Here is a 55,501-nt window from a genome sequence, read left to right on the forward strand (position 1 = left end):
CGCCTGTCATCGTCCCTCCAACAACGCAGGAGGAAACGACGCATGGCTAGGCTTGCGGGCAAGACCGCCCTCGTCACCGGTGCCGGCACCGGCATAGGCCGCTGCACGGCCGAACTCTTCGCCCGGGAGGGCGCGCGCGTCGCCATCGCCGAGATCGACGCGCCGAGCGGCGAGGAGACGGCCCACCGCATCACCCGTGCGGGCGGCGAGGCCATCTTCCTCCAAACCGATGTCAGCGATCCCGAGAGCATCGCCGCCGCCATCCGCACGACCGTCCGGCATTTCGGCGGCCTGCACGTGCTGCACAACAATGCCGGCGGCTCCACCAGCGTCGACGACACCGTCGTCGAGGCCCCGCTCGAGGAATTCTGGCGCGCCATCAAGCTCGATCTCTACGGCACCTTCCTCGGCTGCCGCTTCGGCATTCCGGAGATCATCCGCGCCGGCGGCGGATCCGTCATCAACATGGCCTCCGTCGTCGCGCTCATGGGCTTCCCCGGGCGCGATTGCTACACGGCGGCCAAGGGCGGCGTCGCCGCCCTGACGCGCTCGCTCGCCGTCGAGTTCGGCCCGCAGAAGGTGCGCGTCAACGCCATCGCACCCACCGTCACGCTCACCGAACGCGTGCGTGCCCTGCTCGCCGGCAATGCCGCCATGCAGGGCCTCGCCGACCAGCACCTGCTCGGCCTCGGTGAGCCGATGGACATGGCCCAGGCCGCGCTCTACCTCGCCTCGGACGAGAGCCGCATCGTCACCGGCACCATCCTGCCGGTCGACAGCGGCCTGGTGACGGTCTGACCGCCATGAGCACCGTCACCCATATCGGCTTCCTCGGCCTTGGCCAGATGGGCGCGCCCATGGCGGAGCGCCTCCTCGCCCCGGATGTGCGGCTGCATGTCCATGATCCGCGCGACGCCGCGATGGCGCCCTTCGTCGCGCGCGGCGCGGAGGCGCATGCCTCGCCCAGGTCGGTGGCCGATGCCGCCGGCATCGTCCTCGCCTGCCTGCCCAGCGGCAAGGTCAGCGAGGCCGCGGCGCTCGGCCCCGAGGGCGCTGTGCATGGCAGCGCCATCCGCCTCTATGCCGAGATGTCCACCATCGGCCGCCCTACGGTGCAGCGCATCGCGGAGGGCTTGGCGCCGCGCGGCATCGCCATGGTGGATGCGCCCATCAGCGGCGGCCCCGCCGGCGCGCGCGCCGGGACGCTCGCCATGCTGGCCGCGGGCGCGCCGGCGGCGGTCGAGCGCCTGCGGCCCTGGCTCGAGCGCATCGGCAGCCGCGTCTTCGTCCTCGGCGAGCAGCCTGGCCAGGCGCAGGTCATGAAGCTGGTGAACAACCTGATCTTCGCCGCCAATGTCGTCGCGGCCTATGAGGGCTTCGCCCTCGGCGCCAAGGCCGGCCTCGATCCCGACACCATGGTGCGCATGGTCAATGCCGGCACCGGCCGCAGCTTCGCCAGCGAGGCCCTCATGCCGAAGGTGCTCAGCGGCGCCTTCGGCTTCGGCGCGACCATCGCGGTCGTCGACAAGGACGTCTCGCTCGGCCTCGAGGAGGCGAAGGCGCAGGACGTCCCGATGTGGGGGATCGAGCAGGCCGCACGGCTCTGGCGCTTCGCCGCCAGCCAGGGGAAGGGCGGCGACGACATCGCGGAACTCGTCCGCATCATGGAGGGCTGGGCAGGCGCCGAGATCCGCAGCCGGTAGCGGCGCCCGCCCGATGGACCCGCGATTCGATCCGCACCGAAGGGCCTTCCGGCCCCTCGGCTATCGGATCGCCGTCACGCCTTCAACTGCCCACCGATCGGCAGTTCGCGGATCCGCTTGCCGATCGCGGCGAAGATGGCGTTGCACAGCGCCGGCGCGAAGGGCGGCAGGCCCGGCTCGCCGACGCCGCCCGGAGGCACCTCAATGCCGGCCGGCACGATATGCACCCGCACATCCCGTGGCGCGTCGTCGATGCGGGAGATCTCGTAGTCCGTGAAGTTGGACTGCACGACCTTGCCGCCCTTGAAGGTGATGGCGCTCTTCGTCGCCAGCGACATCCCCATCACGCAGGCGCCCTCGATCTGCGAGCGGATGCGCTCCGGGTTGACGAAGAAGCCGCAGTCCACGGCGACGTCGACGCGCGGCACGCTCAGCACGCCCTGCTCGTCCACCGCCGCTTCCACCACCGTCGCCACATAGGTGACGAAGCTGCGATGCGCCGCGATGCCGAGGCCATGGCGCTGAGGCATGCGCCGTCCCCATTCCGCCTTCTCCGCCGCCAGTTCGATCACCCGCCGCAGGCGGCCGGTGTCCACCGGATATTTCCGCGGATCCTCGTTGTAGTTCCAGTATTGCGTAGGCTCGGTGCCCTGCGGCAGGTCCAGGTCGCGCGCCGGCCCGATCAGCTCCAGCAGGTAGTCCTTCTGGTCGCGCCCCGCGGCATGCGCCATCTCCGCCGCGAAGGACTGCACGGCGAAGACATGCGGCACGTTGAGCACGGAGCGGAACCAGCCGATGCGCGCATGCGCCTCCGCCTCGCCGTTCTCGATGCGCATGTTCGGCACCGCGAAGGGCGTGTCGATGAGGCCCATGCCGACCTCGAAGGTCGCGCCATGCTTCGGGTCCGGGCCGAAGATGCTGGCGATGGAAGGGAAGACGCTGCGGTGCAGGAAGGCCGTGGGCTTGCCGCCCTGGTCCAGCCCGGCCTCGAGGTGGTCCACCTGAACGGTGTGAAAATAGTCGTGCTGGACATCGTCCTCCCGCGTCCAGACCACCTTCACCGGTTGGCCGTCCACGGCCTGGGACAGCAGCGCGGCCTCCACCGCATAGTCGCATTTCGACTTGCGCCCGAAGCCGCCGCCGAGAAGCTCGATGTTCACGTTGACCTTCTCGATCGGCATCTTCAGGCGGGTCGCCACCTCGCCGCGAACGGAGTAGGGGCTCTGGGCACTGGTCCAGACCTCGCAGACGCCGTCGCGGATGCGGGCCGTCGCGGCCGGCGGCTCCATCGGCGCATGCGCGAGATGCGGTGCGTAGTACTCCGCCGTCACCCGCTTCGCCGCCTTGCCCAGCGCCTCACCGGCATCGCCCACGTCCCGCAGGCGCAGCGCCGGCTTGCGCGCGGTCTCGGTCAGCGCCGAGCGATAGCTGTCGCTGTCGTAGCTCGCATGTCGCCCCTCGTTCCAGGTGACCTTCAGCGCCTCCCGCCCCTGCATCGCCGCCCAGGTATTGCGCGCGATGACGGCGACGCCGCCGAGCGGCTGGAACTTGGCGGGCGGCGGCGTGCCCTCGATCCGCACCACCTTGACGACGCCCGGCACCTTGCGCGCCGCGCTGTCGTCCACCGAGGCGAGCGTCGCCCCGAAGACCGGCGGCCGCTCCACCACGGCGAAGAGCATGCCGGGCAGCACCGTGTCCTGGCCATAGACCGCGCGGCCGGTCGAGATGTCGAAGCCATCGACCAGCTCGAGCTCGCCCTTGCCGATGTAGCGGAAGGCCGAGGGGTCCTTGAGCTTCACCTGGTCCTTGCCCGGGACCGGCAGCTTCGCCGCCTCCGCCGCCAGCTCGCCATAGCCGAGGGCGCGGCCGCTCGCCTGGTGCAGCACCTGGTGGTTGCGCGCCGCCACCTCCTCCGGCTTTACGCCCCAGCGCTGCGCCGCCGCGGCTTCCAGCATCATCCGTGCCGCCGCGCCGCATTCCCGCATGGGCTGCAGGAAGTGCCGCGTGCTGCGGGAGCCGTCGGTGTCCTGGTTGCCGAAGCGCGGCTCGTCCGCCGGCGCCTGCTTCACCCGCACCTTCGCCCAGTCGGCGTCCAGCTCGTCGGCCACGATCATCGGCATGCCGGTGCGCACGCCCTGGCCCATCTCGGCCCGGTGGCAGAGGATCGTCACGATCCCGTCCGGCGCGATCGAGACGAAGACATGCGGGTCGTTCACCACGCCATGCGGCATGGCATCCGCGCCGTATTTCGCCTTCGGCGCGGCCTCCACCGCCTGCGCCGTCGGCAGCCGCAGCGCCAGCAGCAGCCCGCCCGCGGCGACGCCCTGCAGGAGAAGACGGCGGGAGGGCTGTTCGATCCGGATATCGGTCATGTCACACGGCCCCGCTGGCGGCGGCCTTGATGGCCGCGCGGATGCGCTGGTAGGTGCCGCAGCGGCAGAGGTTCTGCTGCATGCCGGCGTCGATGTCGTCGTCCGTGGGGTTCGGCGACTGCTTCAGCAGCGCGACGGCCTGCATGATCTGGCCGGCCTGGCAATAGCCGCATTGCGGCACGTTGTGCGCACGCCAGGCCTTCTGCACGGGGTGGCTGCCGTCGGGGGTCAGGCCTTCGATGGTCACCACCGCCGCGCCCTCCACATCGCCCATGGCGGTGGCGCAGGCGCGGACGGCATCGCCGTTCAGGTGGACGGTGCAGGCGCCGCAGGCGGCGACACCGCAGCCGAATTTCGTGCCGGTCAGCGACAGCTCGTCGCGCAGGTACCAGAGCAGGGGCATGGCAGGGTCGCCGTCGAACGACCGCTCCTCGCCATTCACGCGCAGCTTCACCATCGGGGGTCCCTCCTCGCCGGGCTCGGTGCCGAACGCGCGACGCACCGTCCCCGTTCGCCGGCACAGGGCGGAACGGTTCCGCGCCCTGCCTCCCTCGTCCGGCGCCGCTGCGGCTGCTAGTCTGCCGCCATGGCATCGAAGAAGACCCCCGCCGTGCGCGCGGCCGAGGCGGCCGGGATCCGCTTCCGCCTGCTGGAATACGATTACGACCCGGAGGCCGAAGCGGTCGGCCTGCAGGCGGCCGAGGCCATGGGCATCGCGCCCGCCCGGGTCTTCAAGACGCTGGTCTGCGTGCTGGACGGGGGCGAGATGGTCTGCGCCGCCATCCCCTCCGATGCGCGGCTGTCGCTGAAGGCGCTCGCCGCCGCGGCGGGCGCGAAGCGGGCGGAGATGAGCGACCCGGCCAAGGCCGAGCGCGCCACCGGCTTCGTCGTCGGCGGCATCAGCCCCTTCGGGCAGAGAAAGCGGCTGCGCTGCTTCCTCGACTCCAGCGCGCAGAAGCATGACGAGATCGTGGTGAATGGCGGCCGGCGCGGGCTGCAGATCGCGGCGGCGCCGGCCGAACTGACGCGCGCGCTGGACGCCGTGGTCTGCCCGCTGCAGGCCGAATGAACGTCAAGGGGAGAGAGACCGCATGAAGGCCCTGGTGGTGGACAAGCCGGAGGCCGGGCAGACCGCCCGCGCCGTGTTCCGCGATTTCGCTGAAGCCGAACTGCCCGAAGGTGATGTCCTGGTCCGGGTCACCCATTCCACGGTGAACTACAAGGATGGGCTGGCGGTCACCGGCAAGGCGCCGGTGGTGCGCCGCTTCCCGATGGTGCCGGGCATCGACCTGATCGGGGTGGTCGAGCAGTCCAGCAGCCCCGCGGTGCAGGCCGGCGACCAGGTGGTGCTGAACGGCTGGGGCCTGGGCGAGACGCATTGCGGCGCCTATGCGCCGAGGGCGCGGGTGAAGGCGGACTGGCTGGTGCCGCTGCCGGCCGGCCTCTCGCCGGCCGAGGCGGCCGCCATCGGCACTGCCGGCTACACGGCGATGCTCTGCGTCATGGCGCTGGAGCGGCACGGCCTGACGCCGGACCGCGGCCCGGTGCTGGTCACCGGGGCTGCGGGTGGCGTTGGCTCGGTCGCCACCGCGCTGCTCTCGCAACTCGGCTGGTATGTCGCGGCCAGCACCGGGCGGCCGGAGGAGCAGCCCTATCTCGAATCCCTCGGCGCGAAGGAGATCGTGCCGCGCGACCGCTACGGCAATGGCCCGGCCCGGCCGCTGGGCAAGGAGGTCTGGGCGGCGGCGGTGGATTCGGTCGGGTCGAAGACACTCGCCGGCCTGCTCACGGAGGTGAAGTATGGCGGCGCCGTCGCCGCCTGCGGCTTGGCGCAGGGCATGGACCTGCCGGCCTCCGTCGCGCCCTTCATCCTGCGCGGCGTCGCGCTGCTCGGCGTCGATTCAGTGATGGCGCCCCGGGCGCTGCGGCTGGAGGCCTGGTCGCGTCTCGCCAGGGATCTCGACCGCGCGAAGCTGAAGGCCATGACCACGACCGCGAAGCTCGAGAATGTCCCGCGGCTCGCCGAGGAGATCCTGGCCGGCAGGCTTCGCGGCCGCGTGGTGGTGGAAATCGGCGCATGACCATGCCGACGCGACGCGCGCTGCTGGCCGCCGGCGCGGCGCTGGCGGCAGCCCCGGCCCGGGCGCAGCCCTGGCGCCCCGCGCGACCGGTCACCCTGCTGGTGCCCTTCGCCGCCGGCTCCGGCACCGATGCGATTAGCCGCATCCTGGCGCAGGGGCTGGAGCCGCTCTGGGGCCAGCCTGTCGTGGTGGAGAACCGGGCCGGCGCCAATGGCGCGATCGCCGCCGTGGCCGCCGCGCGGGCCGCGCCGGATGGTCTGACGCTGTTCATGACGACCAATACGCCGGGCGCGGCGAATCCGGCGCTGATGAAGAAGCTGGACTACGATCCGGCCAACGACTTCAGCGCCATCTGCCGCACCGGGAATTACAATTTCTGGCTGGTGGTGCCGGAGAACTCGCCCTTCCGCAGCCTCGCCGACATCATCGCGGCGGCCAGGGCAAAGCCGGGTTCGGTCACCTACGCCTCCGGCAATTCCACCGGCATCGTCGCCGGCGGCGCCATCGCGGCGCAGGCGGGCGTCGAGATGACGCATGTGCCCTATCGCAGCACGCCGCCGGCGATCACCGATGTCGTCGCCGGCCGCGTCGCCTGCATGGTGGTGGATGCCTCCTCCTCCATGGGCGCTGTCAAGGGCGGGCAGTTGCGGGTGCTGGGCGTGACGACGAAGGAGCGCAGCAAGCTCCTGCCGGACGTCCCGGCATTGTCCGAGATCGGGCTGCCCGGCTTCGACGTCGCGGCCTGGGCCGGCCTGGTCGGGCCGGCGCGGATGCCGCCCGGCATGGTCGCCTCGATCAATGCGGATGTCCGCAGCGTCTGGGACAGGCCGGAGACGGTGAAGCGCCTCGGCGATATCGGCTTCGACGGCTTCAGCTCGACGCCCGAGGAATTCGCCACCTTCATCCGCGACGAGATCGGCAAATGGGCGCGCATGGCGCGCGCGGCGGGGATCGAGCCGGAATAGCGGCTCAGGCCGGCTCTTCGGCGAAGAGCGACGGCTGCGGGGAGGGCAGGGCCGGCGGCGGCGCGGCCTCCTCCAACGGGCGGGCGCCGCAGGCCAGCAGATGGGCGGCGATCGCGTCCATCTCGGCGGCCGGGCGGGTGCGGTCGTGGAAGGGGTCCTCGACCGGGGAGCCGCGCGGCACCCAGATCACCGTCTCGTAGCGGGCGCGGGTCAGCAGCACGCGATAGGTGTTGCGGATGAAGCGCTGCTCCTCCGCGCCACGCACCACCTGCCAAGCATTGCCGGAGAAGCGGCGCGCCTGCCAACCCTCCGCGACACGAATGAAATCGCCGCCCCAGGCGAGGCCCACCACGTCCAGCTCCAGCCCCTGGCAATCGTATTCGGTGGCGAAGGTCTCCAGCGCCTCGGAGGCGCGGATATCGGGCCAGCGCCGAAGGAACCAGTCGGCGATGTCGGGGACCTGCACGCCGAGCCCCTCTGCCCGGAGCCGCTTCGCCCCCGCCGAGGCGACCAGCCCGGTGCGCCGTAGCCCGCGGCAGAAGGCGCGCAATCCCATGCGCAACGCATCCGGGTCGCGCGTGATGTAGAAGGGTACGCCGCCGGCTTCCGCCGCGACCGTGCGGGCCGCCTCGGTATCGCCGGAGAGCACCGCATCCACCCAGGGGGCGCCGGCGGCGTCGCGCACGCTGCGCATCGGCACCGTCAGGTCCAGGTCGGGGTCGAGCCGCAGCCAAGCCGGATGCCCCTCGGCCAGCCGTTGCGCCGCTTCCGGCGCGGAGAGGACGCGCGGCGCGGCGACTGCCTTCCAACGCGGGTCCGCTGCGATGACGCTGCCCCATTCTGCCAGCCCGGCCTCGCCCGTGTTGATCTCCTGCCCATTGCCGATCAGGGCGACGATGACGGACCAGCCGGCATGCCGGCCCATGATCTCCAGCGTGTGGGCGGGCTCGCTGGTCGAGAGCCGGCTGACGCGGCGCTGCGTGTCGCGCGTCGCCTGGGCCGCGTCCCAGGCGCGCTGCGCCTCGTCGAAGACGATCACGCGCGCCTCCGGCACTTCCCCGGGCCGCAGCACGTAGTGTTCGAGGAATCGGTGCACGTTCTGCAGCGCGTCGCGTGCCCGCCTGCGCGCCTGGGTGCGGGTCGCGCCGCCCTCCGGCGCCGCGTCGCGCGCCAGCGCCTCGCGCAGCACCTCCACCAATGGGACGTTGCCGGTGAGGAAGGCCGCGCCGTGCTCCCGCAGCGCACCGAAGACGACGTTGAGGCCGCAGAGCGTCTTGCCCGCGCCGGGAATGCCGGTGACGAACACGACGACGTGCTTGTCCTCGGCCCGTGCTGTAGCGATGGCGCGAGCGATCGCCTCCGCGGTGCGGGTCAGGTTCGGGGCATCGGCCCGCGCTGCCGCGATCTCTGCCACGGAGTTGCGCCGCCAGAGCAGTGTCGCGGCCTCAAGCACCGTCGGCACGGGCCGATAGGCCGCGGCTTCCCAGGCGGACGGATCGAGGGGCCGCGCGGGCGGACCTATGCCCGCCTGCACAGCCGCAATGAGCGCGCCGAGCGTGCGTGCATTGGCGCGCAGCACCGGATCCGTGACGCCATGCCAGAGGAATGGCAGGTCGAGCGGCGGGTCCGGTGCCTCTGTCGCCACCAGCACCGGCACGACCGGGTGCAGCCGGCTGCCCGCGTGGAAATCATGCAGGTCGAGCGCATAATCCTCCGCCTGCCGCAGATCGGCGGCCTCGAAGCGCTGCGCGCCATGCTTGAACTCCAGGGACAGGATGGCGCGGTCGGTCACCAGCACGGCGTCGATGCGCTTTTCCAGCCGCAGCAGGTCGCATTCGAGAAGGAGGTGCCATCCGGCCGGCGCCTCCTCCAGCGCCGCGAGCAGGATTCGCGCCTCGGCCTCCCAGGCATTGCGCTGCGTCAATTCCACCGATGCGTGGCGGCCGACCTGCGCATAGGCCAGACGCGCCGCCACATCGCGTGGCGCCATCGCCCGGAAAGCGCCGACGGGGAGCGAGAGCCACGCTCTCATCCGCCGCGCGCCTTCGGCCAGGTCGCCAGCAGCAGGCTACCCGCCATCAGCGCGAATCCCACCGCATGCGTCACCGTGAAGCGCTCCCCCAGCACCGCTACCGCCGTCACGGCCGCCGCCGCGGGCAGGAAGCCGGTGAAGACGCCGGCCACCCCCGCCGGCACCTTCCGCAGCCCCGCATACCACAGCAGCAGGCAGAGCACGCTCGCCGTCAGCCCGTGGAAGGCCAGCAGCCCGGCCAGCGCCGGCTCCGCCAGCGCCACCACCGCGCCCAATCCCGGCAGCGCCAGCGGCAGCAGCATGGCCGCGCTGAAGGCCTGCATCCAGGCGCTCGCCGTCACGACCGGCGCGCGGCCGGCGATGCGCTTGGCCAGCAGCACATAGACCGCCTCGCCGCAGACCCCGAGGAAGACCAGCGCATTGCCGGCCAATGAGCCATGCGCCTCGCCGCCCAGCCGCGCCAGGGTGATCGCCGCCATGCCGCCCGCGGCCAGCACCGCCGCCGCCCACAGCCGGGGCGAGAGCCTCTCCCGCAGCCAGAGCGCGCTGCCGAGCGCGACCACCGCCGGCAGGGTCGCCAGCACCAGCCCGGCCTCCAGCGCCGTGGTCAGGCGCAGCCCGGCCAGCAGCGCGGCATTGTAGAGCGCGGTGCCGAACAGCGCCTGCAACGCCAGGTTCCAGCGCATCCCTCGCCCGAGGCGCACGCGCCCTTCCAGCGCCCGCGCCAGCGGCCACAGCACCAGGCAGGCCAGCAGGCAGCGCAGCAGGAGGATCAGCGGGACGGGCAGCGCCTCGGCCAGCAGCTTGCCGACGCCGACATTGGCGCCGACCAGCGCCATGGACAGCGCCAGTTGGAGATAGGCGATCAGCAGCCTGCGACGTCCCCGAATCCGTGACGGCACGGCATAGCATGCCCCTTGCCGATTGGCGCCGCCGCTGCTTCCCTCCCCGCCGGGAAGACGCCGGCCGGCCCATGCCAAGCCCGGGACCACAACGATGCTTCGTCGATCCTTCCTCACGGGCGCCGCCGCCGCCCTGGCAGCCCCTGCCTTCGCGCAGCCGGCCGCCGCGCGCGTGCTGCGCTACGTGCCGCAGACCGATCTCACCGTCCTCGATCCGGTCTTCACCACGGCCTATATCACGCGCCACCACGCGCTGATGATCTACGACCAGCTCTACGGCTTGGATGCGCAGCTCCGGCCGCAGCCGCAGATGGTCGAGGGGCACGAGACCGAGGGTGACGGCCTCACCTGGCGTTTCCGCCTGCGCGAGGGGCTGAAATTCCACGACGGCGAGCCGGTGCGCGGCCGCGACTGCATCGCCTCCATCCGGCGCTGGGCGCAGCGCGACGGGCTCGGCCAGGTGCTGCTGGCGCGCGTCGCCGAGATGACGGCGCCCGACGACCGCAGCTTCACCATCCGCCTGAACCAGCGCTTCGGGCCGATGCTGGAGACGCTGGCGAAGATCGGGCCGAGCGCGCTTTTCGTCATGCCGGAGCGCATCGCCGCGACGGACGCGAACACGCAGATCAAGGAGGTCATCGGCAGCGGCCCCTTTCGCTTCGTGGCGGCCGAGCGCGTGGTCGGCGCCCGCGTGGTCTATGAGCGCAATGCCGACTACGTCCCGCGGGAGGGCACGCCGAGCTGGGCCGCCGGCCCCAAGCGCGTCTTCTTCGACCGCGTGGAATGGACCGTCATGCCCGATCCCGGCACCGCCGCCGCGGCGCTGCAGAACGGCGAGGTGGACTGGTGGGAGAACCCGCCGAACGACCTCGCGCCGATGCTGAAGCGATCGCGCGACGTGGTCCTGAAGCGCGGCAGCCCGCTGGGCACCATCGGCACCGGCATCTTCAACACGTTGCACCCGCCCTTCGACAAGCCGGCGGTGCGGCGCGCCATCCTGCGGGCAATGAGTCAGCAGGATTTCATGACGGCGGCGGCCGGCGCCGATCCTTCGCTCTGGAATGCCCGTGCCGGCGTCTTCACCCCCGGCACGCCGCTGGCGACCGAAGCCGGCATCGAGGCCATCGCCGGGCCGCGGGACCTCGAGCGCTCGAAGCGCGAACTGCGGGAGGCGGGGTACCAGGGCGAGGCGGTGGTGCTGCTCGCGCCCTCCGACCAGCAGGCGCTGATGGCGATCGCCGAGGTGCAGAACGACCTGTTCCGGAGGCTCGGGATGAATGTCGACTACCGCGTCTCCGACTGGGGCACGCTGGTGCAGCGCCGGGCGAGCAAGGAGTCGCCGGAGAAGGGTGGCTGGAGCATGTTCCACACCACCTGGAACGGCCTCGACGGCATCAATCCCGGCGTCATGACCTATCTGCGCGCGAACGGCGAGCGCGCCTGGTTCGGCTGGCCGAGCGTGCCGCGGCTGGACGAGTTGCGGACCGCCTGGTTCGACGCGGCGGACTTCGCGGCGCAGCAGGCGATCGCGGCGCAGATCCAGCAGGTGGTGTTCGAGGAGGCGCCCTACCTGCCGACCGGGCAGTATTTCGCCAATACGGCCTACCGGCGGACGATCACCGAGCCGGTGTCGGAGGTCTTTGCCTTCTGGGGCGTGCGGAGGGTGTGAGCGGGCGAGAGGGAGGGAACTCCCTTTCCGCCGTCAGCCCGCTGCTGCAACCCGCAGACTCACAGAAGAAGGTGGGGTGGGCGTGGGAGGGGAGTTCTCTCCCCTCCCACCTCTCTCACTCCGCCTCGCCCTCCTTCCTGAAGGGCGACATCTCCATCAGCGCCGCAATCTCCCGCTCCATCGCCGGTCGCTCCCGCCGCAGGAAGTCGTCGATCGCCCGCCGCAGGCCGGGGTGCCGGATCCAGTGCGCGGAATAGGTGGGGCAGGGGAGGTAGCCGCGCTGGATCTTGTGCTCGCCCTGGGCGCCGGCCTCGACCCGGGGCAGCCTGTGCTCGATGGCGAAGTCGATGGCGCGGTAGTAGCAGAGCTCGAAATGCAGGAAGGGCGCGTCCACCACGGCGCCCCAGTTGCGGCCGTAGAGCGCTTCCTTGCCCAGCAGGTTCAGCGCGCCGGCGACCGGCTCCCCGTCCCGCTCGGCGACCATCAGCACGACCTTGTCGCCCAGCCGCTCGCCCAGCATCGGCCAGAAGCGCGGGGTCAGGTAGGCGCTGCGGCCCCATTTCTTGTCTGTCGTGCTGCGGTAGAAGCGGTGGAAGGCCTTCCAGTGCCGCTCCGTGATCTCATGCCCGCGCAGGGTCTTCAGCACATAGCCCGAGGCCGCGGCGTCGCGCCGCTCGCGCCGGATCGCCTTCCGCTTGCGGGATGAGAGGGCGCCGAGGAAATCGTCGAAGCCGGCATAGCCCTGGTTGTGCCAATGGAACTGCGTGCCCAGCCGCCGCAGCCAGCCGGTCTCGCCCAGCGCGCTCCATTCCGCCTCCTGGCAGAAGGTGATGTGGACCGAGGAGAGGTCGAGCTGCTCGCAGGCCTGCACCAGCCCCTGGCCGAGCGCCGCGACGCCGATCCCGCTGCCCGGCCGCACCAGCAGCCGCGGGCCGGGGACCGGGCTGAAGGGCGCGCAGACCTGCAGCTTCGGGTAGTAGCTGCCGCCCGCCCGCTCGAAGGCATCGGCCCAGCCATAGTCGAAGACGTATTCGCCCTGGCTGTGGCTCTTCGCATACATCGGGCAGCAGGCGACGAGCTGCCCCGATCCGTCGCGCAGCGCCGCATGCTGCGGCAGCCAGCCGGTGCGGCCGGTGGCGCTGCCGCTTTCCTCGAGCGCCAGGAGGAAGGCATGGCTGACGAAGGGATTGTCCTCGCCGGCGCAGGCATCCCATTCCGCGGCCGGGATCTCCGCCATGCTCGGGTGGAGGGAGAGGGTGAGGCCGGGGGCGGCGGTGGGGGCGCTGTCGGGCATTCCCGACAGCATGTGCGGTGCAGCAGGCCCGGGGCAAGACTGTGCCGCGGTTGAACGCAGCGGCATGGACCTGTCGCGCGCGACGGGCGAGGCTGCGGCCGCCGCCTCGGGCCACCACCAGGCCCAGGCACGCCACCAGACCAAGGGACGCCACCATGCCATCATCTCGCGGGCGGCTTGCCGGCCTGCTCCTCGCGGCCGCCATCGCGCTGCCGGGCCCGGCGCGCGCGCAGCAGCCGGCGCCCGGCCGGGTCGAGGTCGTGCCCATCGCCTCCCGCACCCTCTCGGGCGAGGAATTCCTTGCCGGCCAGCGCGAAGGCGGAAAGCCCACCCTGCTCGCCGGCGAGCTGCGGCTGCCCTTCCCGCTGCCGCCGGGGCGGAAGGTGCCGGCTGTCGTGCTGGTGCATGGCTCGGGCGGAAGCGGCGCCTCGACCGATCTCTGGGCGCGGGAGCTGAACGCGGCCGGCCTCGGCGCCTTCATCCTCGACAGCTTCGCCGGGCGCGGCATCACCAGCACGGTGCAGGACCAGAGCCAGTTGCACAGCCTGGCCATGATGGTTGATGCCTATCGCGCGCTGGACTGGCTGGCGGAGCATCCGCGGATCCGCGCGGACCGGATCGCTGTCATGGGCTTCTCCAAGGGCGCGGTCGCCGCGGTCTATTCGGCGATGACGCGCTTCCAGTCGGCCTTCGGCAATCCCGCGCATCGCTTCGCCGCGCATATCGGCCTCTACACGCCTTGCAACATCGCCTATGCGAAGGATGCCGAGGTCGGGCCGGCGCCGATCAGGTTGTTCCACGGCGTGGTCGATGACTATGTCGCGATCGCCCCCTGCCGCGACTATGCGGCGCGGCTGAAGCAGGCGGGCGCGGATGTGTCGCTGACCGAATATGCCAATGGCCAGCACAGCTTCGACAACCCGTTCCAGCCGCTGCTGGTGACCGTCGCCGATGCCCAGACCACGCGCGGCTGCCGGCTGGAGGAAGGGCCGGGCGGCGCCATGCTGAATGCCGAGACGAAGCGGCCCTATACGCTGGCCGATGCCTGCGTCGCCCGCGGCGCGCATGTCGGCTACGACCCCGTCGGCGCCGCGGCGGTCCGCGCCGCGGTCCGCGCCTTCGCCGAGGAGCGGCTGCTGAAATAGCCCCCGCATCGGCCGCAGGGCCGGCGAGACGCAGGCGCCCGGCAGGCCCGGGCGCCTGCCGGACGTCAGAGCTGCGGCATCATCTCCCGCCAGGGTGCCGCGCGCTCATAGGCCGCGGCGGCCCGGAAGATCAGCGCCTCGCTGAAAGAGGGGCCGACGAGCTGCATGCCGATCGGCAGGCCAGCCGCGCTGCTCTGCCCGCACATGACCGAGATGGCGGGATGGCCGGTGACGTTGAAGGGCGTGCGCGCCTGCCGCGGATAGGTCCGCTCCACCTCCGGCTCGTCGTCGATGGCGCTGGCCGGGTCCATGGAACTGGCGCAGAGCAGCAGGTCCACCTGCGTGAAGGCCGCCTGCACGGCCTCGGTCAATTGCCGCCGCCGGCGCTGCGCCTGCACGTAGTCGACGCCGCCGATGAACATCCCGGGCAGCAGCCGCCGGCGCGTGACGGCGGCATAGTCGCCCGGCCGCTCCCGCAGCCAGGTCTCGTGCACCGAGGCCGCCTCCGGCAGCATGATGGCGCGGTTCACCGCGGCGAACTCGCCGAGCGGCGGCAGGGCCAGGTCCACCACATCGGCGCCCTCCACCCGCAGCAGCGCCGCCGCGGCGTCGAGGGCGGTCGCGACCTCGGGCGTTGCCGGGATGTCGCGCTCGTGGAAATGCCTGATATAGCCGATGCGCAGGCCCCGCACGCCGCGGTTCAGGTCGCGCGTATAGTCCTCCCGCGCGTGGTCGGCGCTGCCGGGGTCGAGCGGGTCGTGGCCGGCGATCGCGTTCAGCAGCAGCGCATTGTCCCGCACCGTCCGCGTCATCGGCCCGACATGGTCGAGGGTGAAGGAGAGCGGGAAGACGCCGCGGCGGGAGACGAGGCCATAGGTCGGCTTCAGCCCGACCAGGCCGCAATGCGTCGCGGGATGCCGCACGGAGCCGCCGGTATCGGTCCCGAGCGCCGCCGGCAGCATCCGTGCCGCGACCGCGGCGCCGGAGCCGGAGGAGGAGCCGCCCGGATGGTGCGCGGTGTTCCAGGGGTTGCGCGCCGGCGGGAAGGGCAGGTCGAAGGCCGGGCCGCCGATGGCGAATTCATGCGTGGCGAGCTTGGCCGGGAAGACCGCCCCGGCCTCCCGCAGCCGTGCCACCACGGCGGCGTCGGCGGCCGCGACGCGGTCGAGGCAGAGCTTCGAATGGCAGGTGGTCGGGTGGCCGGCGAGGTCGATGATGTCCTTCAGCCCGACGGGCAGGCCGTGCAGCGGGGAGCGCGGGCCGTGGGTCGCGATCTCCGCCTCGGCCGCCTGCGCCGCCGCCATGGCCTCTTCCGCCAGCAGGCGGATGACGGCGTTCAGCCGCGGCTCGAGCGCGGCGATGCGGCCGAGGCAGTCCTGCAGCAGTTCGACCGGGGAGAGGCGGCGGGCGGCGATGAGCGCCGCGGCCTCGGACAGGGGGAGGAGGTGCGGGGCGGTCACCGCCCGGCCTCCGGCGCCCGGTGGGCGGGCAGGGGCTCGGCCGCCGGATCGGCAGGACGGGCGAAGCCGCTGCGCAGGCGGGCGGCGGCGGCGATCGCCGCCTCCACATCGGCGCGGTGCTCGGCCCAGGCACGACGGAGGCCGGCGGCCTCCGCCAGGGCGGCGTTGGTGGTGCTCGGCTCGGGCATGGGCCGCGGTCTCCCCTGCTGTGACGGTATGCGGAGGATGCTGACGCAGGACGGTCCGGTGGGAAACCCTGCGCGGGCCCGGTCGTTGCCCAGCCGGCGGGATCCGGCGCGGGCGCGACGCCCGGGGCCGGACCGGGGAGCAGGTCCGCCCCTCCCGCCCCGCGGCACCTCGCCGCGGCCGGGGCGCCCGCGCCCCGCCACCAGGACAGGGAGAATGCACAGATGCGGATTTCCGGTTTTGTCGCGGCGGCTGCCGCGCTCGGCCTGACCCTCGCCACGCTGCCGGCCGATGCCGCTTCCGAGCGGCACCATCGCGGCGCCTCGGCCCGCGGCGCGGCGGCGACCTCCTCCACCGACAACATGGCCGACGACCTGAACGCCCAGAGCCTGCAGCGGGCGCAGTCCGGCCAGGACGCCGCGAGCGGCGCCTCCTCCGGCAGCATGATGGGCACCGGCACGGGCATGTCCGGCAGCGGCGGCATGGGCACCTCCGGCTACGGCACGGGCACCGGCAGCGGCATGTCCGGCTCCTCCATGGGCGGCGGCGGCATGGGTGGCAGCAGCCTTGGCGGCACGGGCCTGAGCGGTGGCGGCGGCACCGGCAGCAGCGGCCCGGTCGGCACCAGCCGCGGCATGCGCTGACCGCCCGGCGCGCGCCGGCCGGGGTGGAGCCCGGCCGTTGCAGGGCAGGATGCGGTGCCTTCCAGCCGCACCGCGTCCTGCCCGGCCCGGTTGCGTGCCGCCGTGCAGTCTGCCGGAGGTGCCATCGCTGATGCGAGGATTGCCTTGCGCTGGCATTCCTGCCGATTGAACCGGGCAAGGCCGTCCGGGTATTGGCACCAAATCCCCGTGAAGCGCACGTTGCAGCCGCGGATCGCAAGGCATGATCGGTCCGGCGCAGATGGGGCGCCGGATCGGGGAGGAACGCAGCATGCGTGCAATTGGCATCGCCTTGGCCTTCGGCGCGGCGCTCGCCGTGACGGCCGGCGCCGCGGAGGCGGCCGGCAAGCGCAGCGGCAAAGCGGCGGCTGCCAGCACACAGGCCAGCACACAGGACAATATGGCGGACCAGCTCAACGCCCAGAGCCTGCAGCGTGCCCAGGCGGGTCAGAACTCGCCGACGCCCGGCCCGGACTCCACCACCAACCTGAACCGGATGAGCGAGAAGGACGCGGCGACGGGCCGCGCGATGAACAGCGCGCCCATGCCCTTCCGCTGAACCGCGCGGTTGCGGGCGGGTCGCCCGCAGCCTGTTCCGGCGCGCGTGGTTCTGTTCTATGCCTGCCGGCCATGTCCGAGAAAGCCACCGCGCCGGAACCCGCCCGCCTGCCGCTCGCCGGCCTTCGGGTCGTTGAGCTCGGCCACTACATCGCCGCGCCCTTCGCCACCCGCCTGCTGGCCGATCTGGGCGCCGAGGTGATCAAGGTGGAGCCGCCGGAGGGCGACCCGGTCCGCGGCTGGGGCTCGGCGGTCGATGGCCATGCCGTCTGGTTCAGCGTGCATGGCCGCAACAAGCTCTCGGTCACGCTCAACCTGAAGAGCGAGGCGGACAAGGCGAAGCTGCGGCGGCTGCTGGCGCGCTCCGACGCGCTGGTCGAGAATTTCCGTCCCGGCCAGCTCGAGCGCTACGGCCTCGGCCCGGCCGACCTGCACGCCGTCAATCCGCGCCTCGTCATCGCCCGCATCAGCGGCTACGGCCAGGACGGCCCCTATCGCGACAAGCCGGCCTTCGGCGCGATCGGCGAGGCGATGGGCGGCCTCCGACACCTCACCGCCAATCCGGGCCAGGCCGAGCTGCCGCCGCCGCGCTGCGGCGTCTCCATCAGCGACGACCTGGCCGGCATGTATGCCGCCATGGCGCTGGTCGCCGCCTGCTGGCAGGTGAAGGGCGACCCGGCCGCCAAGGGCCGCGTCGTCGATGTGGACCTGGTCAGCAGCGTCTTCTCCCTGATGGAGGGCATGCTGCCGGAATACGGCCTCTTCGGCTGGGTGCGGCAGCCGCAGGGCGCGGCGATCAAGACCGCGGCGCCGACCAACACCTACCCTTGCGCCGATGGCAAGTGGCTCTGCATCGCCGGCAATTCCGACCTGATCTTCCGCCGGCTGATGGCGGCGATCGGCAAGCCTGACATGGCCGCCGAGCCGCGCTTCGCCACCAATGCACTGCGCTGCGAGAACGTCGCCGAACTCGACACCATGATCGCCGCCTGGACCCGCACCCTGCCGGCAGCGGAGGCAGAGGCGATCCTGGAGAAGGCCGAGGTGCCCTGCTCGCGCCTCTATGACATCCGCGACTGCGCGGAGGACCCGCATTTCCGCGCCCGTGGACTGGTGATGCAGGTGCAGGACCCACTGATCGGGCCCGTCCTGCACCCGGCGGCGCCCTTCCGCTTCGACGGCGTCAGCCCGCGCGACATGGTGCGCTGGACCGGACCCGCGGCGGGCGCGCACAACGAGCAGGTTTTCGGAATGCTGGCGAAGGAGGAGCCGAAGGGATGAGCGAACGCGTCGAGCTTTCGGAGGTCGCGCCGCGCGACGGGCTGCAGTCCATCGGCCCCTTCGTGCCGACCGAGACCAAGATCGCCCTGGTCCGCGCGACCTACGAGGCCGGGCTGCGGCGCATGGAGGTGGGCAGCTTCGTCTCCCCGCGCGCCGTGCCGCAGATGGCCGATACCGGCGAGGTGCTGAAGGTGGCAAAGCAGCTCGCCGGCCTCGAATGCACGGTCCTCGTCCCGAATCGCAAGGGGTTCGAGGCGGCGATGAATGCCGGCGCCGATCGGCTCGGCCTCTTCATGTCGGTGACGGAGAGCCACAACAAGGCGAACCTGAACCGCACGCGTGAAGAGAGCTTCGCCGACCTTGCCGCCATCGTCCGCGAGGCGCCGAAGGGCACGAAGATCCGCTTCAATCTCTCCTGCACCTTCCACTGCCCCTTCGAGGGCGTGGTACCGGAGCAGGACGCGCTGGACGTCATCGAGCGGGTGGTGGCGCTGGACCCGGAGATGGAGATCGCGCTGGCGGATACCACCGGTAATGCCAGCCCCGACCAGGTGCGGCGGGTCTTCGAGCATGCGCACGCGGCCTGGGGCAAGCGCTTCGCCTACCACGGCCACGACACCTACGGCATGGGCATCGCCAATGTCACCGCGGCCTGGGAGGCGGGGTGCCGCATCTTCGACGCGGCCTCGGGCGGCATCGGCGGCTGCCCCTTCGCGCCGGGTGCGACCGGCAACGTGGCGATGGAGGACGTGGTCTGGCTGTTCCGCCGCATGGGCGTCGAGACCGGCGTCGACTGGGCGAAGCTGCTGGCCGCCGCCGACCTCGCCGCTTCGGTCCCTGGCGCGACGCCGGGCGGTGCCATGCGGCGGGTGCCGGCGGCGCGGCTGGCGGCCTGAGCAAACCCCTTCGGGTTTGCGCTGTCATAAAACCCTAAGCAGGCTTTCGCTTCAAAGGGTTGGGCCGCAAGACGTGTGGCCCAACCCGCGAAAGTCTGCCTAGCCGCGGGAGAAGGTCGGGCGCGCCTCATGCGCCCGACCTCGCGGTTCCCGCCCCGGTCAGTCCGACGGGATCGCCACCTGCTCGAAGCCCACCGGCACCAGCCCGCCGGACAGGCCCAGCGCGCTGCGGAGCTGCGCGAGCATCGCCTGCGCGGCCTCGCCCAGCTCATCCTCCGGCCCCGCCACGTCCTCGACGGTCCGCATGGCCTTCCGCCGGTCGGCGAGCTTCGGCAGCAGCTTCGGAAGCGCGCTCAGCGCCTCCGCCGGCGCCATGCTGGCGATCACCGTCTGCTCGCGGATCAGCGCCTGCCGCGCGCTCGCGGTCATGTCGCTGAAGGGCGGCTCGTTCTGCATCATGGCGTTGGAGCGCGCGAGGCGCGAGCGCCGCACGCCGCCGCGCGCCTGCGCCAGCAGGATCATCATGCGCACCACGGCCTCGGCATAGCCGCCGGCCGCGATGCGGGAGAGCGCCTGCCGCACCTCCGGCGCATCCGCGAGCGCCGCCGCGGAGGGCGGCTCCTCCGGCGTCTCGCCGCCCGCGACGCCCGCCGCGGCCAGCATGCCGTAGACCCCATGGAAGGCCAGCTCGGTCCAGGCATCGCGCCAGTCGCGCCAGGCATCGAAGCTGCGCTCGATGCCATCGGCCCAGAGCCGCTCCCAGGCGAGGAAGGGGTTGTCGCTGCGCGCCGGCGCCCGGTTCCGGCGCGCCATCTCGGCCATGCCCTTGACCGGCGCCATCAGGGGGTTCTGGTCGCTGATCAGCGTGCGGCGCAGCCGCAGCGGATGCATCTGGCGGCGCGCCTCCGCCGTCTCCTCGGTCGCGACCTGGCGGATGACCGGCGCGGCGAAGAGGTCGTAGAGCGACTGGTTCAGCGCCGAGATCTTGGCGACCGCCGGGAAGGCCTCGTTCTTCGCCTCCCCGCTGCGGGCGCGGATATCGGCCATGGTCCGCTCCTTGAGCTCAACCTGCCAGGAATTGCTGCCGGGCTCGCGCGTCAGCATCATCTCGTAGAGGCCGGGCGCCACGCTGTCGATCAGCGTCAGCGTCTCGGCGATCGAGCTGTGCTCCTTCAGCGCCACGGCGCCGGAGACGAAGATGCCGAGATGCCCGATGTCGTCATGCATCAGGTAGACGATGGTCTGCCCGAGCGCCTTGATCTCCTGCTCGTCGCGGTACACGTCCGCGATCCAGCGTAGCGCCTGGCCGGGCGGGGTGATGTTGTCGCCGGCCGAGGCGAAGACGATGACCGGGCTGCGCACGGCGCGCATGTTGAAGGTGGCGCCGCCGCCCGCGCTGATCTCGCCGCGGGCGAAGCGGTCGCCGATGAACAGGTTCTCGACGATCCAGCGGATCTCGTCGCGGTTCATCAGGAAGTAGCCGCCCCACCAGCGCTCGAACTCCAGGAAGCGCTCGGCTTCGGTGTCGGCCTTCTGGAAGAGGTTGTAGTATTTCTTGAACCAGGTGTTGCCCGGCGACAGGCTCTCGAAATTCAGCACCAGGTTGGCGCCGTCGAACTTGCCGTTGCCGAGATCGGCCAGCATCGCCGCCGGCCAGGACCCGCCGGCGAGGCCGCCGAGATAGCGCATCGGGTTCCGCCCGCGCTCGCCCGCCCAGTAGGAGAGCGGAGCGCCGTTCAGCACCAGCGCGCCGGTCAGCTCGGGCTGCGAGGCGCCGAGCATCATCACCGCCCAGCCGCCCTGGCAATTGCCGATGACGACGGGCTTCGGTGCCTCCGGATGCGCCTCGGCCACCTTGCGGAGGAAGACGCCCTCGGCCTGGGTGATGTCGAGGATGGTCTGCCCCGGCTCCGGGTCGCGGAAGAAGATGACGAAATAGACGGGGTGGCCGCGGCGCAGCGCGACGCCCACCTGGCTGTCCGATTTGAAGCCGCCGATGCCGGCGCCGTGCCCGGCGCGCGGGTCGATGATGACGAAGGGACGCAGCTTCGGGTCGGTGGGCGGGCAGTCCTCCGGCACCGCGATGCGCACCAGCGCGTAGTTGCAGGGACGCGACAGCGTGCGGCCGTCCACCACCATCTCGTAGTCGAAGACCAGCACCGGCGGGCAGCCGGCCCCCTCGTGCTCGACGAAGGTGTTCCCGGCCTGGCGCATGGTGTCCCAGAAGAGCGCGGCGCGCTGGGCGGCATCCACGGCGTATTCGGCGGCATCGCTGGCGAGGGCGAGCGGGTTGGCCGGCGGCGGCGGGGCCTGCAGCGGTGCGAGGCTCGGCCGCAGCGCCTCGGCCTGCCGGCGGGCGACATCGGCCAGCGCGCGCGCCTGGTCCATCACGCGGGACATGGTTTCGGCCCCGCGCAGCAGCAGCTCGCGGGCCGGGGGCGGAGTGACCACGGTCATGGGTTAGGCGTTCCTTCCTCGCAGTTCTATGTTGCACCGCAGCATGGCGCGGGTCCAGCGAAATGCGTCCGCTGCGTCACGACGATGCAACGATCCCGGCCGCCCGAGGCAGCAACCCTGCCGAGAACGTCCGGACGCCATGCTGGCTCCCGAGGCGTGCTGCGGCGCGGCAGGGCCGAGGCCACTGCGGCGCAACCCGCCTGGGCCCGCCACCGGGACGGGATCTCCGCCAGAGGTCTAGCGACGGATCAGGTGCCAGTACATGGTCAGGTCGACCTCCACGCCGCTCGGGTCGGCACCAGGCGGGAAGGGCGGCAGGACCGCGTTGCGGAAGGGCAGCTCCAGCCCGGCGTCCAGCCAGACCGAGCCGGAGCGGCGCAGCAACCGCGCGCCGCGCACCCGGCCATCGGGCCCGACCTCCAGCCGGATCCGGTTCACGCCCTGATCCCCGACCAGGATGGCATTGGGGGGGTAGCGGATATTGTCGCTCAGCCAGCGGCGGAAATCGTCCAGCCAGCCATCGCTGACCGGCGCGCCGCGCACGCTGACCTGCGGGTCCGGCGCGAAGCGCTTCGCCAAGTCCAGCGTCCCGAGCGACAGTTCGAGGCCCCGGCGTGGCTGGGCCGGCCGCGCGAAGGTCCCGAGGCGCGCGGCTTCCGGCAGCCACAGGCCGGGCAGGCGCTGCGACGGCGCATCCGGCGCGGGGCGCGCCGGGTGGGGCGGGGCGGTGACCGCCGCCTCCTGCTGCGGCCGGGGTTGCGGCGGTGCCGGGAGCGCCGGCGGGGTCGGCAGCGCCTCCACCGGGGCGGGCGGCAGGGGCGGCGGCGGCACCACCGCCTCCGCCAGGCGGGGCGGAGCCGGCGGCAGCGCGAGGGGACGCGGCGTGGGCGGGACCGGCGGGGCCGGGGGCTGCGGCACCGGCTCGGGCCGGGATGGCGCCGGGGGTGGGACGGGCTCGGCCGGCGCCAGTGGTGCGACCGTGTCGCTGCCCTCGTAGACCACGTCGAATCCGCCGGGGGCGGCCGGTTCCTCGATCCGCGGCCGGGTCAGCGTGGCCAGCAGGACCAGCAGGGCGAAGCCGCCATGCAGCAGCAGCGAGGCGCCGATTCCCCGCCGAAGACCGTCCGCGCCCCTGCGGCGGCGTCGGGCCCTGCCGGCCGGCCGCGCGCTGGCGAGCGGCGGCGGGCGATGCGCCGCCGGCGACACCCCGAGAGAGGTCCCCGGCGGTGCACCGGTCCGGCCGGTCCTGCGCTCCTCGACGATCTCCACCCCGCGCCGTCAGCCCTGGCCCGGCCTGCCGGACCCCGCACCGCCGCCGGGCGTGAACATGCGGAACATCGCCGTCATGGCGTCACGCATCTGTTCCGGGGTCTGCGGGGCGAGCGGCATCCAGGTCTTCAGCAGGGTCTCGGGCGAGAGCACGGTCACCGCATCCACCATCTGCTGCTGCAGCTTCGCCATGACAGCGTCCTGCATCGGCCGCAGGTCGGGAAGGCCCAGGAAGCGGCGGGCCTCCTCCGGCGTGCAGTCGATTTCGACATTCACCTTCATGCCATGCGCGCTCCCGCCGCTCAGCCCTTCCATATGGCGCCACACCCGCGGGACCGCCAGCGCCCAACCCCCTCAGCCGGGCTCCGGCTCCGCGCCCGGTTCGGAGAAGAGCGAGGCCGCGAGCAGGCGGGCGGGCCGGCCATGCTCGCCGAGTGGCAGCAGCAACCGCTCGAAGAGCAGCGGGCCGTCCTCCCCGAAACGGAAATGGGCGAATTCGTAGCTCGGCGCCGCGGTCTCGAAGCAGCGGCGATAGGCCCAGGCGGCGCCGCCGATCGGGTCCCCCGGCGGGTCCTCGCCGCCGCAGATGAGCTCGTTCAGCAGCGGCCGCCCGGCACGGGCGACGAGGTGGCTGCCCACCCGGACCAGCCGGAAGCAGAGCGGCGCCCTGCCGGGCTCGGGCATGGCGACCGCGAGGTCGTCCCGCGCCTCCAGCGCGTCGAGGTCGAGATCCTCGAGGCGCGGCAGTCCACCCTCCGGCCGTGCCGCCGACCAGGCGGCATGCAGGGCGCGCAACCGGGGCGAACGGAGGCTCCGGGCAACCCGGTCGCGTCTGGCCATGGTCCGCCGCGCCCCGGTCCCGCTAGGCCGTCGTCCGGCGGGATCCGTCGCGCGCCTTCCCGCCGGATGTCCGCCGCGCAAGGCGGCCGGACTGTCTGGGGCGGGGGCGGCGGAGCTCATCATGCGGGCGGGCAGACATTGCGCGGCGTCAGGGTCCGGCATCGGATGGTGACGCCAACCCTAGATCAAAAAATTGAGAGAGACACCCCAAAAGTCAGCCAGTCGACATTCGGCCCGCAACTGCAGGACGATGTGGGGCCGGAGCCGGGATGCCCGGCCCCGGCCGCCTGCTCACATGGGCTTCTGCTTCTCCGCGCCCTGCTGGCCGCCATGGCTGTGCTGGCCACCCTTCCGCCCCGCCTCGACGGCCTTCTGGCGGTCGTTGGCGAAGTTGCCCGGATTGTTCGCCTTGCCCTGATGGGTCCCGCCGAGCCGCCCGGCCTCGCGCGCCTTCTCCCGGTCATTGGCGAAATTGCCGGGATTGCTCCTGCCGCCACCGCCACCCGCGCTGTCCTGATTGGCCATGGTCGTTTCCGTTCATTCTGGTTCTGCCGGGGCTTCCGGGACGGCAGCCCCACACCAGGAACGCGCAGCACCGGTGCCGTTTCCGCCGCAGAGCGTAAATATCCGACGTCATCCGAACGGTTTCAGCGGTAACCGGGCGGGGCGGCGCACCATTGCGCGGTCCGCTAGGGTCTGGGCTGGCCCTTGTCGTTCGCCCCGGCGCAGGGTCGAACCAGGGAAGGGAAAGCCGGCTCAGGTTTGCACGGGTAAACCATGACGGGTTTGCTTAGGCTCCCTTCGAGGAGGAGAGAGCCATGTCCGATCCGTCGCCGCGGGAGATCCTGGAGGCGCTGTGGCAGCGCGCGGGCCTGGCCGGCGCGGCGCCGGCGCTGCTGGCGGGGGAGGAGCCGGCGCTGCCCTCCTCCTTCCGCATCGGCGCGGCGGCGCAGGCCAGCATCGCCGCGGCCACGGCGGCGGTGGCCGAAATCCATCGGCGCCGCGGCGGCCCGGCCCAGGCGGCGGCGGTCGACATGCGCCACGCCGCGCTGGAATTCGCCTCCGAGCGCTACCTGAGGCTCGACGGGACGGCGGCGCCGGCGCACTGGGACGACATCGCCGGCACCTATCGCTGCGGCGACGGCCGCTGGGTGCGGCTGCACACCAACTTCCCGCACCACCGCGCCGGCGTGCTCCGCCTGCTGGGCTGCGAGGGCACGCGGGCGGCAGTGGGCAAGGCGCTGCAGGACTGGGAGGGCTTCGCCTTCGAGCAATCCGCCGCCGAGGCCGGGATGTGCGTCGCCGCCATGCGCAGCTTCGCCGAATGGGACGCGCATCCGCAGGGCCGGGCGGTGGCCGCGCTGCCACCGCTGCGGATCGAGCGAATCGCCGAGGCGCCGCCCGTGCCGCTGCCGAACGCCGGCGCCCGCCCGCTGGAGGGCATCCGGGTGCTGGAGGCGACGCGCGTCATCGCCGGGCCGGTCTGCGGCCGGACGCTGGCCGCCCATGGGGCCGATGTGCTGCATATCAGCGCCGCCCATCTGCCCAGCTTCGACGACCTGTTGCCGGATACCGGCCGCGGCAAGCGGACCGCCGCGCTCGACCTGCGGACGGAGGCGGGGCGGGCGACGTTGCGCGGCCTCGCCGCCGGGGCCGACATCTTCCTCCAGGGCTACCGGCCCGGCGCGGTCGCCGGCCATGGCTTCGCGCCGGAGGCGCTGGCGGCCGCGCGGCCGGGCATCGTCTGCGTCTCCCTCTCGGCCTATGGCGAGGTCGGGCCCTGGGGCGGGCGGCGGGGCTTCGATTCGCTGGTGCAGACCGCGAGCGGCTTCAACCATGCCGAGGCCGTCGCCGCCGACGCCGAGCCGGCCGACCCCGCGCCCCGTGTGCTGCCCTGCCAGGCGCTCGACCATGCCTCCGGCTTCCTGCTCGCCTTCGGCGCCCTGGCGGCGCTGCTGCGGCGGGCGGAGGAGGGCGGGTCCTGGCTAGTCCGCGTCTCGCTGGCCGGCACGGCGCAATGGCTGCGGGGCCTCGGGCGGATCGAGGGCGCCTTCGGGATGCCGGTGCCGAAGATGGAGGAACTGGGCGACTTGCTGGAACAGATGCCGAGCGGCTTCGGCCGGCTGACGTCGCTCCGCCATTCCGGACGGCTGCCGGAGACGCCGCCTTATTGGGCGCTGCCGCCGGTGCCGCTCGGGACGCATGCCGCCGCCTGGGTGTGAGCGGCGCGACGACCGGAGCGGTTCGCGGCAATGCCGCGAGGGGCGTGGAGGTCTGACCCGGCCCTCCCGACAAGGCCTGCGCGTTGCGCCCGGGGGCGGGCCGGGCGCAAGCTGCTCCGCAACCCGCGCCGGGCGGGTCCGCCCGGATGCGGGAGGCGGAGGGACTCCATGACCACACGACGCAGCATCCTGCAGGCGACGGCGCTCGGCGCCGTGGCAGCCTCGTCCCGGGCGCGCGCCGCGGTGCGCACCGTCCCGGATCTCGAGGTGCCGCGCGGCGCCTGCGACTGCCACGTCCATGTTTTCCCCGACCCGGCGCGCTTCCCCCTCTTCGCGGGCCGCACCTATACCCCGCCCGTCGCCACGCCGGCGGATCTGCTGCAGCTCCAGCGCGACCTGCATCTCGACCGCGTGGTGATCGTGCAGCCCAGCGTCTACGGCACGGACAACCGCGCGACGCTCGACGGCATCCGCGAACTCGGCCCGCAGCGCGCCCGCGGCCTCGCCGTCATCGACGCGAAGACCACGCCGGCGCAGATGGAGGAACTGCATCAGGGCGGCATCCGCGGCGTGCGGGTGAACCTCGAGACTGCCGGGGTGGTGGACCCCGCGGCCTCGGCGCAGAAGCTGAAGGCGGCGGTGGAGCAGGTGCAGGCCCGCGGCTGGCACGTGCAGGCCTATACGCGCCTCTCGATCATCGAGGCGCTGAAGGACGAGCTGGCGCGGATGCCGGTGCCGCTGGTGGTGGACCATTTCGGCGGGGCGCGGGCCGGGCGCGGCGTCTCGCAGCCCGGCTTCGCGGCGCTGCTGGACCTGGTCAGGTCGGGCAAGGCCTATGTGAAGATCTCCGGCGCCTATCGCAGCAGCGACGCCGCGCCCGACTTCGCCGATGCCGCGCCGCTGGCCCGGGCGCTGATCGCCGCCAATCCGGACCGCATCCTCTGGGGCACCGACTGGCCGCACACCAACAGCGCGTCGGGGAAGCCGGCGACCGAGATCTCCGAGCCCCTGCCGATCGACGACGGGCGGTTGTTCAACCAGCTCGCAAAATGGGCGCCGGATGCGGCGACGCGCCGCAGGATCCTGGTGGACAATCCGGCGCGGCTCTACGGCTTCGCCTGACGCGGACCGACCCCGGTCTGGCGGATGGCGCCTGACGGAAGAGTCCCGCCGGGAGAAGCGGCTTCCCGCCGGAAGCAGGTTCCGCTTTCCGGCTTGCCGTGCCGTGTTTACGTGCCGACGTGCGAGGAGCAGCGGCCATGACGAATCACGACGGTGACCGAACTCGACCCGAGACCTCCTCGGTTGTCGGCACGTGGGAGCTGGTCTCCATGGCCTGGACCTACCCGGACGACCGCACCATCGAGCCCTGGGGTACCCCGGCGGGGCGTCTCGCCTACGATGCCACGGGCAATGTGGTGGCCCTGCTGATGCACGAGGCCCGCAACGAGGCCGGAGGCCGGGCGAGTGCGTCCGCCGTGCAGCCGCAGTACTCCGCCTATTTCGGGACCTACCGCGTGGACGCCGGGCACGGCATCATCACCCACCGGGTCGCCGGCTCGCTCAACGGGACCAACGCGTCGGGCGAACTGCGGCGCAGCTTCGCCTTCGAGGGCGACGACCTGATCCTCGGCTTCACGACGGAACGGGACGGAGTGCCGGTCGCTCGACGACTGGTTTGGCGTCGAATCTCATCGGCGCCAGCGCCTTGAAATCGGGATTCGCTGCCTCTCAGTGGCGCCCGGGACAGAGTGGTTGGGCGCGGAACTTACCTGTCCAGACCGGCACCATCCGTCTGGCGCGCACTACTAGCAAAGTCGTCCCGGGCCGCATCGAATGCGCAGGCTCCGGCATGATACGCACCGGCAGACATCCCGACCTCTGCGGGTCGTCATCGCGTCCGCAGTGCCGAGGGCCCCGCGGTTGCGCGCCAAGCGACGCGCCATCCCGGTCGGCCTCCATGCCGGCCGCTCTGAGGCACCGCCGCCCGCGGGGACCGCGCCAGGCCGTGTCATAAACGGGCTCCCGGCGATCCAGACGAGGTGCCGGATGGCGGGCCGTGCGGTGTGGGAGCAGCAGGTGAACCAGGATCAGGACCCCACCGTCGCCCCGACGATCGAGGCAGCGGCCGAACCCGGCCCGCAGCCATCCGAGCGGCGCCGGCCCGGGCGCGGCGACGCGGTGAACCCGCACCTGATCCCGCTGCTGCGTGGCGAGGCCGGCCGGTCCGCCTGCGGCGCCTGCCGGGAGGGCGCGACGGTCTTTCCCTTCTCCGTCGCCTTCCAGCCGGTGGTGGACCTGCAGGAGAACCGCATCGATGCCTATGAGGCGCTGGTGCGCGGTCCGGATGGCGAGGGGGCCCAACACGTGCTGACGCAGGTGACGCCCGCCAACCGCTATGCCTTCGACCAGGCCTGCCGGGTGAAGGCGATCGAACTCGCGGCCCGGCTTGGCATCGACCGGCAGCTCAACATCAACTTCCTGCCCAATGCGGTCTACGAGCCACGGGCCTGCATCCAGACCACGCTCCGCACCGCCGCCCGCACCGGCCTCCCGCTGCACCGCCTGACCTTCGAGATCGTCGAGTCCGAGGAGATCGTCAACACGCCGCACCTGCTGGGGATCATCGCCGAGTACCGCCGGCACGGCTTCCGCGTGGCGCTCGACGATTTCGGCACCGCCCATTCCGGCCTGGCCCGGCTGGTCCAGTTGCGGCCCGACATCGTCAAGCTGGACCGCATCCTCGTGCAGGACTGCGACACCGACCGGACGCGGCTCGCCGTGGTCGCGGGGCTGCTGCGCATCGGCGCCGAGATCGGCGTGAAGATGGTGCTCGAGGGCGTGGAGACGGCGGGCGAGGTGGCGGCGCTGGCCGCGGCGGGGGCGCGCTACATGCAGGGCTTCTACTTCGCCCGTCCGGCCTTCGAGCATGCGGCGGCCGAGGCGGAGATCCGCTGGCCGGTCCCCGTGCCCGCCTGACCGGGCGGGCCGTCCTTGGAGCGTCCTCGCGCCGCGTGTGCGGCGTTGCGCGTCGCGGCGCCCCTGGCGCGAATTCCCCCCGGCTCGGTTCCGTCCTAGTCTCCCGGCAACCCGCCGCAGCAAGGCGGGCGTCCATGCCGCCCGCAGGCGGGCGGGGCCGGGAGTGAACAGATGACGCGGAGACTTGCCCAGGCCCTCGCGGCCCTGCTGCTGCTGGCCGTGCCGGCCGCCGCCCAGACCTGGCCGGACCGGCCGGTGCGCCTGGTGGTGCCCTATACCGCCGGCGGCGCCACCGATGTCGGCGCGCGGGTGCTGGCGGAGGCGCTGGGCCAGGTCCTGCCGCAGCCGGTGGTCGTCGAGAACCGCGTCGGCGCCGCCGGCATGATCGCCGCCGAGTTCGTCGCCCGCGCGCCGGCCGACGGCCATACCCTCCTCTTCAACAACACCAGCCATGCGGTGCTGCGCGTGGTGGTGCCGAATGCCGCGATCGACCCGATCCGGCAGCTCTCGCCCGTCGCCATCCTGTCGGAGATGCCAATGGTGATGCTGGTGGCGAACGGCTTCCCGGCACAGGACGGGCGGGAGTTCCTGGCGAAGATCAAGGCGGAGCCTGGGAAGTACGACTACGGGAGCACCGGCGGCGGCGGCACGCTCGGCATGGCGGCGCTGCTGTTCCTGAAGGCGACGGGACTCGCGATGAACGAGATCCCCTATCGCGGCGGCGCGCCGGCGACGCTCGACCTCGCCGCCGGGCGCATCGCGCTGGTCTACGACATCGCGCTGACCGGGCTGCAGACGGCCAAGGGCGGCCAGGCGCGCGCCTTCGCCGTCACCTCGCCGCAGCGCAGCGCCGCGGCGCCCGAGGTGCCGACCTGGCGCGAGATCGGCGTGGATGCCGAGATGGTGGTCTGGCAGGCGGTCTTCGTGCCGAGCGCGACGCCGGCGCCGATCCAGCAGGCGCTGCATGCGGCGATCGCCAGGGTGCAGGGGACGGAGGCCATCCGGCGCAAATGGACCGAACTCGGCGTGGACCGCGTGCTGGCGACGCCGCCCGAGGAATCGGCGCGCTACGTCGTGCGCGACGTGGAGCGCTGGGAAGGGCTGATGCCGCCGGCGCGCTGAGGCCGATGGGGCATGGCCCCGACGTCTGCCGGTCAGCGCACCGCGCGGCTTCCGAGAGGCCGCGCCGTCAGTCCGCGGTGATCCCGGCCTCGCGCACCAGCACCTCCATCGCCGCGCGTTCGCGGCTGAGATAGGCGGCGAAGTCGGCCGGGGCGGTCCCGAGGCCGATCGCGCCGATCGCCGCCAGCCGCTGCTGCACGCCCGGATCGGCGAGCGCGGCCCGGCAGGCCTCGTGGACCCGCACCACCGCCGCCTCCGGCAGGCCGGCCGGGCCGTAGACGCCGTTCCACTCCGCCTGGTCGTAGCCCGGGAAGCCCTGCTCGGCGACGGTCGGCACGTCGGACAGCGCGGCGACGCGCTGCGCGGTGGAGGCGGCGAGCGCCCGCAGCCTGCCGTCCAGCACCAGGGCGGCGGCGGAGGCGACGGTGGCGAAGCCGAAATCGACGTCGCCCGCCAGCACCGCCTGCAGCGCCGGCCCGCCGCCGCGATAGGGCGCATGGGTGAACTCCACCTTGGCGCGGCTGGCCAGCACCGCTGTCGCGATGTGGTTGGAGACGGCATTGCCGGAGGAAGAGTAGCTGACCCGTCCCGGCGCGCCCTTCGCCCGGTTCAGCAGGTCGGCCAGGTTGCGGAAGGGGCTGTCGGGCCTGACGACCAGCACCAGCGGATAGACCGTGACGCGGCTGATGGGGGTGAAGGCCGTGGCGTAGTCGAAGCCGAGATTGCGGAAGATGAAGGGCGCGACCGCCTGGTTGGCGGCATCCACCATCAGCGTCGTGCCGTCCGGCGCACTGCGCGCGACCTCCTGCGCGCCGATGGTGCCGCCGGCGCCGCCGCGATTCTCCACGACGCAGGGCTGGCCGAGCACGGTCGAGAAGGCGGGTGCGAAGAGCCGCGCCGTGGTGTCGGCGCCGCCGCCCGGGGTGAAGGGCACCACCAGCCGCACCTGGCGCGGCGGCACCCATTGCGCCCGCGCCGGCCATGCCGCCAGCCCCGCGCCGGCAGCGAGGAGCAGGCGGCGTCCCGTGGTGAATCGCGTCCCGGTCATGGCGGTCTCCGCTTCCCGGGGGTAATGCCATGCCGCGCGCGGCGGCTACAAGCCGATGCGCCGCCGCAGCATGTCGAGCAGCATGGCGTTGAAGGCCTCGGCGGCCTCATAGGCCACCCAGTGGCCGGCGCCGGGGATGATGCCGGTCCAGGCCTCCGGCTGCACCTCCCGCAGCGCCTGGAAGCGCAGCTCGACCTCCGGCCAGGCGATGGCGTCGCGCTCGCCATAGAGCAGCGCGACGGGGCAGCGCGCGCGGGCGACGGCGTCCTTCAGCGAGGTGCTGCTGGCGAAGCCGCGGCTCTTGAAGCGGGCGGCCTGGGTATTGGCCTCCTGGATGGCGAGCGCGAGCGGGTCGATGTTGCGCGCGTCCGCGAACATCAGCGAGGCCAGATTGTGCCGGTGCGCGGCGATGCGCACCTCGCCCTCCACGCTGCGGACCTTCACCAGCTCCGTCACCTGCCGCTTCAGGCCGAGCGCGCCGGCGCCGACCAGGGTGACGCTGCGCAGCTCCTCCCCGGCCTGGGCGGCGACATGGCCAGCGAGCAGCGCGCCGAAGGAGAAGCCGCAGAGGTCGTAGCGCGTGCCGGGGCCGAGGATGCCTGCCAGCCCCTCGCGCACCAGAGTGGCGACCGGGGCAGGGGTCTCGGCCGGCGGCGGCATCGCGCTCTCGCCGAGGCCGGGCAGGTCCGGGCAGACAACGAGGCGGTGCCGTGCGAGGCGCGGGATATTGCGCGCCCAGTGCCGCCAGGAGCCGCTGCCGCCGTGGAACAACACCAGGGGCTCGCCCTCTCCCCAGAGGCGCCAGGCCATGCTGCCCGCACCGCAGGGCGTCTCCACCCGTCGCGCGGCGGCCTCCAGCGCGGCGAGCACAGCCTCGGGCGCCTCCGGGTGGTGCATGGGCATGTCCGGCATCGTGTCCTGGTCCCGCTGTCCCGTTCCTCGGCCCGATTTGTCGGCCGGGGTGGGCACGGTGGCAACCCGGCCTCAGCGCGCCCGATTGGTGAACCGCGCGTTCCCGAGGCCCGTGCCGATCGTCAGCACGCCCCAATGCGTCACGTCCCGCATCCAGGGCACCTGGCTCAGCCCCTGCACGACGGCGTCGTTGTGCATGGCGATCACCGTCTCATGCCCGTCGATCTCGGGCACCGCGGCCAGCAGCCGTTCTGGCAGGTTGAAGCGGCTGCTCTCCCAATTGCCCGGCAGGTTCTGGGCGCCCGTCTCGATGCTGCCGTCCGGCAGGATGCGGCCGGGACAGCCGACGCCGATGAAGGGCGCGAGGTGCAGCTCCCGCTTCTCGGCCTTGCGCACCAGGTCCAGCAGCATGGCGCAGAGCCGGTCGATCGCCGCCTCCCGCGCCGGCTTGTCGTCCCGGTGGCGCCAGATGTCGCATTCCCAGATGCAGGCTTCCGACAGGTCGGAAGCCTTCTTCAGATGCGGCCGCACCAGTCCCGCGCGCATGTTGGAACCGCCGATGTCGATCGCCAGCAGCGCATCGTGCCCGCGGAAGATCCAGGGCGGGGCGAGGTGGACGGCGCCGATCATGCCGGCCTCGTCCGGGTCGTGGCGGATGGGGACGAGGTCGATCTCCACCTTCTCCGCCTTCAGCAGCATGGAGGCGCGACCGATCGCCAGCTCTCCCACCCGGTTGCCGCGCATGCCGCCGCCGATGGCGATCCGCTCCGTGCCGCGCCAGGCCTTCTCCTCGAGCAGGGCGCGGATGACGGTGGCGAGCGACTGGGCGAACTCCTCCACCACGCTGTGGACGAGGCCCGCGACCTCCGGCTCGCCGCTCGCCAGCAACTCGTCCAGCCGCTTGCGCGGGATGTCGATGGTCTTCGCCTCGCCCAGCGGGTCGGCCTCGCCGGCCTGGCGCAGGGTCTTCCGCCAATCGTCGAGGATGGCGCGGAAGGCGCGGCTGCTGGCGCGGTCGCCGAGGAAGCCCTCTGGCGTCCGCAATTCGGCGTTGTAGGTGTCCACGGTCACGGCCGGCAGCGTCGCCGCCCCGTGGTCCTGGAAACGGGGCGGGGCGGGGCGGCGGGCCGGTTCGCTCATGCAGGCGGGAACGCCGACCGCGGCGGCCCGTTGCCGGCCCACCGAAGTGTCACATCGGCGACGTGCCGGCCGGCGGATAACGGATCTCCACGACCTCGATGGCCTCCGTCCCCTGCGGCGTGCGGAGCTTCACGAGGTCGCCCACCCTGGCGCCCAGCAGCGCGCGGGCGACCGGGGAGACCCAGGAGATGCGGCCGGCCCCGCTGTCGGCCTCGTCCACCCCGACGATGGTGACGGTGACCTCGCGGTCGTCCTCCCGCGCATAGGTGACGGTCGCGCCGAAGAAGACCTGGCCGCGCTTGGTCTGCGCGGCCGGATCGACCACCTGCACCCGCTCCAGGCGCTTCCGCAGGAAGCGGACGCGGCGGTCGATCTCCCGCAGGCGGCGCTTGCCGTACTGGTAATCGGCATTCTCCGAGCGGTCGCCGAGGCCGGCCGCCCAGGAGACGACCTCAACCACCTTCGGCCGTTCCTCGGTCCAGAGGCGCTTCAGTTCGGCCTCGAGCGCCGCATGGCCGGTGGGCGTCATGTAGAAGGGCGTCCCTGCCGGCAGGCCGGGCGGGCCCGCCTCGTCGTCGTCCTCGTCGTCCTTGGTCATGGGCGCCGGTGTAGCCGCGTGCCAAACTCGGAGAAATAGATGGGGGGCTCGGGGGGAATACCTTCCCCCCGACTCTGCCCCTGTCCATATCTCGCCCATGGAATGGCAGGCCCCCGCCGTGGTGCTGGACACCAGGCCGCTCGGCGAGAGCGGCGCGGTGGTCTCGCTGCTGACCGAGGCGCATGGCCGCCATGCCGGCCTCGCCAAGGGCGGTGCCTCCCGCCTCCAGGCGCCGGTCTGGCAGCGCGGCAACCTGGTGGAGGCGCGCTGGGTGGCGCGGCTGGCGGACCAGCTCGGCAGCCTGAGCGGCGAGCTGGTCCACCCCGCTGCCGCCCTGGCGCTGGAGGATCCGCTGGCGCTGGCGCTGCTGAGCGCCGCCTGTGCGCTGGCCGAGGCGGCGCTGCCCGAGCGCGAGCCGCATCCGCGCTGCTTCCAGGGCCTGGTCTCGCTGGTGGCGCGCCTCGCCCAGGGGGCGCCGGCGCTGCTGCCCGACTATCTGCGGTGGGAGGCGGCGCTGCTGGCCGAGCTGGGCTATGGCCTCGACCTCGGCCGCTGCGCCGCGACCGGCGCGACGGAGGACCTGGTCTGGGTCTCCCCGCGCACGGGCCGGGCGGTCTCCGCCGTGGCCGGCGAGCCCTGGCGGGACCGGCTGCTGCCGCTGCCGCGCTTCCTGCTGGGCCAGTCGGGCGGGGAGGGGCCGGCGGAGTGGCTCGCCGGCCTCCGGCTGACTGGGCATTTCCTGGCGCGCGACGTCTTCGGCGAGCGGCCGGGCGGCCTGCCGCAGGCGCGCGGGCTGCTGCAGGACCGGGTGGCGGCGCTCGCGGCCGGGACGTGACACGGTCGGTTGCGGCGGCATGGTGCCAGGACAACCAGGCCGATCCGGGCTAGGCTCCGCCCGGCATGCCCCGCGCGAGAGATGGCCGGGCCGCGGGCAGGGGCAGCGATCGGAGCCCCTGCCTTGCCCAGCACCCTGTCGCGGCGTGCCGTCCTGGCCCTTGCCCTCCTCCTCCCCGGCCTCGCCGTCGCGCAGCCCGAGCCGGAGCCGGCCGCGGCCCGCTTCCTCGAGATCGTGCCGACCGGCGGCCATGGCCCGGTGCGGCTCGCCGTCTCGCAGGTGACGCGGGTCGGGCGGGCGGAGGGCTATACGGTGATCGACACCACCGCCTATGTGCAGCAGCGGACGGTGGAGGCGCCGGACTCGGTCGTGCGCCGGGTGGCCGCGGCCGGCCAGCGGCTCGTGGCCCTCACCGACCCGAGCGGCCAGCGCACCTGGGTGGCGCCGGACCGGGTGGTGCTGGTCCGCGAGTCGGAGGCGCGGCATGCCGCCGGGGCGCGGGCCGCGATCGTCCTGGTGGGCCTGCGCTTCGGCCAGGACGTGGCGGTGCGGGAGACGGTCGACGAGGTGATGGCGGCGCTCGGCCGCTGACGCGCTCCGCCCGGCCTGCGGGCCATTCCGTTGCCGGGCAGCGCCCGTGGTGGCGCCGCCCGCCCGGACCGGCTACAAGAGCCGAGAACATAGCGCGAATCCCGGATCCATGCCCGACGACATCAAGGCCCCGCCGGCCGGCGGCGAGGGTGGGAACATCAAGGACGCCCACCTCGCCGATGCGCTGTCCGAGCGCTACCTGGCCTATGCCCTCTCCACCATCATGGCGCGCAGCCTGCCCGATGTGCGGGACGGGCTGAAGCCGGTCCATCGCCGGCTGCTCTGGGCCATGCACCAGTTGAAGCTCGACCCCGCGGCGGGCTTCAAGAAATGCGCCCGCATCGTCGGCGACGTCATGGGCAAATACCACCCGCATGGCGATGCCGCGATCTATGACGCCATGGTGCGCCTCGCCCAGGACTTCGCCGCGCGCTACCCGCTGGTGGAGGGCCAGGGGAATTTCGGCAATATCGACGGCGATAACCCGGCCGCCATGCGCTACACCGAGGCGCGGCTGACCGAGGTCGCGCAGGCGATGCTCGCCGCGATCGACGAGGACACCGTCGACTTCCGCGCTACCTATGACGGGGAGGAGCAGGAGCCGGTGGTGCTGCCGGCGGCTTTCCCGAACCTGCTGGCCAATGGCGCCAACGGCATCGCCGTCGGCATGGCGACCAGCATCCCGCCGCACAATGCCGGGGAGCTCTGCGCCGCGGCGCTGGCGCAGCTCGCGCTGTTCCGCGAGCGCGGGCTGACGCTCGAGCAGGTGGCGCTGCGGGCGCCGGCGGTGGAGGAGGGGGCGGCGCCCTCGCAGCGCGCCGAGTTCCTCGACGCCTCCCTCGCCCCCATGCTGAAGGCGGTGCCGGGCCCCGACTTCCCGACCGGCGGCGTGCTGGTCGAGCCGCCGGAGGCGATCCGCGAGGCCTATGCGACGGGACGCGGCGGCTTCAAGGTCCGCGCCCGCTGGGAGAAGGTGGCGGGCAAGAACGGCACCTGGCACGTCGTCGTCTCCGAGATCCCCTACCAGGTCGCCAAGGCGAAGCTGATCGAGCAGATCGCCGAGCTGATGGAGGAGAAGAAGCTCCCGCTGCTCGGCGACATCCGCGACGAGAGCACCGACATCGTCCGCATCGTGCTGGAGCCGAAGGCCCGCACGGTCGATCCAGCTGTCATGATGGAGACGCTGTTCCGCGCGACGGGGCTCGAGGCGCGGATCCCGCTCAACATGAACGTGCTGGACGCCGACCGCACCCCGCGCGTCATGGGCCTGCCGGAGGTGATCTGGTCCTGGCTGGAGCACCGCCATGTCGTGCTGGTGCGGCGCACCGAGCACCGCCTCGCCGCCATCGCCCGGCGGCTCGAGATCCTCGACGGCTACCTGATCGTCTACCTCAACCTCGACGAGGTCATCCGCATCGTCCGCGAGGAGGACAAGCCGAAGGAGGCGCTGATGGCCGCCTTCTCGCTGACCGACGTGCAGGCGAACGCCATCCTCGACATGCGGCTGCGCGCGCTCCGCAAGCTCGAGGAGATGGAGATCCGGAAGGAACACAAGAAGCTCTCGGCGGAGCAGAAGGCGCTGCAGGGCCTGATGAAGTCCGAGGGCAAGCGCTGGGAGAGCATCGAGGGCGAGCTGCGCTCGACGCAGGAGCGGTTCGGCGCCGGCACGCTGGGCAAGCGGCGGACGGAGACAGGGCGCGTGCTGCCGGCGGTGCTGGTGGACGAGGCCGCCTTCGTGGAGAAGGAGCCGATCTCCGTCATCCTCTCGGAGAAGGGCTGGATCCGCGCCCAGAAGGGCCACCTGCCCGAGGATGCCGAGCTGCGCTTCAAGGAAGGCGATGCCCTGCACACCTGGGTACATGCGCAGAGCACCGACCGCATCGTCCTCTTCGCCACCAACGGCAAGGCCTATACCCTGAAGGCGGACGCCATCCCGCGCGGCCGCGGCGACGGCCAGCCGGTGCGCCTCATGGTCGACCTGACCAACGAGGACGCGATCGCCCGCATGTTCGTGCACGAGGAGAATAGGCGCTACCTCGTCGCCTCGACCGACGGCAAGGGCTTCGTCGTCAAGGGCGAGGACCTGCTGGCGGAGAAGCGGACGGGCAAGCAGGTGCTGGTGGTCGAGCCGGGCAAGGAGGCCGTGGCCTGCGCGCCGGTGGAGGGCGACACGGTCGCGGTCATCGGCACCAACCGCAAGCTGCTGGTCTTCGCGCTGGACCAGGTGCCGGAGATGAGCCGCGGCCGCGGCGTGCAATTGCAGAGCTACAAGGACGGCGAGCTCTCCGACCTCAAGGTCTTCCTGCGCAAGGAGGGCCTGACCTGGATGCTCGGCGACCGGCAGCGGGTGGAGACGGACCTGACGGCCTGGCGCGGCAACCGCGCCGGCGCCGGCAAGCTGCCGCCGAACGGCTTCCCGAAGACCAACCGCTTCGAGTAGTTTCGGCCCCGGGCGGCCGGAGACCCGCCGGAGGAGGGAGGAGGCAATGCCGATCAAGGTCTTCTTCGCCACCAACCGGGCCGGGCCGCTCCCCACGCCGGTCGGCACGCGGGACCGGGCCGACCACCTCCGCTTCGGGGAGGCGGAGGTGGAGGCGAAGGACTGGCTCGGCACGGAGCTGGACCGCCGCGTCCTGGCGATCCGCGAGACGGGAACCCTGTTCCTGTCGGATGCCTCGCCCGCGCCGGCGGCATCGGCTGCCCTGCAGGCCTGGTTCGCGGCAGCGGCGGAGGGCGTGCCGCTGCTGCTGGTGCACGGCTTCGCCAATGGATTCGAGGGCACGCTCAAGCGCGCGGCGCAGATCGTGCAGTTCTACGAGGGCGGTGACCCCGCGGTGCAGCTCGTGCCGCTGGTCTTCGCCTGGCCCTCGCTTGGCACCACCCTCGGCGCGCTGCAGAGCCTCGACACCGCCGAGAAGCCCTATCACGACGACCAGACGATGGCCGCGGCGAGTGGCCCGGCGCTCGCCCGCCTGCTGCACGAGATCCTGCTGGCGCGGCCGGCGGCAGGCACGGCCGCGGATGGCCTGACGCTGCTGGCGCACAGCATGGGCAACTGGGTCCTGCACCATGCGCTCGCCGCGCTCGGCTATGCGCCGCTGGCGGGGCCGTTCCGGCACGCCCTGCAGATGGCGGCGGATGCGGACTGGCAGGTCTGGGCGCCGGGCCAGCCGCTGCGCAGGCTCGCCACGCTGGCCCAGGCCGTCACGATCGGCACCAATGCCGACCCGGTCCTGCAGACGGTCAGCGGCATCGCCAATCATGGGGGCAAGCGCCTCGGCCATTACGGGCCGCTGCATCTGGGATCGCTGCCCGCCAGTGTCACGGTGCTGGATTGCCTCGACGGCATCAACGGGGTGGACACGGCCCGGATCAAGTCCCAGGGCGGCACCGAGTGGGACTCGATCTGGCACCAGTACTACCGCAACAACCAGAACGTCCGCGCCTACCTGACCGCGGTCTTCGCCGGCGCCGGGACCGCGGAACTCGACGCCATGCGCTTGGCGCTGGCACCCGCGGAGCGGTGGTCCGATGGCGACGGTTCGCCGGGCATGGGCCGTGGCCGGACGCATGCCCTGCTGCCGGTGATGTTCCAGGATACGGGGCCGCCGCCGACCCAGGGCATCGCCTGACCGGCCGGCACCGGCCGGGGGAGGTCAGGTCCCGCCTGTCCGCCCGAACCAGACGCCGAGCAGCGCGCCGAGCGAGACCAGCAGCAGCCCGCCATTCACCACCACCAGCACCCAGGGCGGGATGCGCCAGACATCCGAACGCTCGGGTGAATCATGGCCCGGCTTCAGGTCGCGCCAGACCGCGACCGCGAAGCAGAAGGCGGAGAAGAGGACCAGCAGCGAGGCCTCGAACAGGATGATCCATTCATGCACCACGCCGCCCAGCGTGGTCTTGGCGCCGACGCCCGCCGCCAGCGCGACCAAGCCGGTGCGGACCCAGGCGGCATAGGTGCGCTCGGCCGCCAGGACGGTGCGGTCGGCGGCATAGGGAACGCGGGGATCGTCGCTCATGGCGGCGGCAACGCGCGGGGGCGCGCTCAGGTCCAGTAGAGCTGCCGCGCCTGCGGCAGGTGGCGTGCCAGGCTCGCCTCCAGCGCGGCGCGCAGCTCCGCCACCGTCTCGCGCGGAAAAACCCATTTCACGCCGCCGAATTTCGTCGTCTTCCGGCTGCGCTGCGCCTCGTCCATCTCGAGCGCGCTGCCCGGATACCAGCCGCGCAGCACCGCGCGCGAGCCCTCGGTGAAGCGGTGGGTGACGAGCTCGACCGTCAGGTCCGGGTCCGGCACGCCGTCGAGCGCCGCGGCGCAATCGGCGAAGAGCCGGTCATAGGCCGCCTGCCAGTCCGGCACGGGCATGATGGGGGCGACCGTCAGCCCGATGCGGTAGCCCGCCAGCGCTGCCTGCCGCAGGGCCGAGAGGCGCTGCGCCATGCGCGGCGCGCCGCCCTCGAAGCGCTCGGCGCCGCCGGCATTGACGGAGAAGCGGATGCGCGTCCGGCGCGCGTGCGGCAGGTCCAGCAGCGGCACGACCGCGTCGTATTTCGTGGTGAAGCGGAGCTGCACCGCCGCGTCCCAGGCGCCGAAGAACCGGATCGTCGTGGCGAGGGCGCCGGTGATGTGCTCCAGCCCCAGCGGGTCGGTGTAGCAGGATCCTTCGAAGGTCGTGCCCTCCGCGGCGCGGGCGGCGCTGCGCGAGGTGACCTGCCCCTGGCCGAGCAGCGGCGTCAGTTCCGCCAGGATCTCCGGCAGGTTGGCATGGGCGCGGATGATCGGCGGCCCGGCCAGCGAGCCCGCGAGGTAGCAGTACTGGCAATGCGCCGGGCAGCCGGTGGCGAGGTCGAAGCGCCAGTCGGCGGAGGGCGGGATGGGCTGCGGCTTCCGCTTGGACGGCGGGGCGACGACCACCGCCATCGTCGTCTTGGCGTCGCGATAGGCCTCGGGCAGGCTGGTCAGCCGGTCGCCCGGGAGGCGCACCACCTCGGCGCCGAGTGCCGCGGCGCGCTCCGCCATGGCCTCGCCCTCGGCCCAGGAGAGGGCGGCGCGGGTCGCCAGCACGCGCTTCGGCACCCAGGGCCGGGCGGGGGCGACATGGCTCGGGCCGGCGGATTCAGCCCTGCGGACCATGCGGTCCTCCGGGCATCGAACCGCTTCAAAAGGCATAGCGCACCCGGCAATAGGGCATGCGGGCGGCCAGCAGGTCGCGGAAGCGCTGGAGCCAGCGGCCCTTCCAGCCCGTGCGGTAGCGCAGGTTGGCGGCGCCGGTCTCGCTCCGCTTCTCCTCCTGGATGTCGGGGCGCCAGAGCACCTCCTCCGCCTTCGGGTGCCAGGCGAGGTTGACCTCGTGCAGCGCGGCGTTGTGGGTCAGCATGATGATTTCGGCGGCGAGCCGGTCCTTCACCGCCGCGGGCAGCGTGGCGTCCAGCTCCTCGAACAGCGCGCCCCACTCGGCCTCCCAGCCCTCCCGCAGCACGACGGGGGAGAAGTTCACCTGCACCTCGTAGCCGGCGCGGTGCAGGTCCGGCAGGGCGGCGATGCGCTCGGCGACCGGGGCGGCGCGGATGTCGAGCAGCTTCGCCAGGCCATGCGGCATCAGCGACATGCGGATGCGCGTGCGGCCCTGCGGGTCGTAGCCGAGCAGGTCGGGATTCACCCATTTGGTGGCGAAGCTGCCCTTGGCATTGGGCAGGCTGCGGAACAGCGCGACGAGGTCGCGGACATTGTCGGAGACCAGGGCATCGACCGAGAGGTCGCCATTCTCCCCGAGGTCGTAGACCCAGTCCCGCGGGTCCACCTGGTTCGGCGCCGCCTTCGGACCGAGCGTCGCGGCGTGGCGGGCGGTCGCGGCGAGGATCTCCTCGATATTGGCGAAGACGCTGATCGGGTTTGCGTGCCCCTTGCGCCGCGCGACGTAGCAATAGGCGCAGGCGATCGCACAGCCATTGGAGGTGGAGGGCGCGATGAAGTCGGCGCTGCGGCCGTTCGGGCGGAAGGCGAGGCCCTTCTTCACGCCGAGGACCAGCACCTCCCGCTTCGGCCGCAGGAAGTCCTCGGGGTCACCCTCCCGCAGTTCGGGGATGCGCCAGTGCGATTGGACCGGGATGCGCTCGGCCGCCGGGAAGCGGTCCAGGACCTGCCGGCCGCGCGGCAGACCGGCGGCGGCGGGCTCGAGATAGATGCGGCGGATGTCGAGGAGCGGGGCCGTCATGCCTCGGGATATCGGGCCGTAGTCGCCGATGTCATCCAGGGAAGTCCCAAAGGGGTCGTGCAAGATCCGACCCTGCGATACCAGCCAGCATTGATCCTGACCTGTCGCTTCAGCGAGCCGCTGCCAAGCCCCCGTGGATGCGTATTCCGGTGATGTCGGCCGCCTGTTCCGCATGATCTCGGCTGGGGTGGCGTTCGTCCGCGGGCGGGTGGCTGTCTCCCTAGGATGCCCGTTCCGGCGCAGGATGTCGCCGCGCAGTTGGATGCGGTGGGCGTTGTGGACCAGGCGGTCGAGGTTGGCGTCAGCCAGGGTAGGGCTGCCGGTGATCAGATCGTGCCAGCGGACCACCGGCACCAAGTGATCCGCTACAATGAACGCAATCCGGACCAACTTACAGGTGGCGGAGCGCCTTGCTTTCCATGGCTTTGTTTCTATATTGCACAGAAAGCGGGTGAAAGTGGGCAGTAGATGTTGGCGCCCGCCCTTACCCGCCCTTTTACCGGGTCACTGTCCCGCCGCCTGCTAACGGCGTGCGACGATGTTGACTGGTAGCTCCGGCTCTTCTGGCGTCAGGCGCTTGCTATGGCGGCGTGTTCTCCCCGGGTTCGCGGCCTCAGCGGCTGGAGAGGAGAGACCCCGAATCCAGTGTGGCGGACAGGGTGGGATTCGAACCCACGATACGCTTTTGACGTATACGCACTTTCCAGGCGCGCGCCTTCGACCGCTCGGCCACCTGTCCGTCGCGCGGGGCCTGTCTCCGGGCTCCCGCGAGGGCGCGGACCATAGTGGCCCGGCCCGCCGAGAGCAACCCGCCATTGCGCAACGAAAGCCCCTTTTCCGCCGCCCGCTTCCATGGTTCCTGCCGCCTCCGCAGTCACCCGGAAGGTCCAAGACCCATGCAACGTCGCGCCATCCTCCGCCGCAGCGCGCTCGCCGCCGGCGCCGCCGCCCCGCTGGCGGCCCCCGCTGTCGGGCAGGCCCAGTCCCCCGCGCTCCGCTGGCGCCTGACCAGCAGCTACCCGACCAGCCTCGATGCCATCCACGGCGCAGCGCATGTCTTCGCCCGGACGGTCGCGGAACTCACCGAGGACCGCTTCCAGATCCGCGTCTTCGGCCCGGGCGAGGTGGTGCCGGCGCTGCAGGCGCTGGATGCGGTCCAGGCCGGCACGGTGGAGTGCTGCCACACCACCGCCTCCTTCTACATCGGCAAGAGCCCGGCCTTCGCCTTCGCCACCGGCGTGCCCTTCGGCCTCAACACCCGGCAGCAGAATGCCTGGATGTATGAGGGCGGCGGGATCGAGCTGCTGAACGAGCTGTTCCGCCAGTACAACGCCTATGCCCTGCCGCTCGGTACCACCGGCGCGCAGATGGGCGGCTGGTTCCGCAAGGAGATCCGGACGGTCGAGGACCTCAAGGGCCTCAAGATGCGCATCGCCGGCCTCGGCGGCACGGTGCTCTCGCGCGTCGGCGGCGTGCCGCAGCAGCTCGCCGGCGGCGATCTCTACCCGGCGCTGGAGCGCGGGACGATCGACGCCGTCGAATGGCTCGGCCCCTATGACGACGAGAAGCTCGGCTTCAACAAGGTCGCGCCCTTCTACTACTACCCCGCCTGGTGGGAGGGCGCGGCGAACACCACCTTCGTCGCCAACCACGACCAGTGGGCCGCGCTGCCGAAATCCTACCAGGCCGCCATCCGCACCGCCTGCGCCGAGGCGACGCACTGGATGGTGGCGCGCTACGACACGCGCAATGCCGATGCGCTGCGCCGCCTCGTCGGTGCCGGCACCCAGCTCCGCGCCTTCCCGCGCGAGGTGATGGATGCCTGCTACCGCGAGGCCCTGGCGCTGGAGCAGGAGACCGCGGCGAAGAGCCCGGAATACCGCAAGATCTACGAGAACTGGTCGAAGGCCCGCGACGACATGCGCGCCTGGTTCCGCGTCGCGGAGTTGACCTTCGACAACTACCTGGCGCAGGCGAGCCGCCGGTAGCGAGAAGGCCCGGCGGGTCGCCCCGCCGGGCCGCCCGCCCATGCCGGCCAGCATGGCCTTATGATTGGCGCGCAGCCGCCACACCGGGCTCCCATCGCAGCCAAGCAGCGATGGGGACCCGGCAACCCTGCGCGCGATACCGGCCCACAGAAGTCACGACGTCTGCAGGCCAGTATCAGTCGCGGAAGGCGCGCCGCGCCGCGTGGCGGAACGGCGTCCAGAAATAGCTCAGCGGGGTGCGGTCCTCGCCGAGCACGTAAATCTCCACCGGCATGCCGGCGAAGAGCCTGACATCGGGGAAGCGCGCCAGCGCCTCCGGCGCCAGCTCCGCCCGCACGGTGTAGAACTGCGCGCCGTTCTGGTTCGTGCTGATGTCGGGCGCCACATGGATCAGCCGGCCGGGCAGCACCGGCAGCTCACGCATGCGGTAGGCCGTCAGGCGGAGATTGGTCCGCTGGCCGACCGCCACCTGCTCGATATCCGTCGGCTGGACCTGCCCTTCGACGATCAGCCGGTCATGCGCCGGGACCAGTTCCAGGATGGGCTGGCCGGCGCCGATGCTGCTGCCCGGCGAGAACATCTGGATGTTCGTCACCCGCCCTGCCTCGGGCGCCACCACCTCCCGCCGCGTCAGGATGTCCTGCGCGGCGCGGAGCTGCTGCGCCGCCGCGGCAACGGCCGCTTCCGTCGTCTGCACGTCGTTGGCGATGTCCGACAGCCGGGTGAAGCGCAGCGAGGCGAGCTGCTTCTCCGCCTGCGCCATCGCCTCGCGGAACTGCGTCTCCTGCGCGCCGGCGGAGCCGACGGTCGCGCCGAACATCGCCTCGTCGCGCTGCAGCTCCAGCACCGAGAAGCGGGAGGCGAAGCCCTGCACCAGCAGCCGGCTGAGGCCGGCGATCTGCTCGCGCACGGAGCGGAGCTGGCGCTCGGCGCCCTCCTTCTGCGCGCGCGCGCCGAGCATCTGCTCGCGCGCCTGGGTGACCTGCTTCTCCTGCGCCGCCACCTGGCTGTCGAAATTCGCCCAGCGCGCGGCGAAGAAGGCGCGCTCGGCCTCGAGGAAGACGGCGATCGCCGGGTCGGCGGCCGCGGCCTTCTCCAGGTCGGCCGGGAAGGACAGGCCGCGCCGGTCGTCCTGCTCGGCACGCAGCCGGGCGATGCGGGCGCGGCCGCTCCAGAAGGCGGCCTTGGCCTGGTCGGCCGCGGTCTCGGCCTGGGTCACATCGAGCAGGGCGAGGGTCTGCCCGGCCTCGACGGAACTGCCCTCCTTCACCATGAGCCGGCGCAGGATACCCGGCTCGAGCAGCGTCACCGTCTTCCGCTTGCCCTCGGGGATGAGCTGCCCGGTGCCGAGGACCGCCTGCTCGATATGCGTCATGGTCGCCCAGCCGCCGAGCGGCAGCAGGGTGACGGTGAGCGCGAGCAGGGCGCGGCGGGCGAGCCGGCCGACCGGCGGGGTGCGGATCGCCGCCTCGAGCTGCGCCTCGAGCGTCGGGCGCGGGAGCGGGGAGGGGAGCGGGATGGCCCCGCCGTGTTCAATGAGCTGCAAGGCCGGTCTCCTGCATGGCGGCGCCGGGGCGCAGCGACTGCGCCTCCCAGGCACCCTTGGGGCCGAGGGTGAGGCGGATATCGGCGACATCCGACCAGGTCAGGGGCTCGTGCGTGACGACCAGCACCACGCCGCCGCGGGCGCGGGTGCGTTCGACCGCCGCGCGCATCTCCGTCCGGGCCGAGCCGTCGAGCCCGACCTCGGGCTCGTCCAGCACCAGCAGCGCCGGGTCGCCGTAAAGCGCGCGGGCGAGGCCGACCAGCCGCCGCTGCCCGGCCGAGAGGCCTGAGGTATGGCCGGCCGGCGTCTGGTAGCCGAGCGGGAGGCGGCCGATCATCTCGTGTGCGCCGGCGGCGCGGGCCGCCGCCACCACCGCCTCGGGCGCCGCGCCCGGGCCGCGGCCGATATTGCCGAAGACGTCGTCGTCCAGGAGCTGCACGTCCTGCGGCAGGTAGCCGATCCGCGCGCCGAGGCTCTCCCGGTCGCAGCGCAGCGTGTCCTGCCCGTCGAGCAGCACGCGCCCGTCGGTCGGCGGCAGCAGGCCGAGCACGAGCCGCATCAGCGTGCTCTTGCCGACGCCGTTCGGGCCCTGGACGGTGCAGACCGCGCCCGGCGCCAGGTGCAGCGCGACGCCGCCGACGATCGGGGCTTCGCGCCGCGGCGGATGGAAGGCGACGCCGTCCAGCAGCAGCCCGGCCGGCGCGGCGGGATCGCGCGGCAGCGGCTCCGGCGCGGCCTCCTGGCGCATGACGCGGCGGAGCCGGCGCCAGGCTGCGACGCCGCCGGACCAGTTCTCCCAGGACTGGGTGAGGTGGGAGAAGGGCTGCAGCGCATTCCCGCTGAGGAAGTAGACGCTGACCAGCATGCCGGCCGTCGCCGCCTGCTCGAACAGCAGCAGGCACACATAGACGAAGACCGCCATCTGGATCAGGTCGTGCAGCAGGTGCTCGATGGCCTGCACCGCCTTCGCCCGGTCGCGCGCGGCCTCGTCGAGCGCCAGCGCCGCGCCGTAGCGGTGCTGCCAGCGGGCGAGCGTCGCCGGCACCAGCCCGAGGCCGCGGACCAGGTCCGGGTGGGAGAGCTGGCTGCTCAGCTCGACCGCGCTGTCGCTGAGGGCCCGCGCGCCGGCCCTGGCCGCCGGATCGGCGACGCGGTGGACGAGCAGGCCGAGGCCGCCGACAGCCGCGGCGCCGCCGAGGCCGAAGAGGCCGAGTCCGGTATCGAGGCAGAACATGATGGCGATCGCCACCACCGCCCCGATCAGCTCGAGGAAGAGCAGCACCGAGCGGTTGGCGAAGAAGGACTGCACCCTCGAGATCTCACGCAGCACCGCGGTGCCCTGGGCGGTGTCGGTGCGCACCGCGTTGCGGACCGCGGCCTGCAGCGCCTCGACCTGCAGGGTGATCCCGAGCCGCTCGGCGATCGCGCCGAGGATGGCCGAGCGCAGATGGCCATAGCCCGCGCACATGACGACGATCAGGGCATAGAGCCCGGCGAAGGCGATGGCAGTCGCGCCATTCCGCGTGTCCATCACGCCGTCGCTGATGTGCTTCATGACCAGCAGGAAGGCCAGGAAGGCGAGCTGGCTGGCGACCGTCAGCAGCACCAGGGCCAGCACCGCGCCCGGCGTGACGCCGACATCCCGCAGCCGCAGCCCGGGATTGCGGAGGGCGGCGCTCATCGGGCGGCCGCCACCGGGCGGCGTGCCCGGTTGCCCCGATGGCTGCGGCCTTCCAGCCGCGGCTGCTCCTCCCCGGTCGGCACCAGGCTGCCCTGGCGGACCGCCAGCACGCGATCGGCGATGGCGATCAGGCTCGGCCGGTGGGTGGTGAAGACCACCGCCGCCCCCTCGTCCCGCAGCCGCCGCAGCAGCCGGCCGACCTCCGCCTCGCCCTCCGCATCCAGGGAGCCGGCGAGCTCGTCGAGCAGCAGCACCTGCGGGCGGCCATAGAGCGCGCGGGCGAGCGCGATGCGGTGGCGCTGGCCCATGGAGAGCTGGTGGTTCTGCACCAGCGGCGTCGCATAGCCGAGCGGCAGGCCGATGATGGTCTCATGCGCGCCGGCGCGGCGCGCGGCCTCGATCACCTCGGGCATGTCGGGATCCTCCAGCCTGGCGATCGCCTCGGCGACGGTGGCGCGGGAGAGCTGCGGATCCTGCGGCAGGAAGCCGACATGCCGTGCCAGCTCGCGGCGGTCCCACTGGCTCGTGGCATGGCCGTCGAGATAGGCGCCGCCGCCGCCCGGCCGCAGGATGCCCATCAGTAGGCGCAGCAGCGTGCTCTTGCCGCTGCCCGAGGGGCCGATGACGGCGACGATCTCGCCGGCGCCGACCGTCATGTTCAGGTTGCGGAACAGCGCGGGCTGCGGGCCGCGATAGCCGAAGGAGAGATGCTCCGCCGTCAACCGCACCGCCGGGCGCGGGAAGGCGATGCCCTCCGGGATGGCGGCGGTGCTGCGCACCATCTCGCGCAGCCGGCGCCAGGCATCCAGGCCCTCGCTCAGCGTGCGCAGGTTGGCGCCGAGGCCCATGAAGGGCCCGACCACCATGCCGATCACCAGGATCGAGCTGGCGAAGGCCATGTTGACATCCGCGCCCATGAGCATGAGCGCCGCCATGATGAAGAGGATGCTGCCGCGGAACACGCCGTTCAGGACCTCGAGCGCGGTCTTCAGCCGCTCGGCCCGGCGCTCATGCGCCCAGGCCTCGGCCGCGCCCTCGGTCGCCGCCTCCAACCACTGCCGCGAGAGGCGCGGCAGCATGCCCATGGCCAGCACCGCCTCGCCGGAGCGCATGGCATCGGCGGCCAGGCCGAAGGCGCGCACCTTGGCCCGGCCCGCGACGGTGGCGGCACCCTGGCCGGCGCGCGTCATCAGCAGGCTCACCACCGCGCCCAGCACGCAGAAGCCGACCGACAGGACGAAGGCGGCCCAGTGCAGGGCGCAGATGAGGGCGAGCAGCAGCGGCGCCGACAGCAGGCCGACCGCGATATGCGGCAGCTCGCCGGAGAGGGCGCGGCGGATCTGCTCGATCGCCTCGATCGCCGCGTTGGAGAGCACCTCTGGCCGGCCGGCGCGCTGCGAGGTGCAGAGCACGACCGGCACGACCAGCCGCTCCGCGACATAGCGCGAGACGGCGGCGACGGCCCGCTGCTGCAGCAGCTTCAGCACCGTCGCGGCGACCAGGGCGATCACCCAGAAGACGGCGGCGGCGAAGAGCGTGTCGCGGCTCAGCGTGGTCGGGATCAGGGCGAAGAGGCTGGTCTTGTTCATCAGGATGGCGAAGCCGAGCAGCGTGCTCGCCACGCCGAGCCCCAGCATGAGCGTGATCCAGCCGCCGATGACCCGCAGCGTGTCCTCGATGGCCGCGCGCAGCAGCGCCTCCGCCGAGGCGGTCCCGTTCTGGGCTGCCATGCCGGTCAGACCAGGCGATGCGCGATGGCGGCGGCGAGCGCGCCGGCCGAGAGGCTGGCGAGCAGCGCGTAGAGCACGGCCTGCCAGGCATCCACGCCGGTCCTCTGCGGCGGAGGCGCCTCCGCGGCGAGGTCGCCGAGCTGCGAGTCGAGCCGCGTCAGCCACAGCTCGAGCTGCCCGATGCGCGCCTGCAGCGTCTCGCCGACCCGGCCGGCGGATTCGATGACCTCGCCGGGCGGCAGGCGGTCGAGCCGGTCGCGCAGAGTCGCCAGTTCCTGCTTCAGCTCGCGCTGCTCCGTCGCCACGCCGTCCACCATGCGCTGGACGGGGTTGCCGGCCGGCGCCTCCTCGCGCCGCGGCAGGCGGGCGGCGATCTGGAATTCGCGCCCGTCGAGACCGAAGGCGACCACCGTCGCCTCTTGCAGCCGGCCGCGCACCTCCGGGCTCAGCGGCAGGTCGAAGGCATGCGCGCCGTCGCCGATCCCGGCCTTGGCCAGATCGGGGCGCGGGCGGTCGGCGATGCCCTCCGCCACCGTCTCCCCGGCGATGCGCAGCGCGACGGTGACGCGGTGCTCGGGATGGCCGAAATCCCAGGCCCAGCCGAGCAGGCGGTCGGGCGTCATGTTGTCGATGACGCCGCGGACATCGGAGGTGCGGCCCACCAGCTTGGGGCGCTCGGTCACGCGCTCGGCATCCGGGGCGGATGCGCCCGGCTTGGTCATGATCATGCTCGTGGCTTCCCTTCCAGCGGCGGGCGGGTCACGCGGCGCGCGCGCCCAGGGTGTCCCGGTAGAGGTCGAGGTGGCGGCGCGCGGCCTCTTCGACCGACAGCGGCGGGCGGATGCCGGCGACCAGCCGGTCCCAGAGCCCCGCCTGCTCGATGGCCCCGCGCATCACCTGCGCGAGGCCGGCCGGGTCGGCGACCGGGGCATGCAGCCCGTCCACGCCGTCCCGGATCATCTCCGCCATGCCGCCGACATTCCCGCAGATGACGGGGCGGCGGTGGAGGAAGGCTTCCTGCACCACGAGGGGCGCGTTCTCCCACCAGACGGAGGGCACGACGACCCAGTCCACCCGGGCCATCAGCCCGGGCAGCTCGGCCGGGCCATAGGCGCCGCGGTGCCGGGCCTCCGGCGCGGCCTCGAGGCCGGCCTTGAAGCCCTCGCGGAAGCTGTCGGACTGGTAGGCCGCGCCGCCATGCAGCGTGACGGCATGCGCGACCCCGGCCTTCGACAGGCGGCGCGAGGCCTCGAGCAGCACGAGGCCGCCCTTGAAGCGGTTCACATGGCCGAAGAAGCCGAAGCGGTCGCGCCGCCCGTCCGGCGCCTCCCGGTGCGGTGCGGGCGCGGCCGGCGCGATGCCGTTGCGCATCACCATGACCCGCTGCGCCGGCCAGCCGGCGGCGATGTAGCGCTCGCGGGCGAACTCGCTCGGCGTGAGGATCCGGTCGAAGCCGCCCAGCACGTCGCGCAGCTGCAGGCCGCGCATGACCAGGTCGGCGCCCGTGCGCTGCGGGAAGCAGCCCTGGCAGCGGTCGAGCGTCGGGCCGCCGCAGAGCCGGCCGTCGATGGTCAGCAACTGGCCTTCCTGCGGGCAGAGCGGGAAGAAGTCGTGCGCGGTGAAGATCAGCCTCGCCCGCGGCGCGGCGCGGCGGATCAGGTCCACCGCCTCCACGCCCCATTGCAGGAGGTGGTGGACATGCACGATGTCCGGCCGGAGCTGCTCGATCACCGGGGCGAGGGAGGCGAGGCCGTAGCTGTCGGGCTGGGAGAGGTTGAACCGGTCGAAATTGCCGAGCCAGACGAGCGCCTCGTCCTTCGCCGCGCCGATGCCCTGCAGCAGGGTGCCCGGCCGGCGCTCCCGGTGCGCGCCGGTGACGGCGGCGAGGAAGAGGCCCTCGACGCCGTGCCGGTCGCGCAGGGTGCGGAACAAGCCCTGCGCGAAGACCTCCGTGCCGCCCGGCTGCAGGCCGGGATGGTTGTGGCAGAGGAAGAGCACGCGCATCAGCGGCGCCCCATGCGGGCCATCAGCGCCGCGATGTCGGCATCCCAGCGGCGATGGTGCAGGCCGCGGTTGTAGGTGGCGGCCAGGCTCTTCGTGTAGCCGCCATGGTCGCGGATGGACTGCCGCTCGAAGTGGTAGAGCTCGCTGCTCGGGACATAGCCGATCTCGCCGCCATCGGCGCGCAGCCGGAGGCAGAGGTCGGAATCCTCGTAGTCGCCGATGACGTAGTCGGTGCTGATGCCGCCGACCGCCTTCCAGGCCTCGGTGCGGACGCAGAGCGCGGCGCCGGTCACGCCCGGCACGCGGCGGGCGCGCTGCGCCGCCGGCCAGTCGCGCGGATGGCCCTTGAAGTAGTGGTCGTTGAACCACTCCGCCTCGCCGGGCATGCGCAGGAAATAGAGGCCGGCATGCTGCAGCGAGCCGTCCTCGAAGAGCAGCTTCGGGCCGACCGCCGAGAGCACCTTCTGCCGCCGCAGCGCCTGCAGCATGGGCGCGAGCCAGCCGGGCGCGGCCGGCACGACGTCCGAGTTCAGGAGCAGCAGGACCGGCGCCCGCGCCTCGGCGGCGCCGGCATGGCAGGCGGCGCCGTAGCCGTAGTTGCGCGGCTGGATCACCAGCGTGAGGGGCTGGCGGTAGAGGCGGGAGAGGCCGCGATAGGCGTGCTCCACCTCGTCGCGCTGCTCCGGGCTGTCGAGCACGTAGATCAGCTCGGCCGCGCGCAGGCCGGGATCCCTGGCGAAGGCGGCGAACTGGTGCCGCAGGAAGTGCAGGTTGCGGTAGATCGGGACGATGACGGCGGCGGCGGGGTCGCGGACCGGCTCGCCGATGCGGATCGCCTCCGCCGCGCCGCGGCCGGCCATGACCAGGGCATGCAGCCGCTCGACCGGCGGGGCGATGGCGCGCGCCATCAGCTCGGGCGTCGCATGCGGCGGGGCGATGGCGGAGAGGATGGCGTCGCGCGCCGCCTGCGGATGCAGCAGCCCGGGCGGGGCGACCAGCGTCACCTGCTCGCCGGTGCTGAGGCCGAGGCGGAGCCGCCACTGCGCCGCGGGCTGCGCCGCGCCCTCCGGCAGGTGCAGGGCGAAGCCGGCCCGCGCATCGGCATTGCCGTGCGGCGCGCCGGCGAACTCCTTCACCAGGTCGGGGCGTGGAAAGCGCAGCAGCGCGGCCTGCGGCAGCCGCTGCTCGCCGAAGGGGCTGACCAGCGTCAGGCTGGCGACCAGGCCGAGCGGGTCGCGCAGCCAGCCGCGCAGGAAGACGCCGCCGGCATGGTCGGGCACCGCCAGGTCGAGGCCGGCGCCGAAGGGCTGCCCGGGCGCCGCGTGCTGCCGGGTGCGGGCGATGGGCTGGAGGAGCTGCTGGTCGCGCAGCAGCCGGCGAATCGGCGCCTCGGTCGCGGCGCGGCGTGCCAGCGCGGCCTGGGCGGCGCGCTGCAGGCCGCGCGCCCCCGGTTCCCGGCTGCGGGCGAGCTGGGCGAGGCCCGGCAGCCGCCGGGCGGGCAGGGCGAGGCGGACCAGCTCGCCCCCGGAGGTCAGCAGCCAGCCCCCCTCCGGTCCCGGATCGGGCAGGATGGCGGTGTCGCCCTCCGCCGCGATGCGCTGGATGCGGCGCCGGCCGAGCAGGACGAGCGGCCCGGCGCCGAGACCGGGGGGAAGGGTGACGTACACGGCGTCCTGGCCGCAGCGCACCGCGGCCTGGGCGAGGGGCGCCTCCGCGCCGAGGGCTGCGGCCATGCGCAGGCAGCAGCCGGCGAAGGCGGCATCCTCCGCCGCGCGGAAGATGCCGAGCGCCTTGCCGGTGAGGAAGCGCAGGAGTTGCAGGTGCGCCGCGGGCTCCTCCGTGCCGAGCAGCGCGGCGGCATCCGTGGCGGCCTGCAGTGCGAGCCGGCAGGCCGTGCCGGAGGCGGCCGCGAGGCGCAGCGTCGCCCCTGCCTCCAGCCCCGGCTGGCTGCGGGCGAGCAGCAGGTGCAGCTTCCCGGTGCCGAGCGGGATCGCCTGCCAGGAGAGGGGGGGCCGCAGCGGCCCGGCCGCGCCGGAGAGCGTGGCCTCGGCGAGCCGGTCGATGCCGGGCGCCTCGTGCAGGGCCAGCAGGGACAGTCCCGACGACAGCGCCAGCAGCCCTGCCGTGGCCTGTGCGGCGGCCATGGCGTTCGGCATCGCCAGCCCGTCGGCCGTACCGGTGAGGAGACCCGCGCTCATGCGGGTCTGTTAGGTGGCGATTATTGCCGGTCTCTGGATCGCGAGGTGATTGGTATACGATAGCGGCCGCGGGTTCGCGCCGGGGGCGAGCCGCGCCCGGCCGCGCCGGTCAGATCCCGTAATGCGCCCGGTACCAGGCGACGAAGGCGGTGACGCCGGTCTCGATCCCGGTTGAGGGGACATAGCCGGTCAGTGCCTGCAGCAGGGAGGTGTCGGCCCAGGTCTTCAACACCTCCCCCGGCTGCATCGGCAGGTAGTTCCGCACCGCCTCGCGGCCGCAGGCGCGCTCGATCTCGGCGATGAAGTCCAGCAATTGCACCGGGCTGGCATTGCCGATGTTGACGATGCGGAAGGGCGCCACGGGGCTGATCGAATCGCAGGCCGCCACCGCCCGTCCTGCCTCCGGCACGCAGTCCGCGAGCTTCAGGATGGCGGTGACGAGGTCGTCCACATAGGTGAAGTCGCGCTCCATCCGGCCGTGGTTGTAGACGTCGATCGTCCGGCCATTGAGGATGGCGTCGGTGAACTTGAAGAAGGCCATGTCCGGCCGGCCCCAGGTACCATAGACCGTGAAGAAGCGGAACATGGTGATGGGCTGCCGCCATAGGGCGGCATAGGAATGGCCGATCTGCTCGGTCGCCAGCTTGGTCGCGGCATAGATGTTGAGCGGGGTGGCGACCGCATCCGTCTCCTTGAAGGGCATCTCCGTATTGGCGCCATAGGCGGAACTGGTCGAGGCCATGAGCAGGTGCCGCACCGGCCGGGCCTTCACCGCCTCGAGCAGGGCATAGGTCGCCTGCACGTTGTTGTGGATGTAGCTCTCCGGATGTTCCAGCGCGTAGCGCACGCCGGCCTGGGCGGCGAGGTGGATGACGACCTCCGGTGCCTCGGCCGCCATCACCTCCGCCAGCCGCGTACTGTCCGTCAGGTCGAAGAGATGCGGGGCGAAGCCGGCATGGCGGGCAAGCTCCGCATGCCGCGCCTCCTTCAGCCGCACGTCGTAATAGGGGACCATGGCGTCGATGCCGGCGACGGCATGGCCCGATTCGAGCAGCCGGCGGGACAGATGGAACCCGATGAAGCCGGCGCTGCCGGTAACCAGAACCTTCATTGACCCGCGATCCGCAACCTCTCGGCGCCCAATAGGCCAGAACCCGGCCCGGCGGAATTGCCTGAACATCATTATCACGAATCGGCGAGATCGTGTGGCGTTCTTGGATCAACGGTTGAAACAAGAAGAGTGTTGTCCGACTTGTAGTGTATGCCGGATTCGAATCGACAGTCAGATTTCGTGCTATTCAGCGAAACTCTGCCGTCGCATGAGGCAGGCGCCGCCGCGGGCTGGATCGGCCACCTGGCCGACCGGTTCCGCAGCCGCCGCGCCCGCGTGGCCGTCATCGGGCTGGGCTATGCCGGCCTGCCCATGGCCCTGGCCCTGGCCGAGGCCGGCTTCGCCACCATCGGCATCGATGCCGACCGGGCGCGGCTCGCTCGCCTCGCGGCCGGGGAGACCGGCCTGCGCCATGTGCCCGACCCGACGCTTCGCGCCGCGCAGCGCGCCGGGCGGTTCGAAGCGACCGGGGACTGGTCGCGCCTGGTCGAGGTCGACGCGATCCTGATCTGCGTACCCACGCCGCTGGGCCCGGACGGCACGCCGGACCTTGCCGCGGTGCGGGCGGCGAGCCGATCGGTCGCCTGGCACCTGCATCCCGGCCAGCTCGTGGTGCTGGAATCGACCACCTGGCCCGGCACGACTCGAGAGGTGGTGCGGCCGATCCTGGAGGCGACCGGCCTGCGCTGCGGGGTGGACTTCTTCCTGGCCTATTCGCCGGAGCGCGAGGACCCCGGCAATGCCCGCTTCCGCACCGCCGGCATCCCCCGCGTGGTGGGCGGTGCCGATGCCGCCGCGCTGCACCTGGCCGAGGCGCTCTACGGCGCCGCGGTGGAGCGGACGGTCCCGGTCGCCTCGCTCGAGGCGGCGGAGGCCGTGAAGCTGGCGGAGAACGCCTTCCGGGCGGTCAACATCGCCCTCGCCAACGAGTTGAAGCTGGCCTTCGGCGCCATGGGGATCGATGTCTGGGAGGTGGTGGGCGCCGCCGCCAGCAAGCCCTTCGGCTACATGCCCTTCTGGCCCGGCCCCGGCGTCGGCGGGCACTGCATCCCCGTCGATCCCGTCTACCTGACCTGGCGGGCCCGCGAATCGGGCGCGCAGGCGCGGTTGCTGGAACTCGCGGGCGCGATCAACGCCGCCATGCCGGCCCATGTCGTGGATGTCCTGGAAGGGGCGCTGCGCTGCCGCGGCCGCCGCCTCGCCGGCAGCCGCATCCTGCTGCTCGGCGCCGCCTACAAGCCGGACATCGAGGATGTGCGGGAGAGCCCGGCCCTGGCGCTGATGGCGCTGATCGAGGCGCGCGGCGCCGAGGCGCCCTACCACGATCCCCATGTGGCCGAGTTGCCGCCAATGCCGGGCCACCCGGGCCTGGCCGGCCGCCGCTCCTTGCCCTGGGCGGAGGCGCTGGCCGGCTGCGACGCGGCCGTCATCGTCACCGACCATGACGGGCTGGACTATGCCGGGCTCTGCGCCGCCGCGCCGCTGGTGCTGGATACGCGCAATGCCTGCGCCCGCCGCGGGCTGGCGGGGCCGAACATCGTCGCGGCCTAACGTTCAGGGTCGCCGAGCTCATCCCAGGCCTGCACCGTCAGGTGCCGCGCGATCCGTCCGTCGCGCAGGTCGAGCGTCACCGCCGAGACCACGTGGCAGCCATCCGGATAGGCGCAGCGCTCGACGAAGGCGACGCGGTCCGGCCCGACCACCTCCTCCCCGACCGCATGGGTGGTGGAGCGGCTGCAGACATCCCGCCAGAAGCCGGCGATCGCCGGCCGCCCGAGCAGGCGCATCGGCGCGCTCGGCGGACGGTTG

At 72.6% G+C, this 55,501-nt stretch carries 49 protein-coding genes, 1 tRNA gene and 1 pseudogene (1 of these 51 cut by a window edge); 22 read left to right on the forward strand and 29 right to left on the reverse strand.

The annotated features are described in order from the left end of the window. Positions 1-42: 42 nt before the first annotated feature. Together Q7A36_RS23695 and Q7A36_RS23700 are read left to right on the forward strand one after the other, a co-directional pair. Positions 43-798, forward strand: a complete 756-nt coding sequence (locus Q7A36_RS23695) for an SDR family NAD(P)-dependent oxidoreductase (protein ID WP_305106232.1) — start codon at positions 43-45, stop codon at positions 796-798. 5 nt (positions 799-803) lie between these two features. Then, entirely contained in the window at positions 804-1,703 is a 900-nt protein-coding gene (locus tag Q7A36_RS23700) for an NAD(P)-dependent oxidoreductase (RefSeq protein WP_305106233.1), read from the forward strand. Positions 1,704-1,777: 74 nt separating this feature from the next. Here Q7A36_RS23700 and Q7A36_RS23705 read toward each other — a convergent pair whose 3' ends face one another. Beyond that, the gene (locus tag Q7A36_RS23705) at positions 1,778-4,075 is read right to left on the reverse strand and encodes a xanthine dehydrogenase family protein molybdopterin-binding subunit (RefSeq protein WP_305106234.1); all 2,298 of its coding nucleotides are present in this window, start codon (positions 4,073-4,075) and stop codon (positions 1,778-1,780) included. Between the two features lies 1 nt (position 4,076). Continuing rightward, positions 4,077-4,532, reverse strand: coding sequence for a (2Fe-2S)-binding protein (locus tag Q7A36_RS23710; RefSeq protein ID WP_305106235.1), 456 nt, complete (start codon positions 4,530-4,532; stop codon positions 4,077-4,079). A 129-nt stretch (positions 4,533-4,661) separates the two neighbouring features. On the opposite strand from Q7A36_RS23710, the gene ybaK reads away from it, so the two are divergent. The 3 genes from ybaK to Q7A36_RS23725 are packed head-to-tail and all read left to right on the forward strand — an operon-like array spanning position 4,662 to position 7,121. Next, the gene (ybaK, locus tag Q7A36_RS23715; RefSeq protein WP_305106236.1) at positions 4,662-5,144 is read left to right on the forward strand and encodes a Cys-tRNA(Pro) deacylase; all 483 of its coding nucleotides are present in this window, start codon (positions 4,662-4,664) and stop codon (positions 5,142-5,144) included. Positions 5,145-5,166: 22 nt separating this feature from the next. Beyond that, positions 5,167-6,156: an acrylyl-CoA reductase (NADPH) gene (acuI, locus tag Q7A36_RS23720; RefSeq protein WP_305106237.1), complete on the forward strand. Its 990-nt coding sequence runs from the start codon at positions 5,167-5,169 to the stop codon at positions 6,154-6,156. Further along, positions 6,153-7,121 carry a Bug family tripartite tricarboxylate transporter substrate binding protein gene (locus tag Q7A36_RS23725; RefSeq protein ID WP_305106238.1) on the forward strand — a complete coding sequence of 323 codons (969 nt, stop codon included), beginning with the start codon at positions 6,153-6,155 and terminating at the stop codon, positions 7,119-7,121. The genes acuI and Q7A36_RS23725 overlap by 4 nt, the downstream gene beginning before the upstream one ends. A 4-nt stretch (positions 7,122-7,125) precedes the next feature. Here the strand turns inward: Q7A36_RS23725 and Q7A36_RS23730 are convergent, their stop codons facing one another. Then, entirely contained in the window at positions 7,126-9,111 is a 1,986-nt protein-coding gene (locus tag Q7A36_RS23730) for a DNA/RNA helicase domain-containing protein (RefSeq protein ID WP_305106239.1), read from the reverse strand. 38 nt (positions 9,112-9,149) lie between these two features. Then, positions 9,150-10,055 (reverse strand): DMT family transporter, encoded by a 906-nt coding sequence (locus Q7A36_RS23735; protein ID WP_305106240.1) that lies wholly within the window; start codon positions 10,053-10,055, stop codon positions 9,150-9,152. 94 nt (positions 10,056-10,149) lie between these two features. Between Q7A36_RS23735 and Q7A36_RS23740 the strand changes: the two genes are divergently transcribed. Beyond that, on the forward strand, positions 10,150-11,724 hold the full coding sequence (locus Q7A36_RS23740; RefSeq protein WP_305106241.1) for an ABC transporter substrate-binding protein: 1,575 nt from the start codon (positions 10,150-10,152) through the stop codon (positions 11,722-11,724). Positions 11,725-11,839: 115 nt separating this feature from the next. On the opposite strand, the gene Q7A36_RS23745 is transcribed toward Q7A36_RS23740, so the two are convergent. After that, positions 11,840-13,018 carry a GNAT family N-acetyltransferase gene (locus Q7A36_RS23745; protein ID WP_305106242.1) on the reverse strand — a complete coding sequence of 393 codons (1,179 nt, stop codon included), beginning with the start codon at positions 13,016-13,018 and terminating at the stop codon, positions 11,840-11,842. A gap of 155 nt (positions 13,019-13,173) precedes the next feature. On the opposite strand from Q7A36_RS23745, the gene Q7A36_RS23750 reads away from it, so the two are divergent. After that, the gene (locus Q7A36_RS23750) at positions 13,174-14,163 is read left to right on the forward strand and encodes a dienelactone hydrolase family protein (protein WP_305106243.1); all 990 of its coding nucleotides are present in this window, start codon (positions 13,174-13,176) and stop codon (positions 14,161-14,163) included. A 65-nt stretch (positions 14,164-14,228) separates the two neighbouring features. Here the strand turns inward: Q7A36_RS23750 and Q7A36_RS23755 are convergent, their stop codons facing one another. Together Q7A36_RS23755 and Q7A36_RS23760 are read right to left on the reverse strand one after the other, a co-directional pair. Beyond that, positions 14,229-15,623, reverse strand: a complete 1,395-nt coding sequence (locus tag Q7A36_RS23755; RefSeq protein WP_305106244.1) for an amidase — start codon at positions 15,621-15,623, stop codon at positions 14,229-14,231. After that, on the reverse strand, positions 15,620-15,811 hold the full coding sequence (locus Q7A36_RS23760; protein WP_305106245.1) for a hypothetical protein: 192 nt from the start codon (positions 15,809-15,811) through the stop codon (positions 15,620-15,622). Before Q7A36_RS23760 ends, Q7A36_RS23755 begins: the two co-directional genes overlap by 4 nt. Positions 15,812-16,033: 222 nt before the next feature. Here Q7A36_RS23760 and Q7A36_RS23765 point away from each other — a divergent pair, with 222 nt between their 5' ends. The 4 genes from Q7A36_RS23765 (at position 16,034) to Q7A36_RS23780 (ending at position 19,206) form a co-directional block, all read left to right on the forward strand. After that, positions 16,034-16,453 carry a hypothetical protein gene (locus Q7A36_RS23765; RefSeq protein ID WP_305106246.1) on the forward strand — a complete coding sequence of 140 codons (420 nt, stop codon included), beginning with the start codon at positions 16,034-16,036 and terminating at the stop codon, positions 16,451-16,453. 241 nt (positions 16,454-16,694) lie between these two features. Further along, positions 16,695-17,030 (forward strand): hypothetical protein, encoded by a 336-nt coding sequence (locus Q7A36_RS23770; RefSeq protein WP_305106247.1) that lies wholly within the window; start codon positions 16,695-16,697, stop codon positions 17,028-17,030. 71 nt (positions 17,031-17,101) lie between these two features. After that, positions 17,102-18,310 carry a CaiB/BaiF CoA transferase family protein gene (locus tag Q7A36_RS23775; RefSeq protein WP_305106248.1) on the forward strand — a complete coding sequence of 403 codons (1,209 nt, stop codon included), beginning with the start codon at positions 17,102-17,104 and terminating at the stop codon, positions 18,308-18,310. Further along, positions 18,307-19,206: a hydroxymethylglutaryl-CoA lyase gene (locus Q7A36_RS23780; RefSeq protein ID WP_305106249.1), complete on the forward strand. Its 900-nt coding sequence runs from the start codon at positions 18,307-18,309 to the stop codon at positions 19,204-19,206. Before Q7A36_RS23775 ends, Q7A36_RS23780 begins: the two co-directional genes overlap by 4 nt. 159 nt (positions 19,207-19,365) lie before the next feature. Here Q7A36_RS23780 and Q7A36_RS23785 read toward each other — a convergent pair whose 3' ends face one another. The 5 genes from Q7A36_RS23785 to Q7A36_RS23805 form a co-directional block, all read right to left on the reverse strand. Then, positions 19,366-21,663 (reverse strand): DUF3141 domain-containing protein, encoded by a 2,298-nt coding sequence (locus tag Q7A36_RS23785; protein ID WP_305106250.1) that lies wholly within the window; start codon positions 21,661-21,663, stop codon positions 19,366-19,368. A 237-nt stretch (positions 21,664-21,900) separates the two neighbouring features. Continuing rightward, complete coding sequence (locus Q7A36_RS23790; protein WP_305106251.1) at positions 21,901-22,932, reverse strand: TonB family protein; 1,032 nt, start codon at positions 22,930-22,932, stop codon at positions 21,901-21,903. A 9-nt stretch (positions 22,933-22,941) separates the two neighbouring features. Then, positions 22,942-23,214, reverse strand: a complete 273-nt coding sequence (locus Q7A36_RS23795) for a DUF6489 family protein (protein ID WP_305106252.1) — start codon at positions 23,212-23,214, stop codon at positions 22,942-22,944. Positions 23,215-23,286: 72 nt separating this feature from the next. Then, positions 23,287-23,772: a PAS domain-containing protein gene (locus Q7A36_RS23800; RefSeq protein ID WP_305106253.1), complete on the reverse strand. Its 486-nt coding sequence runs from the start codon at positions 23,770-23,772 to the stop codon at positions 23,287-23,289. A gap of 291 nt (positions 23,773-24,063) precedes the next feature. Further along, positions 24,064-24,297 (reverse strand): con-10 family general stress protein, encoded by a 234-nt coding sequence (locus tag Q7A36_RS23805; RefSeq protein ID WP_305106254.1) that lies wholly within the window; start codon positions 24,295-24,297, stop codon positions 24,064-24,066. Positions 24,298-24,590: 293 nt separating this feature from the next. Here Q7A36_RS23805 and Q7A36_RS23810 point away from each other — a divergent pair, with 293 nt between their 5' ends. From Q7A36_RS23810 to Q7A36_RS23830, 5 genes are all read left to right on the forward strand, one after another. Further along, entirely contained in the window at positions 24,591-25,994 is a 1,404-nt protein-coding gene (locus Q7A36_RS23810) for a CoA transferase (RefSeq protein ID WP_305106255.1), read from the forward strand. A 168-nt stretch (positions 25,995-26,162) separates the two neighbouring features. Then, positions 26,163-27,116, forward strand: a complete 954-nt coding sequence (locus Q7A36_RS23815; protein WP_305106256.1) for an amidohydrolase family protein — start codon at positions 26,163-26,165, stop codon at positions 27,114-27,116. 137 nt (positions 27,117-27,253) lie between these two features. Beyond that, positions 27,254-27,706, forward strand: coding sequence for a lipocalin-like domain-containing protein (locus Q7A36_RS23820; RefSeq protein ID WP_305106257.1), 453 nt, complete (start codon positions 27,254-27,256; stop codon positions 27,704-27,706). A 367-nt stretch (positions 27,707-28,073) separates the two neighbouring features. Further along, positions 28,074-28,973: an EAL domain-containing protein gene (locus Q7A36_RS23825; protein WP_305106258.1), complete on the forward strand. Its 900-nt coding sequence runs from the start codon at positions 28,074-28,076 to the stop codon at positions 28,971-28,973. Positions 28,974-29,144: 171 nt separating this feature from the next. After that, positions 29,145-30,095, forward strand: a complete 951-nt coding sequence (locus tag Q7A36_RS23830) for a tripartite tricarboxylate transporter substrate binding protein (protein ID WP_305106259.1) — start codon at positions 29,145-29,147, stop codon at positions 30,093-30,095. Positions 30,096-30,162: 67 nt separating this feature from the next. On the opposite strand, the gene Q7A36_RS23835 is transcribed toward Q7A36_RS23830, so the two are convergent. From Q7A36_RS23835 to greB, 4 genes are all read right to left on the reverse strand, one after another. Further along, a complete protein-coding gene (locus tag Q7A36_RS23835; protein WP_305106260.1) occupies positions 30,163-31,143 on the reverse strand; it encodes a Bug family tripartite tricarboxylate transporter substrate binding protein in 981 nt (326 codons plus the stop codon). Between the two features lie 45 nt (positions 31,144-31,188). Further along, positions 31,189-32,055 (reverse strand): alpha/beta fold hydrolase, encoded by an 867-nt coding sequence (locus Q7A36_RS23840; protein WP_305106261.1) that lies wholly within the window; start codon positions 32,053-32,055, stop codon positions 31,189-31,191. 72 nt (positions 32,056-32,127) lie between these two features. Then, on the reverse strand, positions 32,128-33,195 hold the full coding sequence (locus Q7A36_RS23845; protein WP_305106262.1) for a hypothetical protein: 1,068 nt from the start codon (positions 33,193-33,195) through the stop codon (positions 32,128-32,130). A 49-nt stretch (positions 33,196-33,244) separates the two neighbouring features. Then, positions 33,245-33,793, reverse strand: coding sequence for a transcription elongation factor GreB (gene greB / locus Q7A36_RS23850; protein WP_305106263.1), 549 nt, complete (start codon positions 33,791-33,793; stop codon positions 33,245-33,247). 97 nt (positions 33,794-33,890) lie between these two features. Here greB and recO point away from each other — a divergent pair, with 97 nt between their 5' ends. The 4 genes from recO (at position 33,891) to Q7A36_RS23870 (ending at position 38,851) form a co-directional block, all read left to right on the forward strand. Further along, positions 33,891-34,628, forward strand: coding sequence for a DNA repair protein RecO (gene recO, locus Q7A36_RS23855; RefSeq protein ID WP_305106264.1), 738 nt, complete (start codon positions 33,891-33,893; stop codon positions 34,626-34,628). 123 nt (positions 34,629-34,751) lie between these two features. Then, on the forward strand, positions 34,752-35,219 hold the full coding sequence (locus tag Q7A36_RS23860) for a hypothetical protein (RefSeq protein ID WP_305106265.1): 468 nt from the start codon (positions 34,752-34,754) through the stop codon (positions 35,217-35,219). Positions 35,220-35,328: 109 nt separating this feature from the next. Beyond that, a complete protein-coding gene (locus Q7A36_RS23865; RefSeq protein ID WP_305106266.1) occupies positions 35,329-37,659 on the forward strand; it encodes a DNA topoisomerase IV subunit A in 2,331 nt (776 codons plus the stop codon). 46 nt (positions 37,660-37,705) lie between these two features. After that, positions 37,706-38,851 carry an alpha/beta hydrolase gene (locus Q7A36_RS23870; RefSeq protein WP_305106267.1) on the forward strand — a complete coding sequence of 382 codons (1,146 nt, stop codon included), beginning with the start codon at positions 37,706-37,708 and terminating at the stop codon, positions 38,849-38,851. Between the two features lie 24 nt (positions 38,852-38,875). On the opposite strand, the gene Q7A36_RS23875 is transcribed toward Q7A36_RS23870, so the two are convergent. The 5 genes and pseudogenes from Q7A36_RS23875 to Q7A36_RS23895 all read right to left on the reverse strand — a co-directional run bounded on the left by Q7A36_RS23875 (position 38,876) and on the right by Q7A36_RS23895 (position 42,173). Further along, a complete protein-coding gene (locus Q7A36_RS23875; RefSeq protein WP_305106268.1) occupies positions 38,876-39,241 on the reverse strand; it encodes a DUF202 domain-containing protein in 366 nt (121 codons plus the stop codon). 26 nt (positions 39,242-39,267) lie between these two features. After that, positions 39,268-40,353 (reverse strand): SPL family radical SAM protein, encoded by a 1,086-nt coding sequence (locus Q7A36_RS23880; RefSeq protein ID WP_305106269.1) that lies wholly within the window; start codon positions 40,351-40,353, stop codon positions 39,268-39,270. A gap of 25 nt (positions 40,354-40,378) precedes the next feature. Beyond that, a complete protein-coding gene (locus Q7A36_RS23885; protein WP_305106300.1) occupies positions 40,379-41,434 on the reverse strand; it encodes a spore photoproduct lyase family protein in 1,056 nt (351 codons plus the stop codon). 234 nt (positions 41,435-41,668) lie between these two features. Further along, a pseudogene (locus Q7A36_RS23890) lies at positions 41,669-41,788 on the reverse strand (ATP-binding protein); the annotation flags it as partial. 294 nt (positions 41,789-42,082) lie between these two features. Further along, a tRNA-Ser gene (locus Q7A36_RS23895) sits at positions 42,083-42,173 on the reverse strand. 157 nt (positions 42,174-42,330) lie between these two features. On the opposite strand from Q7A36_RS23895, the gene Q7A36_RS23900 reads away from it, so the two are divergent. Further along, positions 42,331-43,422 (forward strand): TRAP transporter substrate-binding protein, encoded by a 1,092-nt coding sequence (locus Q7A36_RS23900; RefSeq protein ID WP_305106270.1) that lies wholly within the window; start codon positions 42,331-42,333, stop codon positions 43,420-43,422. Positions 43,423-43,597: 175 nt separating this feature from the next. Here the strand turns inward: Q7A36_RS23900 and Q7A36_RS23905 are convergent, their stop codons facing one another. The 7 genes from Q7A36_RS23905 to Q7A36_RS23935 all read right to left on the reverse strand — a co-directional run bounded on the left by Q7A36_RS23905 (position 43,598) and on the right by Q7A36_RS23935 (position 53,692). Further along, a complete protein-coding gene (locus Q7A36_RS23905; protein WP_305106271.1) occupies positions 43,598-44,968 on the reverse strand; it encodes an HlyD family type I secretion periplasmic adaptor subunit in 1,371 nt (456 codons plus the stop codon). Next, a complete protein-coding gene (locus Q7A36_RS23910; protein ID WP_305106272.1) occupies positions 44,955-46,649 on the reverse strand; it encodes an ATP-binding cassette domain-containing protein in 1,695 nt (564 codons plus the stop codon). Before Q7A36_RS23910 ends, Q7A36_RS23905 begins: the two co-directional genes overlap by 14 nt. Beyond that, positions 46,646-48,379, reverse strand: coding sequence for an ATP-binding cassette domain-containing protein (locus tag Q7A36_RS23915; RefSeq protein WP_305106273.1), 1,734 nt, complete (start codon positions 48,377-48,379; stop codon positions 46,646-46,648). The genes Q7A36_RS23910 and Q7A36_RS23915 overlap by 4 nt, the downstream gene beginning before the upstream one ends. Before the next feature lie 5 nt (positions 48,380-48,384). Continuing rightward, complete coding sequence (locus Q7A36_RS23920; protein ID WP_305106274.1) at positions 48,385-49,107, reverse strand: hypothetical protein; 723 nt, start codon at positions 49,105-49,107, stop codon at positions 48,385-48,387. A gap of 31 nt (positions 49,108-49,138) precedes the next feature. Further along, positions 49,139-50,383, reverse strand: a complete 1,245-nt coding sequence (locus Q7A36_RS23925; protein ID WP_305106275.1) for a glycosyltransferase family 4 protein — start codon at positions 50,381-50,383, stop codon at positions 49,139-49,141. After that, complete coding sequence (locus Q7A36_RS23930; protein WP_305106276.1) at positions 50,383-52,581, reverse strand: glycosyltransferase; 2,199 nt, start codon at positions 52,579-52,581, stop codon at positions 50,383-50,385. Before Q7A36_RS23930 ends, Q7A36_RS23925 begins: the two co-directional genes overlap by 1 nt. Before the next feature lie 109 nt (positions 52,582-52,690). Further along, positions 52,691-53,692, reverse strand: a complete 1,002-nt coding sequence (locus Q7A36_RS23935; RefSeq protein ID WP_305106277.1) for an NAD-dependent epimerase/dehydratase family protein — start codon at positions 53,690-53,692, stop codon at positions 52,691-52,693. Between the two features lie 180 nt (positions 53,693-53,872). Here Q7A36_RS23935 and Q7A36_RS23940 point away from each other — a divergent pair, with 180 nt between their 5' ends. Continuing rightward, complete coding sequence (locus tag Q7A36_RS23940) at positions 53,873-55,243, forward strand: nucleotide sugar dehydrogenase (protein WP_305106278.1); 1,371 nt, start codon at positions 53,873-53,875, stop codon at positions 55,241-55,243. On the opposite strand, the gene Q7A36_RS23945 is transcribed toward Q7A36_RS23940, so the two are convergent. Beyond that, positions 55,240-55,501: the 3' portion of a nuclear transport factor 2 family protein gene (locus Q7A36_RS23945; RefSeq protein ID WP_305106279.1), read on the reverse strand. 113 nt of this gene lie beyond the right edge of the window; 262 of the gene's 375 nt are visible here — the last part of the coding sequence; its start codon lies off the right edge, out of view; it ends in the stop codon at positions 55,240-55,242. The genes Q7A36_RS23940 and Q7A36_RS23945 overlap by 4 nt on opposite strands.

The organism is Paracraurococcus lichenis (assembly GCF_030657435.1).
GTDB classification, from domain to species: Bacteria; Pseudomonadota; Alphaproteobacteria; order Acetobacterales; family Acetobacteraceae; genus Paracraurococcus; species Paracraurococcus lichenis.

Excerpts from the sequence above, each read along its gene's own strand:
- Q7A36_RS23750 (WP_305106243.1), top strand. The coding sequence starts at position 13,174 with ATGCCATCATCTCGCGGGCGGCTTGCCGGCCTGCTCCTCGCGGCCGCC.
- Q7A36_RS23865 (WP_305106266.1), top strand. The coding sequence starts at position 35,329 with ATGCCCGACGACATCAAGGCCCCGCCGGCCGGCGGCGAGGGTGGGAAC.
- ybaK (WP_305106236.1), top strand. The coding sequence starts at position 4,662 with ATGGCATCGAAGAAGACCCCCGCCGTGCGCGCGGCCGAGGCGGCCGGG.
- Q7A36_RS23700 (WP_305106233.1), top strand. The coding sequence starts at position 804 with ATGAGCACCGTCACCCATATCGGCTTCCTCGGCCTTGGCCAGATGGGC.
- greB (WP_305106263.1), bottom strand. The coding sequence starts at position 33,793 with ATGACCAAGGACGACGAGGACGACGACGAGGCGGGCCCGCCCGGCCTG.
- Q7A36_RS23730 (WP_305106239.1), bottom strand. The coding sequence starts at position 9,111 with ATGGCGCCACGCGATGTGGCGGCGCGTCTGGCCTATGCGCAGGTCGGC.
- Q7A36_RS23870 (WP_305106267.1), top strand. The coding sequence starts at position 37,706 with ATGCCGATCAAGGTCTTCTTCGCCACCAACCGGGCCGGGCCGCTCCCC.
- Q7A36_RS23780 (WP_305106249.1), top strand. The coding sequence starts at position 18,307 with ATGAGCGAACGCGTCGAGCTTTCGGAGGTCGCGCCGCGCGACGGGCTG.
- Q7A36_RS23705 (WP_305106234.1), bottom strand. The coding sequence starts at position 4,075 with ATGACCGATATCCGGATCGAACAGCCCTCCCGCCGTCTTCTCCTGCAG.
- Q7A36_RS23845 (WP_305106262.1), bottom strand. The coding sequence starts at position 33,195 with ATGAGCGAACCGGCCCGCCGCCCCGCCCCGCCCCGTTTCCAGGACCAC.
- Q7A36_RS23775 (WP_305106248.1), top strand. The coding sequence starts at position 17,102 with ATGTCCGAGAAAGCCACCGCGCCGGAACCCGCCCGCCTGCCGCTCGCC.
- Q7A36_RS23915 (WP_305106273.1), bottom strand. The coding sequence starts at position 48,379 with ATGGCAGCCCAGAACGGGACCGCCTCGGCGGAGGCGCTGCTGCGCGCG.
- Q7A36_RS23810 (WP_305106255.1), top strand. The coding sequence starts at position 24,591 with ATGTCCGATCCGTCGCCGCGGGAGATCCTGGAGGCGCTGTGGCAGCGC.
- Q7A36_RS23745 (WP_305106242.1), bottom strand. The coding sequence starts at position 13,018 with ATGCCCGACAGCGCCCCCACCGCCGCCCCCGGCCTCACCCTCTCCCTC.
- Q7A36_RS23820 (WP_305106257.1), top strand. The coding sequence starts at position 27,254 with ATGACGAATCACGACGGTGACCGAACTCGACCCGAGACCTCCTCGGTT.
- Q7A36_RS23835 (WP_305106260.1), bottom strand. The coding sequence starts at position 31,143 with ATGACCGGGACGCGATTCACCACGGGACGCCGCCTGCTCCTCGCTGCC.
- Q7A36_RS23885 (WP_305106300.1), bottom strand. The coding sequence starts at position 41,434 with ATGACGGCCCCGCTCCTCGACATCCGCCGCATCTATCTCGAGCCCGCC.
- Q7A36_RS23785 (WP_305106250.1), bottom strand. The coding sequence starts at position 21,663 with ATGACCGTGGTCACTCCGCCCCCGGCCCGCGAGCTGCTGCTGCGCGGG.
- Q7A36_RS23930 (WP_305106276.1), bottom strand. The coding sequence starts at position 52,581 with ATGAGCGCGGGTCTCCTCACCGGTACGGCCGACGGGCTGGCGATGCCG.
- recO (WP_305106264.1), top strand. The coding sequence starts at position 33,891 with ATGGAATGGCAGGCCCCCGCCGTGGTGCTGGACACCAGGCCGCTCGGC.
- acuI (WP_305106237.1), top strand. The coding sequence starts at position 5,167 with ATGAAGGCCCTGGTGGTGGACAAGCCGGAGGCCGGGCAGACCGCCCGC.
- Q7A36_RS23765 (WP_305106246.1), top strand. The coding sequence starts at position 16,034 with ATGCGGATTTCCGGTTTTGTCGCGGCGGCTGCCGCGCTCGGCCTGACC.
- Q7A36_RS23875 (WP_305106268.1), bottom strand. The coding sequence starts at position 39,241 with ATGAGCGACGATCCCCGCGTTCCCTATGCCGCCGACCGCACCGTCCTG.
- Q7A36_RS23795 (WP_305106252.1), bottom strand. The coding sequence starts at position 23,214 with ATGAAGGTGAATGTCGAAATCGACTGCACGCCGGAGGAGGCCCGCCGC.
- Q7A36_RS23920 (WP_305106274.1), bottom strand. The coding sequence starts at position 49,107 with ATGATCATGACCAAGCCGGGCGCATCCGCCCCGGATGCCGAGCGCGTG.
- Q7A36_RS23900 (WP_305106270.1), top strand. The coding sequence starts at position 42,331 with ATGCAACGTCGCGCCATCCTCCGCCGCAGCGCGCTCGCCGCCGGCGCC.
- Q7A36_RS23800 (WP_305106253.1), bottom strand. The coding sequence starts at position 23,772 with ATGGCCAGACGCGACCGGGTTGCCCGGAGCCTCCGTTCGCCCCGGTTG.
- Q7A36_RS23770 (WP_305106247.1), top strand. The coding sequence starts at position 16,695 with ATGATCGGTCCGGCGCAGATGGGGCGCCGGATCGGGGAGGAACGCAGC.
- Q7A36_RS23935 (WP_305106277.1), bottom strand. The coding sequence starts at position 53,692 with ATGAAGGTTCTGGTTACCGGCAGCGCCGGCTTCATCGGGTTCCATCTG.
- Q7A36_RS23695 (WP_305106232.1), top strand. The coding sequence starts at position 43 with ATGGCTAGGCTTGCGGGCAAGACCGCCCTCGTCACCGGTGCCGGCACC.
- Q7A36_RS23805 (WP_305106254.1), bottom strand. The coding sequence starts at position 24,297 with ATGGCCAATCAGGACAGCGCGGGTGGCGGTGGCGGCAGGAGCAATCCC.
- Q7A36_RS23740 (WP_305106241.1), top strand. The coding sequence starts at position 10,150 with ATGCTTCGTCGATCCTTCCTCACGGGCGCCGCCGCCGCCCTGGCAGCC.
- Q7A36_RS23880 (WP_305106269.1), bottom strand. The coding sequence starts at position 40,353 with ATGGTCCGCAGGGCTGAATCCGCCGGCCCGAGCCATGTCGCCCCCGCC.
- Q7A36_RS23840 (WP_305106261.1), bottom strand. The coding sequence starts at position 32,055 with ATGCCGGACATGCCCATGCACCACCCGGAGGCGCCCGAGGCTGTGCTC.
- Q7A36_RS23925 (WP_305106275.1), bottom strand. The coding sequence starts at position 50,383 with ATGCGCGTGCTCTTCCTCTGCCACAACCATCCCGGCCTGCAGCCGGGC.
- Q7A36_RS23910 (WP_305106272.1), bottom strand. The coding sequence starts at position 46,649 with ATGAGCGCCGCCCTCCGCAATCCCGGGCTGCGGCTGCGGGATGTCGGC.
- Q7A36_RS23830 (WP_305106259.1), top strand. The coding sequence starts at position 29,145 with ATGACGCGGAGACTTGCCCAGGCCCTCGCGGCCCTGCTGCTGCTGGCC.
- Q7A36_RS23815 (WP_305106256.1), top strand. The coding sequence starts at position 26,163 with ATGACCACACGACGCAGCATCCTGCAGGCGACGGCGCTCGGCGCCGTG.
- Q7A36_RS23760 (WP_305106245.1), bottom strand. The coding sequence starts at position 15,811 with ATGCCCGAGCCGAGCACCACCAACGCCGCCCTGGCGGAGGCCGCCGGC.
- Q7A36_RS23725 (WP_305106238.1), top strand. The coding sequence starts at position 6,153 with ATGACCATGCCGACGCGACGCGCGCTGCTGGCCGCCGGCGCGGCGCTG.
- Q7A36_RS23710 (WP_305106235.1), bottom strand. The coding sequence starts at position 4,532 with ATGGTGAAGCTGCGCGTGAATGGCGAGGAGCGGTCGTTCGACGGCGAC.